Annotated in this window: 50 protein-coding genes, 2 tRNA genes and 1 pseudogene; 24 read left to right on the plus strand and 29 right to left on the minus strand. The window is 69.6% G+C overall.

Annotation, left to right across the window (positions count from 1 at the left end; all coding sequences use genetic code 11):
• Window positions 1-101: 101 nt before the first annotated feature.
• Complete coding sequence (locus EDC22_RS05635; RefSeq protein WP_165926806.1) at window positions 102-1208, plus strand: DUF2865 domain-containing protein; 1107 nt, start codon at window positions 102-104, stop codon at window positions 1206-1208.
• On the opposite strand, the gene gltX is transcribed toward EDC22_RS05635, so the two are convergent.
• From gltX to EDC22_RS05665, 6 genes are all read right to left on the minus strand, one after another.
• Window positions 1180-2520, minus strand: coding sequence for a glutamate--tRNA ligase (gltX, locus tag EDC22_RS05640; protein WP_132805661.1), 1341 nt, complete (start codon window positions 2518-2520; stop codon window positions 1180-1182). The two genes, EDC22_RS05635 and gltX, sit on opposite strands and share 29 nt — an antisense overlap.
• Window positions 2521-2550: 30 nt before the next feature.
• Window positions 2551-4215 (minus strand): NAD+ synthase, encoded by a 1665-nt coding sequence (locus tag EDC22_RS05645; RefSeq protein ID WP_132805662.1) that lies wholly within the window; start codon window positions 4213-4215, stop codon window positions 2551-2553.
• Window positions 4216-4275: 60 nt separating this feature from the next.
• Window positions 4276-4866 (minus strand): NUDIX domain-containing protein, encoded by a 591-nt coding sequence (locus EDC22_RS05650; protein ID WP_132805663.1) that lies wholly within the window; start codon window positions 4864-4866, stop codon window positions 4276-4278.
• 55 nt (window positions 4867-4921) lie between these two features.
• Window positions 4922-5716: a DODA-type extradiol aromatic ring-opening family dioxygenase gene (locus EDC22_RS05655; RefSeq protein WP_132805664.1), complete on the minus strand. Its 795-nt coding sequence runs from the start codon at window positions 5714-5716 to the stop codon at window positions 4922-4924.
• Between the two features lie 171 nt (window positions 5717-5887).
• Complete coding sequence (locus EDC22_RS05660; protein WP_132805665.1) at window positions 5888-6292, minus strand: GFA family protein; 405 nt, start codon at window positions 6290-6292, stop codon at window positions 5888-5890.
• A 5-nt stretch (window positions 6293-6297) separates the two neighbouring features.
• The gene (locus EDC22_RS05665; RefSeq protein WP_132805666.1) at window positions 6298-7695 is read right to left on the minus strand and encodes a class II 3-deoxy-7-phosphoheptulonate synthase; all 1398 of its coding nucleotides are present in this window, start codon (window positions 7693-7695) and stop codon (window positions 6298-6300) included.
• A gap of 136 nt (window positions 7696-7831) precedes the next feature.
• Between EDC22_RS05665 and EDC22_RS05670 the strand changes: the two genes are divergently transcribed.
• From EDC22_RS05670 to EDC22_RS05690, 5 genes are all read left to right on the plus strand, one after another.
• Window positions 7832-8551, plus strand: coding sequence for a VIT1/CCC1 transporter family protein (locus EDC22_RS05670; RefSeq protein WP_132805667.1), 720 nt, complete (start codon window positions 7832-7834; stop codon window positions 8549-8551).
• A 45-nt stretch (window positions 8552-8596) separates the two neighbouring features.
• Window positions 8597-9880: an MFS transporter gene (locus EDC22_RS05675; RefSeq protein ID WP_165926807.1), complete on the plus strand. Its 1284-nt coding sequence runs from the start codon at window positions 8597-8599 to the stop codon at window positions 9878-9880.
• A 142-nt stretch (window positions 9881-10022) separates the two neighbouring features.
• Window positions 10023-11264, plus strand: coding sequence for an MFS transporter (locus tag EDC22_RS05680; RefSeq protein WP_165926808.1), 1242 nt, complete (start codon window positions 10023-10025; stop codon window positions 11262-11264).
• A 189-nt stretch (window positions 11265-11453) separates the two neighbouring features.
• A complete protein-coding gene (locus EDC22_RS05685; protein ID WP_132805670.1) occupies window positions 11454-12440 on the plus strand; it encodes a hypothetical protein in 987 nt (328 codons plus the stop codon).
• 81 nt (window positions 12441-12521) lie between these two features.
• On the plus strand, window positions 12522-14009 hold the full coding sequence (locus EDC22_RS05690; RefSeq protein WP_132805671.1) for a rhamnosyltransferase WsaF family glycosyltransferase: 1488 nt from the start codon (window positions 12522-12524) through the stop codon (window positions 14007-14009).
• A 144-nt stretch (window positions 14010-14153) separates the two neighbouring features.
• Here EDC22_RS05690 and leuC read toward each other — a convergent pair whose 3' ends face one another.
• From leuC to EDC22_RS05745, 11 genes are all read right to left on the minus strand, one after another.
• Entirely contained in the window at window positions 14154-15569 is a 1416-nt protein-coding gene (leuC, locus tag EDC22_RS05695; protein ID WP_132805672.1) for a 3-isopropylmalate dehydratase large subunit, read from the minus strand.
• Window positions 15570-15663: 94 nt separating this feature from the next.
• Window positions 15664-15831, minus strand: a complete 168-nt coding sequence (locus EDC22_RS18010) for a hypothetical protein (protein WP_207903713.1) — start codon at window positions 15829-15831, stop codon at window positions 15664-15666.
• Between the two features lie 48 nt (window positions 15832-15879).
• A complete protein-coding gene (locus EDC22_RS05705) occupies window positions 15880-17097 on the minus strand; it encodes a CynX/NimT family MFS transporter (RefSeq protein ID WP_132805674.1) in 1218 nt (405 codons plus the stop codon).
• Window positions 17098-17200: 103 nt separating this feature from the next.
• Complete coding sequence (rplS, locus tag EDC22_RS18205; RefSeq protein WP_132805675.1) at window positions 17201-17872, minus strand: 50S ribosomal protein L19; 672 nt, start codon at window positions 17870-17872, stop codon at window positions 17201-17203.
• Window positions 17873-17947: 75 nt separating this feature from the next.
• A complete protein-coding gene (gene trmD / locus EDC22_RS05715) occupies window positions 17948-18673 on the minus strand; it encodes a tRNA (guanosine(37)-N1)-methyltransferase TrmD (RefSeq protein ID WP_132805676.1) in 726 nt (241 codons plus the stop codon).
• Window positions 18670-19239, minus strand: coding sequence for a ribosome maturation factor RimM (gene rimM / locus EDC22_RS05720; protein ID WP_132805677.1), 570 nt, complete (start codon window positions 19237-19239; stop codon window positions 18670-18672). Before rimM ends, trmD begins: the two co-directional genes overlap by 4 nt.
• A gap of 40 nt (window positions 19240-19279) precedes the next feature.
• Window positions 19280-19651, minus strand: a complete 372-nt coding sequence (gene rpsP / locus EDC22_RS05725) for a 30S ribosomal protein S16 (protein ID WP_132805678.1) — start codon at window positions 19649-19651, stop codon at window positions 19280-19282.
• 247 nt (window positions 19652-19898) lie between these two features.
• Window positions 19899-21422: a signal recognition particle protein gene (ffh, locus tag EDC22_RS05730; RefSeq protein WP_132805679.1), complete on the minus strand. Its 1524-nt coding sequence runs from the start codon at window positions 21420-21422 to the stop codon at window positions 19899-19901.
• Between the two features lie 368 nt (window positions 21423-21790).
• A complete protein-coding gene (locus tag EDC22_RS05735) occupies window positions 21791-22666 on the minus strand; it encodes an alpha/beta hydrolase (protein WP_132805680.1) in 876 nt (291 codons plus the stop codon).
• Between the two features lie 151 nt (window positions 22667-22817).
• Complete coding sequence (infA, locus tag EDC22_RS05740) at window positions 22818-23099, minus strand: translation initiation factor IF-1 (RefSeq protein WP_132805681.1); 282 nt, start codon at window positions 23097-23099, stop codon at window positions 22818-22820.
• 24 nt (window positions 23100-23123) lie between these two features.
• Window positions 23124-24524 carry a DEAD/DEAH box helicase gene (locus EDC22_RS05745; RefSeq protein ID WP_132805682.1) on the minus strand — a complete coding sequence of 467 codons (1401 nt, stop codon included), beginning with the start codon at window positions 24522-24524 and terminating at the stop codon, window positions 23124-23126.
• 236 nt (window positions 24525-24760) lie between these two features.
• On the opposite strand from EDC22_RS05745, the gene EDC22_RS17905 reads away from it, so the two are divergent.
• The 5 genes and pseudogenes from EDC22_RS17905 (at window position 24761) to EDC22_RS05765 (ending at window position 29025) form a co-directional block, all read left to right on the plus strand.
• Window positions 24761-24907 carry a hypothetical protein gene (locus tag EDC22_RS17905; protein WP_165926809.1) on the plus strand — a complete coding sequence of 49 codons (147 nt, stop codon included), beginning with the start codon at window positions 24761-24763 and terminating at the stop codon, window positions 24905-24907.
• A 329-nt stretch (window positions 24908-25236) separates the two neighbouring features.
• Window positions 25237-26124 (plus strand): diaminopimelate epimerase, encoded by an 888-nt coding sequence (dapF, locus tag EDC22_RS05750; RefSeq protein ID WP_132805683.1) that lies wholly within the window; start codon window positions 25237-25239, stop codon window positions 26122-26124.
• A 12-nt stretch (window positions 26125-26136) separates the two neighbouring features.
• On the plus strand, window positions 26137-27390 hold the full coding sequence (mtaB, locus tag EDC22_RS05755) for a tRNA (N(6)-L-threonylcarbamoyladenosine(37)-C(2))-methylthiotransferase MtaB (protein WP_132805684.1): 1254 nt from the start codon (window positions 26137-26139) through the stop codon (window positions 27388-27390).
• A gap of 101 nt (window positions 27391-27491) precedes the next feature.
• Window positions 27492-28415 (plus strand): annotated as a pseudogene (gene ftsY, locus EDC22_RS05760) (signal recognition particle-docking protein FtsY); the annotation flags it as partial.
• Between the two features lies 1 nt (window position 28416).
• Window positions 28417-29025 carry a septation protein A gene (locus EDC22_RS05765; protein ID WP_132805686.1) on the plus strand — a complete coding sequence of 203 codons (609 nt, stop codon included), beginning with the start codon at window positions 28417-28419 and terminating at the stop codon, window positions 29023-29025.
• Between the two features lie 4 nt (window positions 29026-29029).
• Here the strand turns inward: EDC22_RS05765 and folD are convergent, their stop codons facing one another.
• Genes folD through EDC22_RS05780 form a run of 3 tightly spaced genes read right to left on the minus strand, consistent with a single transcriptional unit; the run spans window position 29030 to window position 30538 of the window.
• A complete protein-coding gene (gene folD / locus EDC22_RS05770; RefSeq protein ID WP_132805687.1) occupies window positions 29030-29911 on the minus strand; it encodes a bifunctional methylenetetrahydrofolate dehydrogenase/methenyltetrahydrofolate cyclohydrolase FolD in 882 nt (293 codons plus the stop codon).
• Entirely contained in the window at window positions 29908-30198 is a 291-nt protein-coding gene (locus EDC22_RS05775; protein ID WP_245499652.1) for a DUF167 family protein, read from the minus strand. Before EDC22_RS05775 ends, folD begins: the two co-directional genes overlap by 4 nt.
• Window positions 30199-30247: 49 nt before the next feature.
• Window positions 30248-30538 carry a YggT family protein gene (locus tag EDC22_RS05780; RefSeq protein ID WP_132805689.1) on the minus strand — a complete coding sequence of 97 codons (291 nt, stop codon included), beginning with the start codon at window positions 30536-30538 and terminating at the stop codon, window positions 30248-30250.
• A gap of 141 nt (window positions 30539-30679) precedes the next feature.
• Here EDC22_RS05780 and EDC22_RS05785 point away from each other — a divergent pair.
• Window positions 30680-30755 (plus strand) — tRNA-Ala (locus EDC22_RS05785).
• Window positions 30756-31035: 280 nt separating this feature from the next.
• On the opposite strand, the gene EDC22_RS05790 is transcribed toward EDC22_RS05785, so the two are convergent.
• The 5 genes from EDC22_RS05790 to hemC form a co-directional block, all read right to left on the minus strand.
• A tRNA-Thr gene (locus EDC22_RS05790) sits at window positions 31036-31111 on the minus strand.
• 34 nt (window positions 31112-31145) lie between these two features.
• Entirely contained in the window at window positions 31146-33107 is a 1962-nt protein-coding gene (locus tag EDC22_RS05795) for a heme biosynthesis protein HemY (protein ID WP_132805690.1), read from the minus strand.
• A 25-nt stretch (window positions 33108-33132) separates the two neighbouring features.
• On the minus strand, window positions 33133-34512 hold the full coding sequence (locus EDC22_RS05800; protein WP_132805691.1) for a COG4223 family protein: 1380 nt from the start codon (window positions 34510-34512) through the stop codon (window positions 33133-33135).
• A 616-nt stretch (window positions 34513-35128) separates the two neighbouring features.
• Window positions 35129-35842, minus strand: a complete 714-nt coding sequence (locus EDC22_RS05805) for a uroporphyrinogen-III synthase (RefSeq protein WP_165926810.1) — start codon at window positions 35840-35842, stop codon at window positions 35129-35131.
• The gene (gene hemC / locus EDC22_RS05810; protein WP_132805693.1) at window positions 35839-36774 is read right to left on the minus strand and encodes a hydroxymethylbilane synthase; all 936 of its coding nucleotides are present in this window, start codon (window positions 36772-36774) and stop codon (window positions 35839-35841) included. Before hemC ends, EDC22_RS05805 begins: the two co-directional genes overlap by 4 nt.
• A gap of 85 nt (window positions 36775-36859) precedes the next feature.
• Here hemC and tsaD point away from each other — a divergent pair, with 85 nt between their 5' ends.
• From tsaD to EDC22_RS17910, 7 genes are all read left to right on the plus strand, one after another.
• Complete coding sequence (tsaD, locus tag EDC22_RS05815; protein ID WP_132805984.1) at window positions 36860-37900, plus strand: tRNA (adenosine(37)-N6)-threonylcarbamoyltransferase complex transferase subunit TsaD; 1041 nt, start codon at window positions 36860-36862, stop codon at window positions 37898-37900.
• On the plus strand, window positions 37897-38895 hold the full coding sequence (locus EDC22_RS05820) for an NAD(P)H-dependent glycerol-3-phosphate dehydrogenase (RefSeq protein ID WP_132805694.1): 999 nt from the start codon (window positions 37897-37899) through the stop codon (window positions 38893-38895). Before tsaD ends, EDC22_RS05820 begins: the two co-directional genes overlap by 4 nt.
• 214 nt (window positions 38896-39109) lie before the next feature.
• A complete protein-coding gene (locus EDC22_RS05825; RefSeq protein ID WP_132805695.1) occupies window positions 39110-39526 on the plus strand; it encodes an EVE domain-containing protein in 417 nt (138 codons plus the stop codon).
• On the plus strand, window positions 39490-40206 hold the full coding sequence (locus EDC22_RS05830) for a class I SAM-dependent methyltransferase (protein WP_132805696.1): 717 nt from the start codon (window positions 39490-39492) through the stop codon (window positions 40204-40206). The genes EDC22_RS05825 and EDC22_RS05830 overlap by 37 nt, the downstream gene beginning before the upstream one ends.
• A 69-nt stretch (window positions 40207-40275) precedes the next feature.
• Window positions 40276-40677 (plus strand): DUF1761 domain-containing protein, encoded by a 402-nt coding sequence (locus tag EDC22_RS05835; RefSeq protein ID WP_132805697.1) that lies wholly within the window; start codon window positions 40276-40278, stop codon window positions 40675-40677.
• Between the two features lie 122 nt (window positions 40678-40799).
• On the plus strand, window positions 40800-42746 hold the full coding sequence (gene acs / locus EDC22_RS05840) for an acetate--CoA ligase (protein ID WP_132805698.1): 1947 nt from the start codon (window positions 40800-40802) through the stop codon (window positions 42744-42746).
• A gap of 421 nt (window positions 42747-43167) precedes the next feature.
• Window positions 43168-43329, plus strand: coding sequence for a hypothetical protein (locus tag EDC22_RS17910; protein ID WP_165926811.1), 162 nt, complete (start codon window positions 43168-43170; stop codon window positions 43327-43329).
• A 46-nt stretch (window positions 43330-43375) separates the two neighbouring features.
• On the opposite strand, the gene EDC22_RS05845 is transcribed toward EDC22_RS17910, so the two are convergent.
• Both EDC22_RS05845 and EDC22_RS05850 read right to left on the minus strand, forming a co-directional pair.
• Window positions 43376-43813: a thermonuclease family protein gene (locus tag EDC22_RS05845; protein ID WP_132805699.1), complete on the minus strand. Its 438-nt coding sequence runs from the start codon at window positions 43811-43813 to the stop codon at window positions 43376-43378.
• Window positions 43814-44204: 391 nt separating this feature from the next.
• Window positions 44205-44408, minus strand: a complete 204-nt coding sequence (locus EDC22_RS05850) for a DUF1674 domain-containing protein (RefSeq protein ID WP_132805700.1) — start codon at window positions 44406-44408, stop codon at window positions 44205-44207.
• Window positions 44409-44554: 146 nt separating this feature from the next.
• Here EDC22_RS05850 and htpX point away from each other — a divergent pair, with 146 nt between their 5' ends.
• The 5 genes from htpX to EDC22_RS05875 all read left to right on the plus strand — a co-directional run bounded on the left by htpX (window position 44555) and on the right by EDC22_RS05875 (window position 51369).
• A complete protein-coding gene (htpX, locus tag EDC22_RS05855; protein ID WP_132805701.1) occupies window positions 44555-45502 on the plus strand; it encodes a zinc metalloprotease HtpX in 948 nt (315 codons plus the stop codon).
• 9 nt (window positions 45503-45511) lie between these two features.
• The gene (locus EDC22_RS05860; protein ID WP_132805702.1) at window positions 45512-46885 is read left to right on the plus strand and encodes an RsmB/NOP family class I SAM-dependent RNA methyltransferase; all 1374 of its coding nucleotides are present in this window, start codon (window positions 45512-45514) and stop codon (window positions 46883-46885) included.
• Between the two features lie 118 nt (window positions 46886-47003).
• Complete coding sequence (locus EDC22_RS05865) at window positions 47004-48815, plus strand: heparinase II/III family protein (RefSeq protein ID WP_132805703.1); 1812 nt, start codon at window positions 47004-47006, stop codon at window positions 48813-48815.
• A gap of 50 nt (window positions 48816-48865) precedes the next feature.
• Complete coding sequence (purH, locus tag EDC22_RS05870) at window positions 48866-50458, plus strand: bifunctional phosphoribosylaminoimidazolecarboxamide formyltransferase/IMP cyclohydrolase (protein WP_132805704.1); 1593 nt, start codon at window positions 48866-48868, stop codon at window positions 50456-50458.
• A gap of 20 nt (window positions 50459-50478) precedes the next feature.
• Window positions 50479-51369 (plus strand): dienelactone hydrolase family protein, encoded by an 891-nt coding sequence (locus tag EDC22_RS05875; protein WP_132805705.1) that lies wholly within the window; start codon window positions 50479-50481, stop codon window positions 51367-51369.
• A gap of 112 nt (window positions 51370-51481) precedes the next feature.
• Here the strand turns inward: EDC22_RS05875 and EDC22_RS05880 are convergent, their stop codons facing one another.
• Both EDC22_RS05880 and EDC22_RS05885 read right to left on the minus strand, forming a co-directional pair.
• Complete coding sequence (locus EDC22_RS05880; RefSeq protein WP_132805706.1) at window positions 51482-56329, minus strand: NAD-glutamate dehydrogenase; 4848 nt, start codon at window positions 56327-56329, stop codon at window positions 51482-51484.
• 86 nt (window positions 56330-56415) lie between these two features.
• Entirely contained in the window at window positions 56416-57021 is a 606-nt protein-coding gene (locus tag EDC22_RS05885) for a hypothetical protein (RefSeq protein ID WP_132805707.1), read from the minus strand.
• Between the last annotated feature and the right edge of the window lie 30 nt (window positions 57022-57051).

The following is a 57051-nucleotide window of genomic DNA, read 5'->3' on the forward strand; positions in this document are numbered from 1 at the left end:
CGACGGTTTGACCCCTGATCGCGGCGTTTCCATACTCGGATCGACCGTCGACTCGACGGTCGGCGTGTCGCATGCATCGCACCAGGACAATGCAACAGGTGATGAGGGGCTGGATCGCAGGGCTCGCCGGTGTGGTCCTGGCAGCGCTCCCAGCCGGTTCCGCGGCGGTTGCCCAGGATCCGGGCTATTGCGTTCAGCTCGAAGCCCGACTCGTCCATCTGGAGCGGTCGCGGTCGGGATCCTCCGCCGACATCACGCGGCGCGACAGCGCCATCCTGACGCTGCGCAAGCAGCTCGATGCCGCACGACGTCAGGCCGCACAGGCCGGTTGCGGCGCGCAGCAGGGCTTCCTGTTCTTCCGGCCGCCGCGTCCGCCGCACTGCGGCGATCACGACGCGATCATCGCGCGACTCGAGGCCAATGTCCGGGCGCTCGAGGCGCAGCGCAGCGCCGCGCCCCTGCAGGTCGTCTCCGGCGACCGCGAGCGGGCCCAGCTGCTGGCAGCCCTCGGCGAGCACAATTGCGGTCCGCAATACGCCCGCTATGCGCCCCGGCCCGGATCCGGCGGGCTGTTCGGCTTCTTCAACCGTGACTACGGCCGCGATCCCTATGCCGAGGAACCCGGCATCGACGACCGCTACGGCACCTTCCGCACGATCTGTGTGCGCAGCTGCGACGGATATTTCTGGCCGATCAGCTTCTCGACAGTCTCCACCCATTTCGGCAATGACGAGCAGATCTGCCGGGCGAGCTGCCCGGGCGCCGATGTGGCGCTCTACATCCATCGCAATCCCGGCGAGGAGGCCGATGACGCCGTCTCGCTGAGCGGCGAGCCGCTGCGCGCGCACCCCAACGCCTTCCGCCATCGCCGCGAGTACGTACAGGACTGCACCTGCCGGACCGCGACACGAACGACGGCGCTGAGCGAGCGGGTGATCGTCGACATCACGGCCCGCAACGGCGCGGTCATGCGCAGCGATGCGGCCGGCAGCACTGCCGCGCGCGCCGAGACCGGCGCGATTGCCCTGCCGGGCACGCCGCTGCCGCGGCGGCCGCCGGGCGCGGTGCCGCCGCCGGTCGGGTCGATCGCGACGATCACCGGCTTCGAGGACTATGACTCGACGTCGGCCCCGGACGTGGCACAAGGGGAGCGTCAGGTGCGCAATGTCGGTCCCGGCTTCACGATGTACCGCCGAGTCGTCGAATAGCCTCCTCGCGGCCGATCAGCGGCAGCAGCAGCTTCAGTTCGGGTCCGTGGTCGAGACCGGTCAGCGCCTGTCGCAGCGGCGCGAACAGCGCCCTGCCCGACTTCCCGGTGGCCGCCTTCACCGCCGCCACCCAGGTGCCGAACGTGGTCTCGTCCCACGGCTCGTCCGGCAATAGCCGCGCGGCCTCTGCCAGCAGCGGGCGGTCGTCCGGAGCGATGACGGGCGCAACCGGCCCGACGATCCGGTTCCACCAGCCGACCGCATCGGCGACGACGTCGAGATTGCCGCGCACCGCCTGCCAGAACGCCGCGCCACCCCCGACCCCCAGCGAGGAGAGCCGCTCGGCGACATCCTCGTATGCCATCGCGGCGACGAGCTTGCGATTGAGCGCCGCCAGATCGCCGATGTCGAAGCGTGAGGGGGCCCGCGACAGCCGGGCAAGATCGAGCCGGCCGGCCAGCTCCTCCAGAGAGGCGACCGCCTCGAGCGCTTCCGCGGAACCGATCAGCACGGCGAGGCTTGCCACCGCCATCGGCTCGTAGCCCGCCTCCCTGAGCGCCCGTAGCGACAGCGTTCCCTTGCGCTTCGACAGCTCCTCGCCGCCGGCGGCGACCAGCAGGTTGTGATGCGCGAATGCCGGTGGCGCATGACCGAGCGCCTCGAAGATCTGGATCTGCACCGCGGTGTTGGTGACGTGGTCCTCGCCGCGGATGACGTGGGTGATGCCGAGATCGGCGTCGTCGACGACGCTGGTGAAGGTGTAGAGGCAGGTTCCGTCCTCGCGAATCAGAACCGGGTCGGAGAGGGCGGCGGCGGGATGGTGCTGCGGTCCCCGGCACAGATCGTCCCAGACGACGGCGCGGTCCTCGAGCAGGAAGCGCCAGTGCGGCCGACGCCCTTCGGCCTCGAGCGCCGCGCGCGCGGCGTCGGTGAGCTTCAGGGCGGCGCGGTCATAGACCGGCGGCAGTCCCCGCGCCCGCTGCCGCCGGCGCTTGCGATCCAGCTCCTCCGCCGTCTCCCAGCAGGGGTAGAGCCGGCCGTCGCGCTTCAGCCGAGCGGCCGCCGCCTCGTACAGCGCCGCGCGGTCCGACTGGCGCACGGTGAGGTCCGGTGCGATGCCGAGCCAGCCGAGATCCTCGACGATCGCCTCGGCGAATGCCGCGCGGCTGCGGGCGGTGTCGGTATCGTCCAGACGCAGGATGAAGCGGCCGCCATGCTGCAGGGCGAACAGACGGTTGATGAGCGCGGTCCGGGCGTTGCCGATGTGCAGATAGCCCGTCGGGGAGGGCGCGAAGCGGACGGTCGGGTGCATGGATCGCTGATAGCGCGCCTGGCGCCCCGGCTAAAGGGCACGGTCGCGGAATCGGTTGACGATTGGGTAGCGCCGGTCGCGTCCGAAGTTCTTGCGGGTGATCTTGACGCCCGGCGGGGCCTGCCGCCGCTTGTACTCGGCGACGTTGAGCATCTGCTCGACGCGCTCGACGAGGCCGCGATCATGACCGCGGGCCGCTATCTCGGCAACGGACATCTCGTTCTCGACGAGGGATTCGAGGATGTCGTCGAGGATCTCGTAGGGTGGCAGCGAATCCTGGTCGGTCTGGCCGGGCCGGAGTTCGGCGGTGGGCGCCTTGGTCAGGATGTTCTGGGGAATGACCGTCCCGGCCGGACCGAGGCAGCCCTTCGGGCGGTGCGCGTTGCGCCAGCGGGCAAGCCGGTAGACTTCCGTCTTGTAGAGATCCTTGATCGGGTTGAAGCCGCCATTCATGTCGCCGTAGAGAGTCGAGTAGCCGACCGACATTTCGGACTTGTTGCCAGTCGTCACCAGCATCGGTCCGAGCTTGTTGGAGATCGCCATCAGGATGGTGCCGCGGGCGCGCGACTGCAGGTTCTCCTCGGTGACGTCGGGCAGCCGGCCCTCGAAGATCGGGGCCAGCGCGTGCAGGAAGCCGTCCACCGGCTCGGCGATCGGCACGACGTCGTAGCGCACGCCGAGTGCCTCGGCGCAGGCCGCGGCATCGGCCAGCGAGGCGTTCGACGTGTAGCGGTAGGGCAGCATCACGCAATGGACCCGCCCCGCGCCGAGCGCGTCGACCGACAGTGCCGCGCAGATCGCCGAATCGACGCCGCCCGACAGTCCCAGGAGGACGGAGGGAAAGCCGGTCTTCTCCACATAGTCGCGCAGCCCCTGCACGCAGGCGAGCCAGATCAGCTCCTCGGGCTCCTCCAGCCGCGCCATCGGGCCTGCCACACAGCGCCAGACGCCGCCCGTTCGCTGCCAGGTCGTGACACTGACTGCCTCCTCGAAGGCCGGCATCTGGAAGGCCAGAGACCGGTCCGCATTGAGGCCGAACGAGGCCCCGTCGAAGACAAGTTCGTCCTGTCCGCCGAGCTGGTTGACGTAGACCATCGGCAGCCCCGACTCGGTGACGCGCTGGACGGCGACGTTGAGCCTGAGGTCATGCTTGTATTTCCACCACGGCGAACCGTTGGGGACGATCAGCAGCTCGGCGCCGGTTTCCTCGAGGCATTCGACCACCTCCTCGTCCCAGATATCCTCGCAGATCGGGATGCCGAGCCGGATGCCGCGGAACGATACCGGCCCGGGCAGTGGCCCCGGCGCGAAGACGCGCTTCTCGTCGAACGGCCCGTAGTTGGGCAGATCGACCTTGAAGCGCGTCGCGGTGATGCGGCCCTCGTCGAGCAGGCACACTGCGTTGTAGGTCTTGATGTCCTCGTGCCAGGGTGTGCCGACGATCACTGCCGGCCCGGCGTCGAACGTGTCCCTGGCGAGGCTTTCGACCGCCTCCCGGCAGGCGCGCTGGAAGGCCGGCCGCAGCACCAGATCCTCCGGCGGATAGCCCGAGATGAACAGCTCGGTGAACACCACGAGATCGGCACCGAGCCGCGCCGCCTCGGCGCGCGCCGCGCGGGCCTTGCTGAGATTGCCGGCAATGTCGCCGACGACAGGGTTGAGCTGGGCGCAGGCAATCGACAGGCGATCGATCATGCGGGAGCCATGACTGCTGGGGTATCGGGGTGGAGGAAATCGACCGTAACGCCATCCGCTTCAACAGAAAAGCTCGGGATGGCGGGCCCTGAGCCGGAAAATTGCGACCGCCGACTTCGAATCGGCGATATCGCCGCGATCGGCCATCGCGGCGATCTCGCGCAGCGGCAGCTCGTGCACCTCGATCATCTCGCTTTCGCTGGCCAGACCGCCGGTGCGGGTGGCGTGCGGACCTTGATAGCGGCCCCAGTAGAGGTGGATGACCTCGCGCATGATCCCCGGCGAGGACAGCGACACGCCGAGCGGCTGCAGCATCACCACCCGGGCGCCGGTCTCCTCAACCGCCTCGCGGCCCGCGCAGTCCTGCGGGGCGTCGCCGTCGAGAAGCCCGGCCGGAATCTCCCACAGCCAGCCATCGCCGCCGTCGAGGAAGGCCGGCAGGCGGAACTGCCGGATCATCAGCCCCGTGCGTCGGTCGATGTCGACCGGCAGCACGGCAGCGCCGTGGCCGTGGAAATGCACCTCGCGGATGAAGCGCAGCCGACGGCCGCCCCAGCCGACTTCGGCGGTCACCCGCGAGAGGGTGATGAAGCCCTGATAGATCGGGTGCTCGTCAAGGATCCGCGGCGCGGCTGCAGGGTCCACAGGCATGGCATGCTCCGGTTACCGCAGCCCTATCCGCCTGACGCCGGCGGCGCAAGCCGGGCTACCCGAAGGCATAGGCGTCGAGGTGCAGAACGCCGTATTGGCAGCTGGCGTGGATACGCCGCCCGACGGCGCCGTCGCCGGCTGCGCCGAGCGCGACATGCAGAGGCAGCAGATGCTCGTCGGTGGGATGGTTCTGGGCCGCGAATGGTGCACGGGCGCGGTAGTCGATCACGGCCTCGGTGTCGCCCGCCTCGATGCGGCCGACCATCCAGTCGACGAAGCCCGTCACCCAGTCCGGCGTCTCGCTGTCGATCGCGCGCATGCCTCCGGGGAGAAAGACCTCGTGCAGGTTGTGCGTGAGCGATCCCGAGCCGAGCACCAGCACCCCCTCGGTCCGCAGCGGCGCCAGCGCTCGTCCAAGGCGATGGTGGTGGGCAGCGTCACGGCCGGGCTGGATCGAGAGCTGGACGACGGGAATGTCCGCATCCGGGTAGAGCAGCATCAGCGGTACCCAGGTGCCGTGGTCGTAGCCGCGGCGCGGCAAGGTGGCGACCGGCAGGCCGGCGCCCCGGATCATCCCTGCAATCCGGACCGCGAGCGCAGGATCGCCGGGAGCCGGATAGACCATCCGCCGCAGTTCCGGCTCGAAGCCGCCGAAATCATAGATCATGCCGGGCGCCGGATCGGCGACGACGGCCGGCGTGTCGGTCTCGAAATGTGCCGAGACGCAGACGATCGCGGACGGCCGCGGCAGATCCTGCGCATGGCTGGCGAGGAAGGCGCGGGCCGGCGAGTCGTGGAGAACCAGGTTCGGCGCCCCGTGTGAAACGAACAGGCTCGGCTGGACGGGCATGACGGCGGCTCCTCACGGCGGTGACGCAGGCATAATCCTTCGCGAACGGAGCAGAAAGGCGTCATGTACGCACGAATCGTTCTCCGGACAGCAACGATTGTCGCCGCAGTGCGGCCGGACCGGTCGCACTGCGGTGTGGCCGGCAACGGCTGCGACCGCAGCGGGGGGCGCCTATCGGGGCGGCCAGTGCGGGTGCTGTGGCAGTCCGTCGGCGATCTCGTAGTAGTCGCCTTTCTCGGCGACGAAGATGTGGTGGGACACCGAGAGTCCGGTGGGACGGTCAAGGGAGCCGGCCATGATCGCGACGGTCGATCCGCCGACCCGCTGCCAGAACAGCGGCGAGCCGCAATTGCGGCAGAAGCGGCGCACGGCGTCGGGCGTCGCCTGCCATTCGGCGAGATTGTCCTCGCCCTGGATGGTCAGCGCCGCAAGCGCTGCATTGGTCGCGGCGAGCTGGTGGCCGGCCTGCCGCCGGCAGGTGTCGCAGTGACAGATCGACACCGGCCGCAGCGGCCCGGCCACCTCGTAGGTGACCGCGCCGCACGCGCAACGGCCGCGATGAACCTGTTCTGCCATGGGGCCTAGAACCCGACTGCAGCCCCCGTCTCGGGCAGCGGCGGCCGCTCGCGGGAGGCACGCTCCCGCTTCAGACCCTCCGCCAGGAGGAAGGCCAGCTCCAGCGACTGGTCGGCATTGAGCCGCGGATCGCAATGGGTGTGGTAGCGGTCGGAGAGGTCCGTCTCGGTGATCGCGCGAGCGCCTCCGGTGCATTCGGTGACGTTCTGGCCGGTCATCTCGATATGGATGCCGCCCGCATGCGTGCCTTCCGCCTGATGGACGGCGAAGAAGTTCTTCACCTCCTTCAGCACCCGGTCGAACGGCCGGGTCTTGTAGCCGCCCGCCGAAATGGTGTTGCCGTGCATCGGATCGCACGACCAGACCACCGTGCGACCCTCCCGCTGGACCGCACGGATCAGGCCCGGCAGATGATCGAACACCTTGTCGGCCCCGAACCGGCAGATCAGCGTCAGCCGCCCCGGCTCGTTGTCGGGATTGAGGAGGTCGATCAGCTCGAGCAGGCCGTCGGGGGTGAGCGAGGGGCCGCATTTGAGCCCGAGCGGATTGCGCACCCCCCGGCAGAATTCCACATGGGCATGGTCGGGCTGGCGGGTACGGTCGCCGATCCACAGCATGTGGCCCGAGGTGTCGTACCATTCGCCGCTGGTTGAATCGATGCGGGTCATCGCCTGCTCGAAGCCGAGCAGCAGCGCCTCGTGGCTGGTGAAGAAGTCGGTCGTTCGGAACTGCGGTGTCGCATCGGCGGTGACACCGCAGGCACGCATGAAGTCCATCGCCTCGGAGATACGGTCGGCAATCTCCTTGTAACGATGCCCCTGCGGACTGTCGGCGACGAAGCCGAGCATCCAGCGGTTGACGTGCTCGAGATTGGCATAGCCGCCTTGCGCGAAGGCGCGCAGCAGATTGAGCGTCGCCGCCGACTGCCGATACGCCATCAGCTGGCGCGCCGGATCGGGAATGCGCGCTTCCGGCGTGAACTCCGGCCCGTTGATGATGTCGCCGCGATAGCTCGGCAGCTCGACGTCGCCCTGCCGCTCGGTCGGCGAGGAGCGCGGCTTGGCGAACTGGCCGCCGATGCGGCCGACCTTCACGACCGGCAGCGCCGCGGCGAAGGTGAGCACCACCGCCATCTGCAGGAACACCCGGAAGAAGTCGCGGATGTTGTCGGCGTGATGCTCGGCGAAGCTCTCGGCGCAGTCGCCGCCCTGCAGCAGGAATCCCTCGCCGGCCGCAACGCGTCCGAGCTGTTCCTTCAGCTTGCGCGCCTCGCCGGCAAACACCAGCGGCGGAAACCGCGACAGCGTGGCCTCGACCTCGGCCAGCGCTGCGGGGTCCGGATAGTCGGGGACCTGCACGATCGGCTTCGACCGCCAGCTATCGGGAGACCATGCCTTCGCCATGACACACCAACCACATTCACGAAGCCGTCTTGGCCGATCCGCGGAACGGCTCGACGCGGCCGGGTTATACACCCGCCTTCCCTCTGGTACCAGTATCGGAAGCCATCGGTCGACACTGCGATTCGGCGCCATCCCCATGCAGACCGAACATGAGCATTCGCCCGACGCCATCGCCGCGCGCCTGGCGGACGGACCCCGCATCAACTACCTGCGCGATTTCGTCTATGGCGGCATCGACGGTGCGGTGACAACCTTCGCCATCGTCGCCGGCGCGGTCGGGGCAAACCTGCCGAGCAGGGTTGTGCTGATTCTCGGCGCCGCCAACCTTCTCGCCGATGGCTTCTCCATGGCCGCAGCCAACTTCTCCGGAACGCGGGCCGAGGTCGAGGACCATGATCGTCTGCGCGCAATGGAAGAGCGGCATGTCCGCCTGTTCCCGGAGGGCGAGCGCGAGGAGATCCGCCAGATCTTTCGCGCCAAGGGCTATTCGGGCAGCAGGCTCGAGGCTCTGGTGCGGCTCATCACCTCGCGCCGGGATGCCTGGATCGACACCATGATGACGCAGGAACACGGGCTGGCGCTGGTCAAGCGCTCGCCGATCAGGGCGGCGAGTGCGACCTTCGGTGCCTTCGTCCTGTGTGGTAGCGTCCCGCTGCTGCCCTATGTATTGGCCATGCCGGAGAAGGCCGGCACGGCAACGCTGATGACGGCCCTCGTGTTCTTCGCGATCGGGTCGTTCAAGAGCAAGTGGTCGACGTATTCCTGGTGGCGATCGGGTAGCGAAACCCTCATCATCGGCATGTGTGCGGCAAGCTTGGCATATGCCGTCGGCCGTCTGCTCGAGGCGATCGTCTGACATTCCCCCGCACAACTGACGGAGTTGCCCCGAATGAGATCCGCCATGGCGTCCATCGCCGCCCTGCTGATCTCGGTCTTCATCCTGCTGGCGGGATCGGGACTGCAGACGACGCTGGTACCGCTGGCGGCAACGGACAGCGGCTTCGACGCGCTGGAGGTCGGTTTCCTCGGCTCCTCCTACTTCATCGGCATGATGCTCGGCTGCTTCGCCGCGCCCTGGCTGATCCGCCGAACCGGCCATATCCGCGCCTTCGGAGCGTGCACGGCGCTGGCGACGGCGGCCTCCGTCCTGTTCTCGCTGACGATCGATCCCTGGATCTGGAACCTGCTGCGCTGCCTCTCCGGGCTATGCTATGCGGTGCTCTACGCGATCATCGAGAGCTGGCTCAACGACAAGTCCGACAACAGCAACCGCGGCGGCATCCTGGCCGTCTACAATGTCGTCAACTTCGCCGGCATGGCGGCCGGCCAGCAGTTCCTGCGGCTCTATCCGCCGTCCGGCTTCCAGCTGTTTTCGCTGTCGGCGGTGCTGATCTCGATCGCTTCGATCCCGGTGGCGCTGACGCGGTCGACCTCGCCTCTGGTGCCCGAATCGCCACGGCTCAGGCTGCCCTGGCTGATCCGGCTGTCGCCGGTCGCCGTCGCCGGCGCCTTCACGGTCGGGTTCGCCAACGGGGCCTTCTGGACGCTGGGTCCGGTCTACGCGACGCTGAAGGGTCTTGGCGCCAGCGGCGCCGGCGACTTCATCACCGCCTCGATCATCGGGGCCGTACTGGTGCTGTGGCCGGCAGGGCGGCTGTCCGATCGCGTCGACCGGCGATTCGTGATCCTCGGCTGCTGTCTGCTGTCGGCAGGGGCGGGCATAGGGCTCGTCCTCGTCCCCGACGGCGCAGCCTGGACGATCTTCGGCCTCGCCTTCCTGTTCGGGGCGGGCGCCATGCCGATCTATTCGCTGAGCTCGGCACATGCCGCCGACTTCGCCGCGCCGGCGGAAATGGTGGCGGTCGCGACGGGCCTGCTGCTGGTCTACACGGTCGGGGCCGTGGTCGGACCAACGATCGCGGCCTCGCTGATCGAGGTGACCACGGCCGGGGCGCTGTTCGTCCTCACCGGGTTGATCCATCTGGCGATGATGCTGCTGGCGCTCTACCGGCTGACCCGCCGCGAGGCGATACCGCCGGAGCAGCGCGAGCCGTTCGTCGCGGTGCCACGCACCTCGACCAATGTCGTCGAGCTCGATCCGCGCATCCCTGCAAGCCACGACGAGGCGCAGGAAGCCATTCCGGACGAACCCTTGCCCGATCAGACCGTGCAGCGCCCGCTGTGATCGTCTGCGGCCGTCCGCCCGTACCGGCCGTACCTCCTCGGCCAGTCATGCCGCCACGGAATGGCGGTCGTTCCGGCTGGGGACGTATCCCGGCCATCCGATCGCCGGTAGAGTAGCCTCGCCTTTACCGAACCCGAGCCTGATGACGACCGCCGCCGCTTCCCGCCCCGCATTGACCTTGGGCCGCATCGTCGGTCTGTGCGTCGCGCGGGTATTCCTGTTCGCGAGCTTCATGACGGTCGCCGCGTCGATCCCGCTGCTCAAGGCTGACTGGGGGATCACCGCGACGGCCGCAGGCGCCATCGTGACCAGCTTCACCGTCGGCTACGCGATCTCGCTGTTCGTCTTCGCCTGGGCAAGCGACTACTATGGCGCCAAGCGCATGGCGATCGTCTCGGCCGTGGCGGCGGCCGTCACCAGCCTGGTCTTCGGGTTCCTCGCCGACGACTGGTGGAGCGCGATGATCCTCTACGCCCTGGTCGGCCTCGCCCAGGGCGGCGTCTACACGCCGCTGATCGTGCTGTTCGCCGACGAGGCGGCGCCCGAGGCGCGCGGCAACGCCATGGGCTGGCTGATCGGCTCGACCTCGGCCGGCTATGCGCTGTCGCTTGCCGCGGTCGGGCTGGGCATTGCGGTTGGCGGCTGGCAGGGTGGCTTCGTCCTTTCGGGCCTACTGCCCACGGTTGGCGCGGCTCTGCTGCTGATTCATCTGCGACCGATCGAGAACCGCATCCATCCGCGCAGTCACGACATGCGGGCGCGCGACCAGCTTCTGAAGAACCGCGAGGCGCGACTGCTGGTCAGCGGCTACACGGCGCATTGCTGGGAATTGCTCGGCATGTGGGCCTGGATCCCCGCCTTCCTCGCGGCGAGCTTCGCGCTGGCAGGGGCGGCGACGGCGAGTGCGACGGTCTCCGGCGCCTACCTGTCCGGCCTGCTGCACCTGTTCGGCGCGACCGCGGCCTTCTCGATGGGCTGGCTGTCGGACCGGGCAGGCCGCAAGCCGGTGCTTGTCGCGCTGGCGATCGCCGGCACCGCGCTGTCGATGCTGATCGGCTGGCTGGTCGCGGCGCCGGCTCTGGTGCTGCTTCCGGTGGCGCTGATCTACGCCTTCGTCTGTCTCGGGGATTCACCGGTGCTGTCGATCGCGCTGGCCGAGGCGGTAAGGCCCGGCTATCTCGGCGCGGTGCTCGCCTGGCGCTCCCTGCTCGGCTTCGGCGCTGGCGCGGCCGCGCCGATCGCCTTCGGCGCAGTCATCGACCTAACCAACGCCCCCGGCGCGACGCCGGTGCTGTGGGGGCCGGCCTTCATGCTGCTGGGCGCCGGCGGCGCGCTCGCCAGCCTTTGCGCGCTGGCCCTGCGCGGCGCGGCCGCCGGACGATGATCCCGGTCGCAATGGCCATCTGCGCCACACTGGCCTCAGGCCAACCAATCCGGTATGAGTTCCCTCATGTGAATGCTGACGGCTGGGTCCGGCGCGCATTGCCTGCCGGAACGCGGCAGGTCGACAGCACGCCCGGTCGGCCCCGTGCTGCGCGGGGCGGTGCGGCTCATGCCTGATCGGGAAGTCTTGATGCTCTACATCCATATCGGCCTGCACAAGACCGGTTCGACATTCCTGCAGTTTTGCCTGGACGCCAACCGTCGTCGTCTCGCACGGCACGGATATGTCTATCCCTATATCGCCGACGACCGCTATTACCGGTTCCAGCATGTCGTCCTCGCGAGGGCGATCGCAGCCGGCGACATCGAATTCCCGGCGCAGATCGTCCGCGACGGATTCGCCGCCGCCGGGAATGTCATCCTGAGTGCCGAGCGGCTGGCGCCGATATCGGCCCGGCACGAGAACACGCTGGCGCGCTGGCTCGATCTGTGCCGTCAGGGGGGCCGCGGCGTGAAGGCCATTGTCTATCTCCGCCGGCAGGATCTCTATGCCCAGTCCTTGTATCGCCACGCCGTCAGAGCCCCGGAGACGCGGCTGACGCTGACCTTTCAAGACTTTCTCGCGCAACGCCGACCGCGGCTCGACTACTGGACAATGCTGCAACCCTGGTACCGGCTGGTCGGTCCCGGCAATCTGGTGGTCAGACCCTACGAGCCCGGCCAGTGGCAGGGCAATGATCTGCTGGCGGATTTCCTGCACGCGATCGGCCTCGCGGATGCGAAGCGCCTGAAGGTGCCGCGGTCGCCCGCCAACCGCAGCTACAATGCCCGCATGGTCGAGCTCCTGCGCCTGACCAATCCGAGCCGCGACAAGGCGGCGCAACAGCGGTTCCTGAAGCTCGTCGAAACCGCGCTGCCGGAGGATTGGGTGTTCGAGACACGCGGCGAGCGCTCGTCCTATCTCAGCCCCGAGGAGCAGCGCTCGTTCATGGCCGCCTATGAGAAGACCAACGCGCTCATCGCGTCGCACTGGCTGGGCCGCGCGGATGGCATCCTGTTCCGCGAGCCGCTCGACGAGGTCGACCGGCGCCCCGACCTGTCGGCCGGCGCCATCCGGGCGCTTCAGGACCGCCTGGCGCGGTCCTCGATCGACGTGCAGCTCGCCCATGCCGGCTGAGTGGGCAGACGCAGGGTATCCGGAGCCCGGCCGCGGCGATGCCGCCGGACCTGGCGCCCTGCAACAGGCCCGGAGGACGATGTGCTGAGACACCTTTCCCGCAAAGCCCGGGTCGGCTGGACGATCATCCGCTCCTCCCGAGGCATTCGCGGCAGGATCGCCGCGGTGTTCCTCGTCATGAAGCTCGCCCTCGCCTATTTCGCGCGCCGGATCCTCGGCCTGGCGCCGCCCGTGGCGCTGCCGAGCGCAGAAGCGCGCCAGCCCTTGCCGAAACAATCCGGCGCCAGCGACGGCTTCTTCCGCCAGCTCGTCCATCCGGTCGGGATCTATCGCTACGAGATGCTCAAGGAGAAGTTCGCGCCAACCCCGACCGACATCGACCCTGACCGCCCCGTCACGGTCAATTTCCTGCTGCCGACGATCGATCGGCGGATCCTCTTCGGTGGCTACCATGCGGCCTTCAGGTTCGTCGACGCGCTGATGGCACGCGGCCACCACGTCCGCCTGATCGTGGTCGAGCCCTCCGTCGCTCCGCGCGAGAAGCTGTTCGACTCCTTCGCCGGCGATGCCTTCATGACCTCCGTGCTGGAACGTTGCGAGATCCTGCTGCGTACCGACCCGGCACGTCCGATCGCCTTCCATCCCGATGACAGGCTGATCGCCTATTCCTGGGATACGGCCCGCATCGCCCACGGCTTCGGCCAGCGGCTGGGCCGGCCCTTCATCTTCTTCATCCAGGAGTACGAGGCGATCTTCCATCCGCACGACAGCATCTTCTTCCTGATCAAGGACACCTACTCGCTGCCGCACTTCGCCATCTTCAATTCGCGCCTCCTCCAGGACTACTTCCGCCGTCACCGTCTCGGCGTGTTCGGGCCGGGGGAGCAGGCGGGCGACCGCAATTCCGTGGCGTTCGCGCACGCACTGTGCGCGGTTCGGACCCCGAGCGTGGAGGAGATGGCGGCGCGGCAGACCCGGCGCCTGCTCGCCTATACGCGGCCGGAGGCGCATGCCGGGCGGAACCTGTTCGAGATTGTCGTGATGGCGCTCAATCAGGCAATCGAGGAAGGCGTCTTCGACGCCGGCGAGTGGTCGTTCCACGGTATCGGCACGCTGGCGCTCGACGGCAGCTATCGGCTTTCGGGCGGCCACGCGCTCGAGATGCTGCCGCGGATGGACATCGAGTCCTATGCCCGGAAGCTCGCCGAATACGATGTCGGCGTTTGCCTGATGCTGGCGCCGCATCCCAGCGTACCGCCCTTCGAGATGGCAGCCGCCGGCCTGTGCACCGTCACTACCGGCTTCGACAACCGTCCGGCCGAGACGATGCGGGCGATCAGCCGCAACCTGATCGCCGCCGACCATTCGGTCGCCTCGGTCGTGGCCGCGCTGCGCGAGGCGGTGGCCCGGGCGGAGGATTTCGAGGGGCGGGTCGAGGGTGCACGCTTCGGTCAGGTGACCGACTGGGCCGACAGCTTCAACGACGCCTTCTTCGCCAGGCTGCCGATCGGCGCGCCCGCCGGGGCGGCTGCAGGGCGACCGGGCGCCCACCTGCCGCAGGAAGCCTGACGCATCTCCTCTGCCGGTGCCATCCCGGACGCGGTGCAGCCGCGATCCGCGCGCGGGAGGGCGGGACGGCAACCTGGAAAGGATCGGCTGCCGGCCGGAGGCGCCGTGCGCCGCTGAGGCAGCAACGGCGCCGCTGCGGACGACCTACACGGCCGAGCGCCATTCGCGCACGTCGACGAAACGGCCGGCGATCGCTGCGGCCGCGGCCATCTGCGGCGAGACCAGATGGGTGCGGCCGCGGAATCCCTGCCTGCCCTCGAAATTGCGGTTCGACGTCGAGGCGCAGCGCTCCTCGGGAGCGAGCTTGTCGGCATTCATCGCCAGGCACATCGAGCATCCCGGCTCGCGCCAGTCGAAGCCGGCCGCCTTGAAAATCGCATCGAGCCCTTCGGATTCGGCCTGCTGCTTGACGAGCCCCGAACCGGGAACGACCCAGGCAACGACATCCGGATGCACCCTGTGGCCCTCGACGATCTTCGCCGCGGCACGCAGATCCTCGATCCGCGAATTGGTGCAGGAGCCGATGAAGACACGCTGCGGACGGATGTCGGTGATCCGCGTGCCAGGCGTCAGTCCCATGTATTTCAGCGCGCGGTGCTTGGCCGCCCGTCGGTTCTCATCGGCGATCTGATCGGGATCGGGCACGACCCCGGTGACGGAAACCACGTCCTCCGGGCTGGTGCCCCAGGTCACCAGCGGCGGCAGGTTGCCGCCATCGAGACGGATCTCTCTGTCGAAATGCGCCCCATCATCGCTCGGCAGGCTCTCCCAGTAGGCCCGGGCCATGTCCCATGCCTTGCCCTTCGGCGCGCGCGGCCGACCCTCGATATAGGCGTAGGTCTTTTCGTCGGGGGCGACCAGACCGGCTCGGGCACCGGCCTCGATCGACATGTTGCAGACCGTCATGCGGCCCTCCATCGACATGTCGCGGAACACCTCGCCCGCATACTCGATGACATGGCCGGTGCCGCCGGCGGTGCCGATCTCGCCGATGATCGCCAGGATGACGTCCTTCGCGGTGACGCCCTCGGGCAGCCTGCCATCGACGATTACCCGCATGTTCTTTGCCTTGCGCTGGATCAGCGTCTGCGTGGCAAGCACGTGCTCGACCTCGGACGTGCCGATGCCATGTGCAAGCGCCCCGAACGCGCCGTGCGTCGAGGTGTGCGAGTCGCCGCAGACGATGGTCGTGCCCGGCAGCGTGAAGCCCTGCTCGGGCCCGATGACATGGACGATGCCCTGACGGACGTCGCGTTCGTTGAAGTAGTCGATGCCGAACTCGCGCGCGTTGACCGCCAGCGTCTCGACCTGCAGCGCGGATTCGGGATCGTCGATGCCGTGGCTGCGGTCGGTGGTCGGCACGTTGTGATCGACGACGGCGAGCGTCTTGTGCGGGGCGCGCACCTTGCGGCCGTTGACGCGCAGCCCCTCGAAGGCCTGCGGGCTCGTCACCTCGTGCACCAGATGCCGGTCGATGTAGAGGATGCAGGTACCGTCCTCGGCCTCCTCGACCACATGGTCGTCCCAGATCTTGTCGTAGATGGTTCTCGGCTTGCTCATGGCGTCTGTCCGTCGGGGGATGTCGTTCATGGAAACACTGCCGCGCGGCCTCCAGGTCCGCGCGATCGGCCGGACGAGCGGATCGTGGGTCCGCTCAAGCCTGCCCGAGCATGCTGTCGGAGGCGCGCATCGCCGCGTGGAAGCGCCATGGCAGCAGCGCATGGTCGTGCAGCGGCGCGGCGCCGGGACAGCCCGGAACCAGTCCGGCGCTGGCGCGCGTGCTGCCGGCAGGCTGCCGGAAGGGGCGACGATCAGTCTGCATGGCCGGCAAGATATGTCCGGCGCGCAGAAAGGGCAATGCGTCGCGGGTTCATGAGGGCGTGAGGACGAGGCGCCTTCGTCCCGCGCCCCAGCCGGCCGCCATCGCCAGCGCGCAGATCGCGAGGAAGAACAGCGTCGGGGCCGTCCAGCCGCCGCTCGCCTCGCGCAACAGGCCGGCCCCGAACGGGCCGAATGCGGCAATCACGTAGCCGACGCTCTGGGCCATGCCGGACAGCTCCGTCGCGACGTGGCTGTCGGGGGCACGCAGCACGATCAGGATCAGCGCCGACCCGAGCGCCGCCCCGAGCCCGAGACCGTTGACGACCGCAAAGGCAGGGGCGAGCCCGTGCGGCGCATAGAGCAGACCGAGATAGCCCGCCACCGAAAGGCCGACCGAGGCGGCGACCACGCCGCGCTGATCGGCGAGGCGCGCGGCGATCGAGGGCACGACCAGCGCCGAGACGATCTGGGTGGCGATCGAGGCGGCGGAGATGTAACCGGCCCGGACAGGCGCCATGCCGCCCTCCTCGAGGATCAGCGGCAGCAGGGCTATGGTGATGTAGGCGAAGCAGGACTGCAGCCCCATGAAGGCCGTCACCTGCCAGGCCAGCGGATCGCGCCACAGCCGCCCGGGCCTTACCGGCGGCGGGGGCGGCGACTGGTGCGACAGGGCCTGCGGCAACCACGCCAGCGCCGCCACGAATGCCGGCAGCGCCCAGGCACCGAGCGACGATTGCCAGCTCCCCAGCACCGCCTGCAGGGGAACGGCGAACGCCGCGCCGGCGGCAGCGCCAAGACACAGCATCATCGTGTAGATGCCGGTCATCACGCCGGTCCGGCCCGGGAAGTCGCGCTTGACGATGGCCGGCAGCAGCACCTGGACGATGCCGATGCCGAGCCCGGCGAGCGTGGTCCCGACGATCAGCGAGACAAAGGGCCCGGCGCCCCGCACCGCGATCCCGGCGGCGAGCACGATGAGCATCGCGAGGATGACCCGCTCCGGCCCCAAGCGGCGCGCCAGCCATGCGGCGGCGGCGCCGAACAGGCCGAGGCAGAACAGCGGCACCATGGTCAGCGCCCCAGCGAGCGTCGTCTCGATGCCGTAGGCCGCCATGATCTGCGACAGCAGCGGACCCGGGCTGGTCAGCGCCGGGCGCAGGTTGAAGGCGATCATCGCGATGGCAAGCGCGAGCAGAACCGATGCCGTGCCAGCCGGGACTGGCTGAGGGTGTTCGGTCGTCGGCTCGGGCAGATCGGCGGGTGGCATGGTGCCTGCCGGTCGAAGAGGGGATGTCTTGCTGCGGCGGGACCAACAAAACGGGCGGCTCGATGGCCGCCCGTGATGTCTCCCGGAAATCGGAGTAGGATGGTCAGTCCTTCTGCTCGGCCGGAATCTCGTCCTGCGTCGACTCCGCGACCAGCGTGCGCGCCTGGCCGATCCAGTCCTCGCGCTCGATGCGGCCCTTGAAGTCGAGAACCTCGTCGACCCTCGCGATGTCCTCGTCGGAGAAGTTGGCGATCTGCTCGAACTTGTAGATGCCGAGCTTGTTGAGCTTCTCGGCCAGCACCTCGCCGACACCGTTGATACGGGTCAGGTCGTCGGGCTGGCCCTTCGGCCTGGAAAAGATCGGCTTCAATTCGGTCTGGGTATCCGTCTTTCCGGCGCCCTTGGCGCTGGCACGATTGTCGACGCGCTCGGCGATGCGGGCCGACTTGCCGCGACGCTCGCGCAGATAATAGAGCTTCGCCCGGCGAACCTTGCCCTGCCGCTTCACCTCGATCGACTCGATGTTCGGCGAGTAGATCGGGAACACGCGCTCGACGCCCTCGCCATAGGAGATCTTGCGGACGGTGAAGCTCTCGTTGATGCCATGGCCGCCGCGGGCGATGCAGATGCCCTCATAGGCCTGCACGCGGGTGCGCTCGCCCTCGACGATGCGCACATTGACCCTGAGCGTGTCGCCCGGACGGAATTCCGGGACGGCGCGGCTGGCGGCGAGGCGGTCGGCCTGCTCTTTCTCGATCTGCTGGAGAATGTTCATGTCGGTCTGTCCTTCAAAGTCTGCGCGTCGTCGGGCCAGCCTGTCTGAGCCAGCTGCGCTTGAGTTGCCCTGCGTCTACTTGAAACCTTGCGAATTGTCGATACGGCCGCCGGCCCGGGCGGCCCACAGATCGGGACGCCGCTCGCGGGTGATGCGCTCGGCCTCGGCGCGCCGCCAGCGGGCAATGCGGCCATGGTCGCCGGAGACGAGCACCTCGGGAATCGGCCGACCTTCCCAGACCTGCGGCCGGGTGTAGTGCGGATATTCCAGAAGCCCGTTCTCGAAGCTCTCCTCGCTGCCGGACGCCTGCGCGCCCATCACGCCGGGAAGGAGACGGACGCAGGCATCCAGCAGCACCATCGCGGCGATCTCGCCACCCGACAGCACGAAGTCGCCGATCGAGACCTCCTCGAGCGCGCGCGCCTCGACGACGCGCTCGTCGACTCCCTCGAAGCGGCCGCAGACCAGCACCGCGCCCGGTCCCTCGACAAGCTCCCGCACGCGCGCCTGGGTCAGCGGTCGGCCGCGCGGGGTGAGCAGCAACCTCGGCCGATCGATGCCGCCGGCAGCGGCCGCGTCGATCGCCGCGGCGACGACATCGGGCTTCATCACCATCCCGGGACCGCCGCCGGCCGGCGTGTCGTCGACACTGCGATGGCGGTCGGTGGCGAAGGCGCGGATGTCGATCACGTCGAGCCGCCAGCGGCCGGCTTCGAGCGCGCGGCCGGCGAGCGCATGGCCAAGCGGCCCGGGAAACATCCCCGGGTAGATCGTCAGCACGGTGGCCTGCCAGCCGTTCATTTGGTTCCGTCCTGCTGCCTCCCGCCGTTGCCCGGCGGTCCGTCGTCGAGTAGTCCTGCCGGTGGATCGACCACCAGCCGCCCGCCCTTCACGTCCACCACCGGAACCACCGCCCGCGTGAACGGCAGGTAGGCGGTGCGCCGCGATCCGGCGAGCCTCAGTTCGAGAAGATCGCCACCGCCGAAATCCTGCACGGCGAGAACCGTGCCGAGGAGGAGGCCATCTGCCGTCTCGGCCCTGAGCCCGATCAGGTCGGCGTGGTAGAACTCGTCCTCGGCCGGCTCGGGCAGCCTGTCGCGGGCGACGTAGAGCCGCCGGTTCCTCAGGGCCTCGGCGGCGTTCCGGTCGGTGATGCCCTCGAACGTCGCGATGACGACGTTCTTGCCCGGCCGCACCGCCTTCACCTCCAACCGGCGACCGTCCTCGGTCTCCAGCGGCCCGTAGGCGCCGAGATCGAGCGGATCCTGCGTGTGACTCGCGACCCGGACCTCGCCGCGCACTCCATGCGGGGCGCCGACAACGCCGACGCAGACACGCGCGCCAGCCTCTGCCCCAGCCTCTGCCATAGCCGTTCAGTCCGCAAATGGCCGATCGTCGCTGCGGGCGTCAGCCGGCTGCGGCCTCCCCGGCGGAGCGGGCCTCTTCCTCGGCCATGCGCTTGGCCTCGATACGTTCCTGCGCCTTCTTGCCCGGAAGACCCTTGATCGGGTTGTTGCGGGCCGGCCGCTTGGCAATGCCGGCCGCATCCAGGAAGCGCAGCACCCGATCGGTCGGCTGGGCGCCCTTGGCAAGCCATTCCTTGGCCTTCTCGACGTCGAGCACCACACGCTCGGCATGGTCGCGCGCGAGCAGCGGATTGAAGGTGCCGATCTTCTCGATGAAACGACCGTCGCGCGGAGCCCGGGCGTCCGCCACGACGATGCGGTAGAAGGGCCGCTTCTTGGCGCCGCCGCGAGCCAGTCTGATCTTCAGTGCCATATGGTCCGTTCCTCTTCTCGTCCAGTTCCAGTTGCGCTTGTGTCCGGCATCGGCCGGCAGATCATGGCGATCGTCACAGATCCCTGGCCGTGCGTTCCGTTTCCCTTCCCGGCCATACCGGCCGGGCGAGCCGGGCGCGCAGGAGCCGTAGTCGGGATGCCACTGCCCGGTCGGCTGTGCCCCTCCCATCCCGGATCGCCACTGACGCGATGTCCGCAATGGCCGGCAGAAACGACGATCCTCGCCATCACTTCTTTGCCGGTCCCTTGGGAAAGCCGGGCAGACCGGGCAACCCGCCGGGGCGCCCGAGGCCGGGGGGCAGGCCGCCGCCGAGGCCCGGCAGACCCTGCGGCAGCTTCGGCAGCGGCGGCAGCCCCTTCGGCAACTCGCCGCCCGGAGCCAGCGCCGCCAGCTCCTCGGGCGACGGCATCGAGCCGCCGCCGATCCCGAACAGCCTGCCGAGGCCGCCCTTGCCCTTGCCCATCGCCTTCATCACGTCGGCCATCTGGCGGTGCATCTTGAGCAGCCGGTTGACATCCTCGACACGGGTGCCGGAGCCCGCGGCGATGCGCTTCTTGCGGCTTGCCTTGATGATCTCCGGCCTGCGCCGCTCCTCGCGGGTCATGGAGGAGATGATCGCCGCCTGGCGCTTGAGAACACGGTCGTCGAGATTGGCGGCGTCGAGCTGCCGCTTCATCTTCCCGATGCCGGGGATCATGCCGAGCACGCCCTGCATGCCGCCGATCCGCTGCATCTGCCTGAGCTGCTCGGCCAGGTCGTCGAGATCGAAGGCGCCCTTGCGCATCCTCTCGGCGATCGCTCTGGCCTTCTCGGCGTCGATCGATTCCGCGGCCTTCTCGACCAGGCTGACGATATCGCCCATGCCGAGAATGCGACCGGCGATGCGGCCGGGATGGAACTCCTCGAGCTGGTCGAGCTTCTCGCCGGTGCCCACGAGCTTGATCGGCTTGCCGGTCACGGCGCGCATCGACAGCGCCGCGCCGCCGCGCCCGTCGCCGTCGAGACGGGTCAGCACGATGCCGGTCAGCGACAGCCGCTCGTCGAAGGCGCGCGCGAGGTTCACCGCATCCTGGCCGGTCAGCGCATCGGCGACCAGAAGCACCTCGTGCGGCCGGGCGGCGGCCTCGATCTCGGCCATCTCCGCCATCAGCGCCTCGTCGACGAACTGGCGGCCGGCGGTATCCAGCATCACCACGTCGTAGCCGCCGAGCCGGGCCGCCTGCATGGCGCGATGGGCGATCTGCACCGGCGTCTGGCCGGCCACGATCGGCAGCGTGTCGACCGAGATCTGCTCGCCGAGCACCCTGAGCTGCTCCTGCGCGGCCGGGCGGCGGGTATCGAGCGAGGCCATCAGCACCTTGCGCTTCGAGCGCTCGGCCAGTCGCTTGGCGATCTTGGCGGTCGTCGTCGTCTTGCCCGATCCCTGCAGGCCGACCATCATGATCGCAACCGGTGGCGGTGCATTGAGGTCGATGGCCTCGGCATCCGAGCCGAGCGTCTCGACCAGCACGTCGTGGACGATCTTGACGACCATCTGGCCGGGGGTGACCGATTTCACCACCTCGGCGCCGACCGCGCGCTCGCGCACCTTGTCGGTGAAGCCGCGCACCACCTCCAGCGCGACATCGGCCTCCAGCAGCGCACGGCGCACCTCGCGCAGGGCCGCCTGCACGTCGGCGTCCGACAGTGCGCCGCGCCGCGTCAGGGCGTCGAGAATGCCGGAGAGGCGCTCCTGCAGGCTCTCGAACATCGCGTGGTGTTCCTTCGCTGTATCCACCGGCACCCGGAGGCGGGCGCCGCTCGAATTCAAGACCTGCGCGAACCGACCGCCCGGGCGATCCGGCCGCGCATGTTCTCCCGACCGTCGGATCGAACCCGTCCGTGCAAACGACGACGACACCCGCGGGCGAAAACTCGCTGGCGGGTGTCGACCCCTCGCGCCCCGTGTGCGCAGCGGCCGTGCCGGACGTCTGTCTCAGTCAAGAGATGGCGCGGAGATACGCCGCGCGGGGATAAGAGTCAAGGAATGGGCCGTTCCCTGTCGACCCGAGGCTGTCACGGAAGTCGGCGGGTCGCAAGGTAAGTCATCTGCGCCGCCCCCGGATCCGGACCCGTTCCCTACGGCCCCAACAACCCATCCAGCGTCTCCACCGACTCCTCCACCAGCCCGAACAGGAACTCCGTCAGCGCTTCCCAGGCGCCGTGTTCCATCAGCGTGTCGTGAGTCGCCTCGGGGAAGACGTAGAGGCTGGCGAAGCCGGCATTGACGGTGGCGAGCTGTTCGGCAAAGCGAGCAGGCGTCACGGTGTCCTTCGCCCCGGCGAGCAGCAGGATCGGCGCATGGACATCGGCGAGCCGCGAGCCGGTGTCGAACTTCGTGCGCACCATCCACAGCGGCACCGGCGAGCGGGTCCGGTTGCGAACGACCGCGCCGAACGAGGTGAACGGCGCCTCGAGGACGAGCGCGCGCGGCTGGGTGCGCGCGGCGAGGTAGCTGGCAATACCGGTGCCCATCGAGTAGCCGTAGAGCACGATGCCGTCGGGGGCGAGGCCGTCGGCGCCGAGCCGCAGCAGCAGGTCGGTGGCGTCCTCGTAGAGCCGGCGCTCGCTCGGTCGGCCGGGATTGCCGCCATAGCCGCGGTAGCCTGCCAGAACGAGCCCGTACCCCTGTTCGGCAAGCTGGAACAGATGGGCGGGCTTGCGCACCAGGTCGCCCGCACGGCCGGGAAAGTAGACGATGACCGGCTTGCGCGGGGCCGGCGCGTGGTACCAGGAGCGCAGCACCAGCCCGTCGCGGGTTGTCACGTCGATCGGCTTCAGCGTGACCGCGGATTCGAGCTCCAGGATGTTGAGCACGACCCGTTCGCGGAACAGGATCAGCTCCGGAACGGTCTGGAAGGCGACGCCGAGGGCGGCGGCAACCGCCGCCAGGCCGCCGACCAGCCAGTTCAGCGCCCGCCTTGCGCGCCGACGCGCCCGTTGCGGCTGCGACATTCCGCGTCCGTCCCGTTGCCCTGCATGACTGCGCGATCCGTCCGGTCCCATCCGGTTGAAGGTAGACGGGACCGGCTTGACGGAAACTGTCGCACGGCGACCAGACCGCGGCCAGTGCTTCCTTCGCAGGGGGGCGGCGATCGTCGGGACTTCAGCGGCGGCGGAAATTGCCGGCGCCGGCGCGGCGCTGGCCCGGCGCCGGGGTCGGCCCGCCGGTGCGGTGACGGAAGTTGATGCGTCCGCGTTCCAGATCGTAGGGGCTCATCTCGACGGTAACCCGGTCGCCGGCGATGGTGCGGATGCGGTGCTTGCGCATCTTGCCTGCCGCGTAGGCGAGGATCTCGTGGTCGTTGTCGAGCTTCACCCGGAAATTGCCGTCTGGGAGCACCTCGGTGACGGTCCCCTCGAATTCCAGCATTTCTTCCTTGGCCATGCCTGTTGCCTTTCCGTCGTTTCGTCAGTCCGTGTCGCGATGGGCGGCCGCACTCCCGGAGTCGCGGCGGCGCCAGTTGAGGAACGGCAGACCGGCGATGTCCTGCCCGCTGCCGGTGTACGCTGCCGCCCGCTCGACGCCGGCGTGCTCGGCAGGGCGATCGGCGCGCTGCTGCGCACCACCTCCCCGGCCACTCGATGCGGCTTTGCCCGCGCCGCGTGCGCCATCGCGGTTGCGGGGCGGCGACGCTGCACCGGACGCCACCGGCCCGGCCGCAGGCGCAGCCGGCCGTCCAGCCACCGGGCTCGCGCCCTCGACGCGGATCTGCATGCGGATCAGCTTCTCGATGGCGCGAAGGTAGGGGCGTTCCTCGGCATCGCAGAACGAGATGGCGATGCCGTCCGCCCCGGCGCGGGCGGTCCGCCCGATCCGGTGGACGTAGGATTCGGGCACGTTGGGCAGGTCGTAGTTGATGACATGGCTGACGCCGGGAATGTCGAGACCGCGCGCGGCGATGTCGGTGGCGATCAGCGCGCGCACCTTGCCGGCACGGAACGCGGCGAGCGCCCGCTCGCGCTGCCCCTGCGACTTGTTGCCGTGGATCGCCTCGGCGGCGATGCCGGATTTGGCGAGCCCCTTCACCAGCTTGTCGGCACCGTGCTTGGTGCGGGCGAATACCAGCACCCGGTCGATCGCCGGATCGCCGAGCATCTTCGCCAGCATTGCGGGTTTGGCCTGTTTCTCGATGTGGACCACCGACTGCTCGACGCGGTCGGCGGTCCTGGCGACCGGGGTCACCGAGACCTCGACGGGATCGCGCAGGAAGTCGCGCGACAGGGCGGCGATCGCGTCGGGCATGGTGGCGGAGAACAGAAGCGTCTGGCGCCGCATCGGCAGCCGCGCAACGAGCGCCCGGATGTCGTGGATGAAGCCCATGTCGAGCATCTGGTCGGCCTCGTCGAGGACGAGCATCTCGACGCCGTCGAGACGGACCGCCTTCTGGGCGACCAGGTCGAGAAGGCGGCCGGGGGTGGCGACGAGGACATCGACGCCGGCCGTCAGGGCCCTTATCTGCCTGGTCATCGACACGCCGCCGATCACCAGTTCGACCCTCAGGCCGAGATGCCGGCCGTAGGTGCGGAACGACTGGACGATCTGACCGGACAGTTCGCGTGTCGGAGACAGGACGAGGATGCGGCAGCCGCGCCTTGGCGCCTCGCCGCCGGCGCGCGCCAGGCGATCGATCAGCGGCAGCGCGAAGGCGGCCGTCTTGCCCGTGCCGGTCTGGGCGATGCCGATCAGGTCGCGGCCGGTGATGACATGCGGGATCGCCTGGGCCTGGATCGGCGTCGGCATGACGTGGCCCGCTTCGTCGAGGGCCTTGAGGATCGAGGGATTGAGTCCGAAACTTTCGAAATTCGTCAAGGAATGAGCTTTCTCTGCCGCGCTGGCGGCGTGGCCCCTGCAACATCGAGGGACCCGCGCCTGCGCGGCGCTTGGGTGAAGACACCCCGCGCGGCCTGGGTTGTCGTTGGATCAGAAGGTCGTTCGCGGCGGACCGAAAGCCCGTAAACGGGCGATCGTGCTACGCGGTCCGCATGACTCGCTGTGACACGAGATGGCAGACCTATACACCATTTTCAAGAAGGAGCACTGTCTTTTTGCAGTTGCGAAGATCCGCTGGGCTTCATCACCGCGCCAGCCCGGCCTATCCGCCGGGTCGCTCTCGCTTCGCCAACCGGGAATTCTTCATCGTCACCGATCTGACGCTCGGCCTCGGCGAGGTGGCGCACGACGACCTGGCGTGACATCGGCGAGCGAGCTGCATGGCCGTATCGCGCCACCCGAATCCGCTGTTCGCGGCTCAGAACGTGACGTCATCCCGCCAACGGCATCGCCGTCCTCCCGGATCGGGAGGTCATGGCCTCGGGCTTCGGCGCGTCCCGATCCCGGCTCAGCGCTGCGCTCTGGCCGGGAGGACGGGGTTCGGCGCCGCACGTCCCGCGGTTCGCCCCCCAATCGATCATCGCCAGCCCGGCGCGCACTGGCATCGGGGGGCCGTCTCGCCATATAACGGCGGGGCGGAACCGGCCGCAGCCGGTGCCGCATGGATGGCTTGCCGCGTGGCTGCACCCGGATGACAGGATCGACGATACGCTACGCGAAGATGAACGGGCTCGGTAACGAGATCCTGGTCGTCGACGCGCGTGCCGACGTCGTCGTTGCGGCGGCGCTGACGCCGGACGCGGTCCGCGCGATCGCTGCCAGTCCGCGCACCGCATTCGACCAGCTGATGCTGATGCTGCCGCCGCGCACGCCGGGCACCGACGCCTTTGTCCGCATCTTCAATGCCGACGGGTCGATGTCGGGGGCCTGCGGCAACGGTACGCGCTGCATCGCAGCCCTGGTGATGGCCGAGACCGGCACCGGCCATGCCACCTTCGAGACCGCTGGCGGTCTGCTGCCGGCCTGGGACGCCGGCGGCGGCCTGATCGGCGTGGACATGGGCGCTCCGCGGCTCGCCTGGAACGAGATCCCGCTCGCCGAGCCGTTTCACGACACCAGCGCCATCGAATTGCAGGTCGGTCCGATCGACGCGCCGATCCTGCATTCGCCAGCCGTCGTCAACATGGGCAATCCGCACGCGGTGTTCTTCGTCGATGACGCCGAGGCCATCGACCTCGCCCGCATCGGACCGATGCTCGAGAACCATCCGATCTTTCCCGAGCGCGCCAACATCTCGCTCGCACAGGTGACAGCCCCGGATGCCATCACGCTCAGGGTCTGGGAGCGCGGCGCCGGGCTCACCCGGGCCTGCGGGTCGGCGGCCTGCGCCACGGTGGTGGCGGCCGTCCGCCGCCGGCTGACCGGCCGCAGCGTCACCGTGACGCTGCCGGGCGGGCCGCTCCTGATCGAGTGGCGCGAGCGCGACGGCCATGTGCTGATGACCGGCAGCTTCGAACACGAGCATGACGGCGAGATCGCGCTGGATGCGACCCTGACCGCCGCGCAGCCGGCCGCCTGAGGACACCCGGCGATGTCGCGTCCCGAAATCGTCACCTTCGGCTGCCGCCTCAACACCGTGGAATCCGAATCGATGCGCCGCCTGGCCGAGGAGGCGGGCGTCACCGATGCGGTGATCATCAACACCTGCGCGGTCACCGCCGAGGCGGTCCGCCAGGCGCGCCAGGCGATCCGCCGCGCCCGTCGTGACAATCCGTCGGCACGCATCATCGTCACCGGCTGCGCCGCCCAGACGGAGCCGGGCACCTTCGCGGCCATGCCCGAGGTCGATCTGGTGATCGGCAACGGCGAGAAGCTGAGGCGCGAGACCTATGCCGGGCTCGGCCTTGAGACGCAGGAGAAGGTCCGCGTCAACGACATCATGGAGCTGTCCGAGACCGGGGCGCATCTCATCGAGGGCTTCGAGGGTCGGGCGCGCGCCTTCGTGCAGGTCCAGAACGGCTGCGACCACCGCTGCACCTTCTGCATCATCCCCTTCGGTCGCGGCCCGTCGCGCTCGGTGCCGATGGGCGCCGTTGTCGACCAGGTGCGCCGGCTGGTTGCGAATGGTTACCGGGAGGTGGTGCTGACCGGGGTGGACCTCACCTCATACGGTTCCGATCTGCCCGGTGCGCCGCGTCTGGGCACATTGGTGCGGGCGATCCTGCGCCATGTTCCGGAACTCGGACGCCTGAGGCTCTCCTCGATCGATTCGATCGAGGCGGACGACGATCTGATGCGTGCGCTTGCCGAGGAGGAGCGGCTGATGCCGCATCTGCACCTGTCGCTGCAGGCCGGCGACGACATGATCCTGAAGCGGATGAAGCGCCGGCACAGTCGCGCCCAGTCGGTGGCGTTCTGCGAGACCGTGCGCCGGCTGAGGCCCGACACCGTGTTCGGCGCCGACCTGATTGCCGGATTTCCGACCGAGACGGATGCGATGTTCGAGAACACCCGGGCGATCATCACCGATTGCGGGCTCACCCACCTGCATGTCTTCCCGTTCTCGCCACGCGCCGGCACGCCCGCCGCGCGGATGCCTCAGCTCGACCGGGCCCTGGTCAGGGAGCGGGCGGCGCGACTGCGCGCCGAGGGCGAGGCGGCGCTCATCCGCCATCTCGACGGCGAAGTCGGGTGCGAGCGCCATGTGCTGGTGGAAACCGGTGAGACCGGCCGCACCGAACACTTCACGCCGGTCCGGTTCGATGGCCCGGCCGAGCCGGGCGCCATCGTCCGGGCCCGGGTCACCGGCCACGACGGCCGCCGGTTGACGGCGGTGGCAGCATGAGTGGCGAGACGCCCCGGCCGGGGCTGATGGGCCGGCTGTTCGGACGCGGGGAGACTGCCGCGTCGCGCCAATCATCCGGCGAACAGGCCGCGGACACCCCGAAGTCCTGGTTCCAGCGCCTCAGGGCCGGGCTCGCCCGCTCCTCCTCGGCGCTCGGCCAGAGTCTCACCGGCCTGCTGCGCAAGCGCAGGCTCGACGAGGAGACGCTTGAGGAGCTCGAGGAGCTCCTGATCCAGGCCGATCTCGGCGTCGAGACCGCGACCCGGATCACCGGGCGGCTGGCACGGGAGCGCTACGACAAGGAGATCTCGGCCGAGGAGGTGCGCGCCGTGCTGGCCGCGGAGGTTGCCGCAGTGCTCGGCCCGGTGGCGCGACCGCTGGTGATCGACCCGGCGCATCGTCCGCACGTCATCCTTGTGGTCGGGGTCAACGGTTCCGGCAAGACCACCACGATCGGCAAGCTCGCGGCCCGCTTCCGCCGTGAAGGCCGGCGCGTCGTGCTGGGGGCGGGGGACACCTTTCGTGCCGCCGCGATCGAACAGCTGAAGATCTGGGGCGAGCGGACCGGGGCGAGCGTCATCGCGCGCGCGCAGGGCTCGGACGCCGCCGGGCTTGCCTTCGACGCGATGAAGGCCGCGCGCGAGGAGAGCGCCGACGTGCTTCTGCTCGATACCGCCGGCCGGCTGCACAACAAGGCCGACCTGATGGCGGAGCTCGAGAAGATCGTGCGCGTCATCCGCAAGCAGGACGAGACCGCACCCCACGACGTGGTGCTGGTGCTCGACGCGACCACCGGCCAGAACGCGCTGAACCAGGTGGAGATCTTCCGGAAGGTCTGCGGCGTAACAGGACTTGTGATGACCAAGCTCGACGGCACCGCGCGCGGCGGCATCCTGGTGGCGATCGCTGCCCGGCACGGCCTGCCGGTGCACGCGATCGGCGTCGGCGAGGGCATCGACGACCTGCAGTCCTTCGACGCCGGCGAGTTCGCACGCGCGATCGCCGGAGACACCGAGGCAGCCTGACATGACCAGACCGGACCTTGTCGAACGGCATCCGGGACCGCCCGACTGGGTGCGCCCGGCACTCGAACTCGGACCGCTTGCGGTATTCTTCCTCGGCAACTGGAAGGCCGGCATCTTTTGGGCGACCGGCCTGTTCGTGGCCGCCACCCTGATCTCGCTGGCGATCTCGTGGGCGCTGCTGCGCAAGGTGCCGGTGATGCCGCTGTTCACCGCCGTGTTCGTCACCGTGTTCGGCGGGCTCACGCTGTGGCTGCAGGACGAGACCTTCATCAAGATGAAGCCGACGATCACCAACATCGCCTTCGCGGCGATGCTGCTGATCGCCCTCTATTTCCGCAAGGCGCTGCTCAAATACGCGTTCGGGACCGTGTTCCGGATGACCGACGAGGGCTGGCGCATCTGCACGCTGCGCTGGGCCGGCTTCTTCGTGTTCCTCGCCGCGCTCAACGAAGTCGTCTGGCGCAACTTCTCGACCGACTTCTGGGTCAGCTTCAAGGTCTTCGGTATCTTCCCGCTGACGCTGGCCTTCGCGACCTTCCAGCTCACGCTCGTGAAGCGTTACGGTCTCGACGCGGAGAACGAGGCGGGCGCGGGCGCCGGCAAGGCCTGACCGTTCAGCCGGGCGCCTCGAGTCCGTGCTGCCGGCGGGTGGCCTCGAGCGTGTTGCGCAGCAGGCAGGCGATCGTCATCGGACCGACACCGCCGGGGACGGGCGTGATCGCGCCGGCGACCTGGCGCGCCTCGTCGAACGCAACGTCGCCGACCAGCCGCGCCGTGCCGTCGCCCGCCGCGACCCGGTTGATGCCGACGTCGATGACGGTCGCGCCGGGCTTCACCCAGCCGCCACGGATCATCTCGGGCCGCCCCACCGCGGCGACGAGCAGGTCGGCGCGCCGGCAGACATCCGCGACGGCGCGGGTGCGCGAATGCGCGATCGTCACCGTGCAGTTCTCGGCAAGCAGCAGCTGCGCCACCGGCTTGCCGACGATGTTCGAGCGGCCCACCACCACCGCCTCGAGGCCTGTCAGGTCGGGATGGACCTGCTTCGCCAGGATCACGCAGCCGACGGGCGTGCACGGCACAAGCGCAGGCAGACCCGTCGCCAGACGACCGGCGTTGACGACATGGAAGCCATCGACGTCCTTGGCTGGATCGATGGTGTCGATCACCGCCGCCGGGTCGATATGCCCGGGCAGGGGAAGCTGGACGAGGATGCCGTTCACCGCCGGGTCATCATTGAGCCTGCGTACCAGATCAAGCAGCGCCGCCTGGCTGGTTGACGCATCGAGCCGGTGCTCGAACGAGGCCATGCCGGCCTCGACGGTCTGCCGACCCTTGTTGCGGACATAGACGGCGCTGGCCGGATCCTCGCCGACCAGCACGACGGCGAGCCCGGGCGTGATGCCGTGGCTCTCCTTCAGCCGGGCGACGCCGGCGGCGACCTCCGCCCTGAGACCGGCCGCGATCGCCTTGCCGTCGATGATCCGCGCGCTCATCTGCCGTTCTCCCGCCCGCTGTTTCCGCCGATCCGCGCTGCCCGCTCGGCGAGCAGCGCCGGATCGCCCGCAACATGCACCCTCTTGAGCCGCGCCTTGTGGCCGCAAGCGACGGCCACGGTCGCCCGCGCGACACCGAGCGCCCGCGCCAGCAGGACCTCGAGCGCCGCGTTGGCCTGCCCGCCTTCTGGAACGGCGCGCACCCGCGCGGCCAGCACCCAGCTCCCGTCCGAGACCGGCCGTGGTCCTTCGATCGCGTCGCGACCACCTTTCGGCGTCAGCCGCACGCGGATGTCGAGACCGCACGCGCTCGCGCGAAACCAACCCGTCTGTCGATCAGAAGACACTCGGATAGATGTAGAGGATGATGATGCGCTGGATCAGGAAGATCAGCAGCAGCAGGATGATCGGCGAGATGTCGAGGCCGCCGAGATTGGGCACGAAGCGGCGGATCGGCCGAAGCGCCGGCTCGGTCAGCCGCCACAGCGCCTCGCCGATCATGCCGACGAACTGGTTGCGGGTGTTGACCACGTTGAACGCCACCAGCCAGCTGAATATCGCCGAGGCGATGACGATCCAGACATAGAGCTGCAGGACGAGGAGTATGACGTCGAGGATGGCGCGCATGATTCCCGGGCTCGCGAGGACGTGGCGTCGTATCGATCTACCGATACGTCCGCCGCGCCGCAACCCTCGGCCGGGAGCGAACCGGCGTTTCGCTTGACAGGTGGCATCCCGCGCCCCTAAATCCGCGCACCCGATGGGTCCGGGGCCGTAGCTCAGCTGGGAGAGCGCCGCGTTCGCAATGCGGAGGTCAGGGGTTCGATCCCCCTCGGCTCCACCAAGACCCGGCTCCACCAAGACCGGGGAGTCGTCAGTCCGCCTCGCAACCTGTCCAGCCCGTCCCGTCGAGACGGTCGGCTGCGGTTCCGGGCGGCCCTGCGACCGTGCCCGACCGCGGCGCGGGTAATCGAGACAGATCACCGATCAGATGACGACAGCGCCACGCTCCGGCTCGGAGCGCTGCGCGATATCCCGCGCGAGCCGAGGGAACGAGCCCCGACCGGCACCTGCACAACCCCGGCACGATGAAGGACGCTCGACCGTGCTGTACCGCAGGGAAATGGTGCCGGTGGACGGACTCGAACCGCCGACCCACGCATTACGAATGCGTTGCTCTACCAGCTGAGCTACACCGGCCGCGCTGCTTGCTTAGTCCCGGCGCCGGGGATTTTCAAGCACGATGCGATCCGAACAGGCCGAAGCGGCGCTTCGGTGCCGGCTCGGGCGCGCCGTCCTCCACGTCCGCGAGCGGCCCGGGATCGTCGGGCAGACGGGCCGGAAAGCCGCCTGCGTCGAGGACGCCGCCCGGCGCGGGCGTGTCCGGATCGGCGACGGCCTCCGCGGCCGGCGGCGCCGGGGGCTGTACGGGCAAGACGGCAGCGGGCGCTGCGGCCGCAGCGACGGTCGTGGCCGACGGCCGGTCCGGCGCGGCGGCCACCTGCGGGTTGGCGGCGATGTCCGTCGCAGTCACGTGCGAAGCAGCCGCGGCGGCCGCAACCGGCGGCGTCTCGTTCACGCCGGTCGCGTCCACCGGCTCGGCAGGCACCGGTCCGGCGCCGGTCTCGGCCGGGCCGCGGCGCGGTGAGTCCGGCACAACGTCGGCAGCCGACGCGGCGGACGCGACGGGCGACCTGTCGGCCGGTTCGACCGCCTCCGCGCCTTCGGAGACGATCTCGCCGGCTGCCGTGGCCGATGCCGGCGCGATCGTGGTGTCCACAGCGGCCGCCGCGCCCGGCTCGACGTCATCCGGCGTTGCGGTCCTTGCCGCGAGCAGCGGACCGGCCACGCCGGCGGGCAATTGCCGCGAGTCGGCGTCGCGGTCTCCGTCGCGGTCGGCGTCGACGCCGAGCACCTCCATCGGCACCTTCCATTCGAAGGCATCGAGCCGCCCGGTCACCGGCGAGACCGGCGCCCAGCGCTCGGAGACATAGCCGTCGGCCACCCAGGCGGGGTCGCGCGGTGCCCTGACCGCGCGCGCCAGCCATTCGCGCACGAGCCCTGCGTCGCCGGTCTCGCCCTCGGCGATCTCGGCCATCAGCAGACAGACGCGCTGGCTCGGGCGCGACCGCGCGATCGGTTCCAGGGCCTCGCGCGCCTGCGACCAGTCGCGCGCCTCGATCGCCGCCACCGCGACACCGATCCGCCCCTCGACGTTGTTCGGCATCTTCGACAACAGCGTCTTCGCGCGCTTCAGCCGGTCGCGAGCGGAATCTCCGGCGCGGGCATGCGCATAGACCTCGGCGAGATCGGGGTGCGGCGACAGCCGCCAGGTCTTCTCGATGATCTTGGTTGCCTGCCTGGGATTGCCCATGGCCGCCGACTGCCGCGCCGCGACCACCGCCGCCGGCACCAGCTCCGGCGCGAGCTTGTGCGCCTCGAGCGCCAGCGTCAGCGCGGTCTCCGGCGCGTCGCGCGCCTCGTGTTCGAGCGCCTGCGCGGTCAGCAGCACCGCACGTGCCCGTTTCGCCTGCTTCTTGTCGATCAGACCATGGCCGACGTTGCGCTCCAGTGTCGCCAGCGCGCCGGCCCAGTCGCCGTCGCGGGTCTGCATGTCGAACAGCGCCGACGCCGCCCAGGCGATGCCCGGACCGCGCTCCGCCGCACGCACGACGCACAGCCGCGCCGTCTCGAGATCGCCGTCCCGCTGCGCCTCGATGTAGAGTCCCCGCAGGCCGAGCATTTCCGTCTCCGGCCGCCCGATCATCGTCTCGAAGACCCTGCGCGCGGCGGCGCGGTCGCCGTTGAGCTGGGCTGCCTGTGCCTCGAGCAGGAGTGCCAGCGGTTCGTTGCGCATCAGCCTGCGCGATTCGTTGGCGTAATGGCGCGCGAGGCGCGCGTCGCCGGCGCCGACCGCGATCATGCCCTTCGAGATGGCCTGGTAGCCTCTCGTCCTGCGTCGCGACCGGAAGTAGCCGGAGACCGCACCCGGCCCGCCGATGATCAGCCGCACCAGCCACCACAAGAGCATCAGCGCGACGACGAGGACGATCAGCGCGATCAGCGCGACCATCACCGTCGTCTCGACCTGCCAGCCCTGCCAGGTGAGCACGACCTCGCCGGGGCGGTCGGCGAGCCAGGCTGTGCCAGCGGCAATGGCGCCGACGACGAGGATGTAGAGCGCGACCCGGATCATGCGTGCTGGTGTCCCGATAACCCGTTCAGTTGCCTGCGACGGCAGCTCCGAGCCGCGCCGACAGGTGCTCCAGTTCCTGCTCCGCCCCGACCCGGGCGACCAGATCCGCCGCCCAGGCAGCGGATGCCGACTTGGCGGCTTCGTCGAGCATGTTCCACTGCCGCTCCGCCTCCGCCAGATCGTCGTCCGCGAGCGCCATCTCGATGCGTGCGAGGATCGCCCCGCGGCTGTCGCCCTCGGCCCTGCCGGTCGGCCGGATGCGGACCAGGGACTGTGCGCCCGACAGCAGCCGGCTAACCAGCCGGCCATCGTCGGCGCCGGAGCCTGCCTGCAGAATATTCCCGGCGAGCGTTGAGAAAGCGTTCCGCAGCGCGGCGGGAGTCGGCACGCCAGTCGCCGCCCGCGCCTCCAGCACCGGAATGTCGATGTCCTTGGGGGCGACGCGCCTGAGCACCTGAAGCTCGTCCTGGTAGGCCCTGCCGCTGTCGACGGCCCGCTGCAACGCGGCGAGCGCGAGCGCCGCGGCAGCGGCCCGCGATTCGGCTGCCGTGCGCTGGTCGATCGTTCGCTCGACGGCGGCGATCTTCGTCTCGATCTGGCGGTCGGCCGATGCCAGCGCGCCGCGCAGGGTCTCGACGTCGCCCTTCAGTGCGGTGATCTCGGACTCGAGCTCCGCCACCCGCGCGGCGGCGGTCTCACCTGCCTCGGAACGCACCGTGTCGAGCGCTCCGGCCACTTCCGCCAGACGTTGCTCGAGGGCGGCCATGCGCGCGGCGAGCCTGTCGACCACATCGGCATGGACGTTCGCTGCCGCAGGCGTCGGGTCGGCGGTGGCGGCAGGCGTCTCGGCGGCAGACGTCTCGGCGCTGTCCATGTCCGGGTTGGTACGATCGACCGCCGACGTCACGGCCGCGCTGCCCGGCGCACCGCTCGCCTGAAGGGCAGCCACCCGTTGCTCGACAGCGGCGAGCCGCTCGGCCAGCGCATTCGGCCCCGGCGAGGTCTCCTGCGGGTGCTCGGTGTCGAGCAGCGCGACCCAGTCCTCGACCGTCTGCAGGCGCGTGCCGACATCGGCCGGTACGGCCTCCACCTTCGCCGCCAGGGCCGCCAGCGACTCCTCGAGCGTCCGTACGCGCCGCACCAGCGTGTTCCTGGGATCGGCGCCCATCTCCTTGAACGCGGTCTCGAGCGCCTGCAGCTGCGTTGCGAGTTCGCGCGTCACGTCGCGGCGCGGTGTCCGGGCCGCGGCGGCCTCCAGCGAGGCGACCCGACGGTCGAGATCGTGAGTCCGCACGGCCAGCCCGTCGATCGCCGTCGACAGGTCGCGCGGCAGGATACCGCCGTAATAGAGTCCCAGATAGATCGCCAGCGATACCAGCGCGCCGATCAGACCCGCGGCGATCACGCTCGCCCGTCGGGCGGTCGGCAAGGGCGCCGGCAGACGGTCGCCGCCGCCGGACCCGCCGCCAGATCCATCCGTCGGGGGTTCGCCCCCCGCCGGCAGACCATCGCCCGGCGGACCATCGCCCGGCGGACCATCCCCCGGCGGACCATCCCCCAACGGACCATCCCCGGGGCGATCGTCGGGCTGATCCTGCCGCACCGGTCCGCTGTCGGGGCCCGCCGCGATCGCTTGCTCAGGCGCTTCGTCGGCAGGTCGCTGCGCGGCCGGATCGCGATCGGGATCGGGAGTCGAAGTCGCTTCCGCCAATGCCGGCTGCGAATCCGCAGCCGGACTCGCCTCGTCGGCGGCTGCGGTCTCGGCCGCTGCCGGGGGTTGCGGCGCGGCAGCGATCTCGCGCGCCTCGAGATCGAGCACCGGGGGTTTCGTCACGCCGCGGCGCCGTCCGCGGGTAGTGGTCGGGACGGATGTGGATCTGGGCTTGGCATCGTCACCGGTCGACATGTGCTCGGGTTCCGCTCTTCCTGTCGCTGTGCTTGTCCGGATCCTGCCGGCTCGACCGCCTCGGCTCCTTATACACCCTTTCCTTTCGCTGTCGCGATACGGCGGCAGCGACCGTTCAGCGGCCGGCGAGACAGGCCTCCAGCGCTGCGATGAGAGCATCCTCGTCGGGCGAGTCTGCGGCGCGGACATGGCCGAAACCCGCCGCCTTCGCCATGTCCGCGACGCCCGGCGACAGGCAGACGCCCGGGACATGGGCGAGCCGGTCGCGCAGGCCGGCGCGCGCGGCCAGCTCGCCGAACAGCCTCGCGGCGCGGGCCGAATAGAGCAGCACGGCGGTGACGCGGCCGCTGCCGACGGCCTCGACCGCTGCTGCCGGAAGGGCGTCCGCCGCGGCGGCCTCGTAGACCACCACCCTGCGCACGTCGAAGCCGGCACGGCGCAGCCTGCCCTCGAGATCGCCGGCCGTGTCGCGGCCGCTCGCATAAAGGATCGTCCCGTCGGACGGGCGTTGCCGGGCGAGGATCATTGCGGCGAGATCGCCGACCCCGCCGCCGGCGGAGACGGCGCCGGCGAACCCGGCCGCGCGCGCGGCAGCGGCGGTGCGGTCGCCGACGGCATAGAGCGGCAGGGTCCTGAGGCGTGGCTCAGCCGCGATCGCCGGAACCGCATTGGCGCTGGTGATCGCCGTCGCGGCACAGCTTTCCGGCACGGTGGCGGCCACCGGCACGATGCGGCTCGCCGGCGCGGCGATCGCCGTGATGCCGCGCGCCGCCAGCCGCGCGATCGTGCGGTCCGCATCCGCCTGCGGCCGCACCACCAGCACCGTCACGTCGCAGCCCTCAGCGCCTCGAGAAACTCCTCCCCGGCCCGACCGATGATGTCCTCCCCCGCCCGGCGGCCGATCGCCTCGGCCTCCGACGGGGCACCGCACGCCTCGGCCTCGAACGCGGTCTGCCCGTCGGGACTGAGGACCAATCCGCGGAATGCCAGGACTCCATCGCGGATGCGGGCGTGACCGGCGATCGGCGTACGGCAGGAGCCGTCCAGGACCGCGAGGAAGGCCCGCTCGCAGGCGAGCGCGGCCGCCGTCGGCGGGTGGTCGATGGCGGCGACGAGACGATTGGTTGCCGCGTCGTCGGCGCGGGTCTCGATCGCGATCGCGCCCTGGCCGAGTGCGGGCGGGAACGCTTCGGGGTCGAACAGCGCCGTGGCCGCGTGGGCCGCGCCAAGCCGCTTCAGGCCGGCAAGCGCGAGCAGCGTCGCCTGGACCTCACCCGCCTCGAGCTTGCTGAGCCGGGTCTGCACATTGCCGCGCAGGCTCACTACCTTCAGATCCGGGCGCAGCCGCCTGACCAGCGCCTGCCGGCGCAGCGAGGCCGTACCGACCATCGCTCCTGCCGGAAGCTCCTCGAGGCAGCCGGCGATGCGGCTGACAAAGGCGTCGCGTACGTCCTCGCGCTCCAGAACCGCCGACAGCACAAGGCCGTCCGGCAGCCAGGTCGGCACGTCCTTGGCCGAGTGGACGGCGATGTCGGCGCGTCCGTCGATCAGCGCCTCCTCGATCTCCTTGGTGAAGAGGCCCTTGCCGCCGGCCTCCGACAGCGGTCGGTCGAGGATGCGGTCGCCGGTCGTCTTCAGCACGAGGATCTCGCTCGCGCCGTCGCGAGGACCATGCGCGGCGGCGAGCCGGGCAGCGACCTCGCGGGCTTGGGCGAGGGCGAGAGGGCTGCCTCGGGTGGCTATACGGAGGGTCACGTCGATGCTCGTCGGGATGGCGGTCCGGTTCTGGGGCGACTATACGGTCGGGCGCGGCGGATGGGAAACGCAGGGTGGAGTACGGCACGGAATGCGGGTGCTCGGCATCGAGACGAGTTGCGACGAGACGGCCGCCGCCGTCGTGGAGCGGCAGCCGGACGGAAGCGGTCGCATTCTCGCCAATGTGGTGCTCAGTCAGCTCGAGGAGCATGCCGCCTTCGGCGGCGTGGTGCCGGAGATCGCCGCGCGTGCCCATGTCGAGGCGCTCGACCGCCTGATCGCGCAGGCGATGGCCGAGGCCGGCTGCGGCTTCGCCGGTCTCGACGGCATCGCGGCCACGGCCGGACCCGGCCTGATCGGCGGGCTGCTGGTCGGCCTGATGACCGGCAAGGCCATTGCGGCTGCCGCCGGAAAGCCGCTCGTCGCCGTCAATCACCTCGAGGCGCATGCGCTGACCGCACGGCTCACCGACGCCGTCGCCTTCCCTTATCTCGTGCTGCTGGTCACCGGGGGGCACACCCAGATCGTCGCCGTGGAGGCGCTCGGCCGCTACCGGTGCTGGGGCACGACCATCGACGACGCGGTCGGCGAGGCCTTCGACAAGGTCGCCAAGATGCTCGGTCTCGGCTGGCCGGGCGGGCCGGCGGTCGAGCGCCAGGCGGCCGAGGGCGACCCCGACCGGTTCGCCTTCCCCCGCCCGTTGGCCGGACGCCCGGGGTGCGACTTCTCCTTCTCCGGGCTCAAGACCGCGGTCCGGATCGAGGCGCAACGGCTGCAGCCGCTCGACGACCGTGACGTTGCCGACATCTGCGCGGGCTTCCAGGCAGCCGTGGTCGAAACGCTCGCCGACCGGACCGCTGCCGCGCTCCACCGCTTCCGGGCCGGGTACGGGCCGCACCCGACGCTGGTGGTCGCCGGCGGCGTCGCCGCCAACCAGGCGGTGCGCGCGCGGCTGGTCGAACTTGCCGGCCGTCACGACGCCCGTCTCTTCGCGCCGCCGCTCGCACTGTGCGGCGACAATGCCGCCATGGTCGCTTGGGCCGGCGCCGAACGGCTTGCCGCCGGTCTTGCCGACGGGATGGATACGCCGGCACGCGCCCGTTGGCCGCTCGAGGAGATCGGCTCGCCATGATCGCGATCGGGACTGTCGGCATCATCGGTGCCGGAGCCTGGGGCACGGCGCTGGCCCAGACGGCGGCGCTTGCCGGGCGCAGCGTGGTGCTGTGGGCACGTGATGAGCGCACCGCCTGGGCGATCAACGCCCGCCATGAGAACCCGCGCCGGCTGCCCGGCGTCGTGCTGCAGCCGGGGATTCGGGCAACCGCCGACATCGCCGAGGCCTGCCACGCCGATGCCCTCGTGCTGGCGGTGCCCGCGCAGGCGCTGCGCAATGTCGCGGCCGGATTGACCGCACATCTTGGTGCGGCCATGCCGGTGGTAATCGCCGCCAAGGGGATCGAGCGGACGAGCGGCGCCTTCCTAGTCGATGTGCTGGCCGAGGTTCTGCCGGCAGCGGTTCCGGCGGTGCTTTCCGGGCCGAGCTTCGCGGCCGACGTGGCGCGCGGCCTGCCGACCGCCGTCACGCTCGCCGCGGCCGACGCGGGGCTTGCGGCGGCTCTCGTCAGCGCGCTCGGTCATGCCGCCTTCCGGCCCTATTCCTCCACCGATCTCACCGGCGTGCAGATCGGCGGAGCGGTCAAGAACGTGCTGGCGATCGCGTGCGGCATCGTGGTCGGGCGGGCGCTGGGGGCGAGCGCCCAGGCGGCGCTGATCGCGCGCGGTTTCGCCGAGATGAGCCGCTTCGGCCATGCCCTCGGCGCCCGCCCCGAGACGCTGGCCGGCCTCTCCGGACTCGGCGATCTGGTGCTGACGGCGACGAATGCCCAGTCGCGCAACTTCTCCTTCGGCCTCGCGCTCGGGCGCGGCGACGATACCGAGGCCCTGCTGACCGACGGCGCGGCGGTGACCGAGGGGGTCTGGACCGCGCCGGCCGTGGTGGCCCGCGCTGCCGGCCTTGGCGTCGAGATGCCGATCTGTGCGGCGGTGGCTGCCGTCGTCACCGGACGGATCGGCCTCGATGATGCGATCGAGGGACTGATGTCCCGCCCGTTGCGCCCGGAGGGCTGATGGATGCGCATGCCGCCGCCATCCCGGCCGAAGCGCCGGGATCGGGACGCCTCGCCGGCAGCGTCAGGCCCGTCCGATCCCGGACCGGCCGCGGGACCGTCCGGGATGCGAGGCTCCCGGAAGCCGACTCGGGCGGGCCCGACAGGTCGACAGGCGCGACGGGGCGCGGAAGAATCCTGGTCTGCGACCGCACAGCGAGGGGAGACAGCACAACATGGCCTACTGGCTGTTCAAGTCGGAGCCCGGCACCTGGTCCTGGGACGATCAAGTCAGGGCCGGAGCGAAGGGCACGCCCTGGGACGGGGTGCGCAACTATCAGGCGCGCAACAACATGCGGGCGATGGCGGTCGGTGATCTCGGCTTCTTCTACCACTCGGTGGACGAGAAGAGGATCGTCGGGATCGTCAAGGTGATCGCGCCGATCCATCCCGACCCCACCGACACCACCGGCACGTGGGAGTGCGTCGACATCGCCGCCGTCGAGCCGCTGCCGCGGCCAGTCTCTCTCGACGACATCAAGGCGGCGCCGGATCTGGCCGGGATGGTGCTCGTGAAGAACTCGCGGCTGTCGGTCCAGCCGGTCAGCGCGGCGGAATGGACGGCGATCTGCCGGATGGGCGGGCTGGCATGACAGCCCGGCCGGTTGCGCCGGATGGCATGGCGCGGCGCAGCTTCGTCCTCGACAATACCGCGTTGCTGCCGGTGCCGCTCTGTCCCGAGATCCTGCTTCATGTCGCCGACGAGGCGCTGGCGCTTTGGCAAAGGACGGAACAGGAGCTCGACGAGATCGGGCTTCCGGCGCCGTTCTGGGCATTCGCCTGGGCCGGCGGACAGGCACTCGCCCGGCATGTCCTGGATCATCGCGACACGGTCGCCGGCCGACATGTGCTCGATCTCGGCGCGGGATCCGGGCTGGTCGGGATCGCGGCAATGCGGGCCGGTGCCGCCAGCGTCACCGCGATCGATCCGGATCCCTGGGCGATTGCCGCCATCGGCCTCAACGCGGCGGCCAACGGCGTGAACGTGACGGCCGTCGAGGGTGACGGCCTTGACGGCGAAGCGTCCGGATTCGATGTCGTGCTGATCGGCGACCTGTTCTACGAGCAGCCGCTGGCGGAACGTCTGCTGGCCTTCGTCGAGCGCGCGCATCGCGGTGGCGCGGCGATCCTGATCGGCGATCCGGGCCGCAGCTATCTGCCCCGGCATCGTCTCGTCCGCCTCGCCGAGTACTCGGTGCCGACGACGCGGGCGCTCGAGGATTCCGAGATCAAGCGAACGGCGGTCTGGTCGCCGGGCTGGCCTGCTCGGTAACAACCCTGACTACGCGCCGCCCGGCGATTGCGGTACATCTGTGCGCAACGATCGGGTGGGAGGGACAGCATGACGTTCACCGGGATCAACTATCTCGCCGTCGTGGTGGCTGCCGCGGTCGGCTTCGGTGCCGGCGCGGTGTGGTATCGGGTGTTCGGCACGGCGTGGCTGGCGGCGCTCGGACGGAACGCTCAGGACGTCAGGCCGAAGCCTGGTCCGTTCGTGATCGCCGGCATCGCCCAGCTGCTGATGGCCTACATGCTGGCCGGCGTGCTGGGCCACATGGGCAGCGTCACGATGCAGAACGGCATCGTCGGTGCGGCCTTCATCTGGCTGGGCTTCGTCGCGACCACCATCGTCGTCAGCGATTCCTTCCAGGGCGCCAAACCGACGTTGAGCGTCATCGATGCCGGGCACTGGCTCGTCGTGCTGGTGCTGATGGGCGCCGTGATCGGCCTGTTCGGGGTATGATCCGTCGACCAAAGTTCGATATCGCGGACGTTGCCGGGGCATGACCGCACCCGCATAATGCACCGCAGCGAGAGCCTGCCGGAGGGGCTCCGGCAACAAGAACACGCCGAGGGAGGTTGCTCATGTCCGACGTGATCCCGGTTCCCGACGCCTGGGCCAGGCGCGCCTATGTGGACGAGGCTGGCTATCGGGAAATGTACCGGCGGTCGGTGGAGGATCCGAACGCCTTCTGGGCCGAACACGGCAAGCGCATCGACTGGATCAAGCCGTTCAGCAAGGTCAAGAACACCTCCTACGACCCGCACAACGTCTCGATCAGATGGTTCGAGGACGGCACGCTCAACGTTGCCGCCAACTGCATCGACCGGCATCTGGCAACGCGTGGCGACCAGGTGGCGATCATCTGGGAGGGCGACGATCCGAAGGACGACGCCAAGATCACCTACCGGGAGCTGCATGGGCATGTCTGCCGCTTCGCCAACGTGCTGAAGAAGCTCGGGGCGAAGAAGGGCGACCGGATCACCGTCTACCTGCCGATGATCCCGGAAGCGGCCTACGCGATGCTCGCCTGCGCGCGGATCGGTGCGATCCACTCGGTGGTGTTCGGCGGCTTCTCGCCGGATTCGCTCGCCGGGCGCATCAATGACTGCCAGTCCAGCATCGTCATCACCGCCGACGAGGGCCTGCGCGGCGGCCGCAAGGTGCCGCTCAAGGCCAACACCGACGAGGCGCTCAAGAAGTGCCCGTCGGTCGAGAAGGTGGTCGTGGTGCGCCGGACCGGCGGCGCGATCGGCTGGACCGCGGGCCGCGACGTCTGGCTGCACGAGGAAGCCGGGACGGTTTCCGCCGACTGCCCGCCCGAGGAAATGAACGCCGAAGACCCGCTGTTCATCCTCTACACGTCCGGGTCGACCGGCAAGCCGAAGGGCGTTCTGCATACCTCCGGCGGCTATCTCGTCTACGCCTCGATGACGCATCAGTACGTCTTCGACTACCACGACGGCGACATCTACTGGTGCACCGCGGATGTCGGCTGGGTGACCGGCCACAGCTACATCGTCTACGGGCCGCTCGCCAACGGCGCCACGACGCTGATGTTCGAGGGTGTCCCCAACCATCCGACCGCGTCGCGGTTCTGGGAGGTGTGCGACAAGCACAAGGTCAACATCTTCTACACCGCTCCGACCGCGATCCGCGCGCTGATGGGTGCCGGCGAGGCGTGGGTCAGGAAGACCGACCGCTCCTCGCTGCGGCTGCTCGGTTCGGTGGGCGAGCCGATCAACCCCGAGGCGTGGCTGTGGTACTACAACGTGGTCGGCGACGGGCGCTGCCCGATCGTCGACACCTGGTGGCAGACCGAGACCGGCGGCATCATGATCACGCCGCTGCCCGGCGCCACGCCGCTCAAGCCCGGCTCGGCAACGCGGCCGTTCTTCGGCGTGCAGCCGGCGATCGTCGATGCGGAGGGTCGGGAACTGTCCGGCCCCGCCGAGGGCAATCTGGTGATCCTCGATTCCTGGCCCGGCCAGATGCGCACCGTCTATGGCGATCACGATCGCTTCGTGCAGACCTACTTCTCCACGTACAAGGGCATGTACTTCACCGGAGACGGTTGCCGGCGCGATGCCGACGGCTACTACTGGATCACCGGCCGGGTCGACGACGTGATCAACGTCTCGGGGCACCGCATGGGAACCGCCGAGGTCGAATCCGCCCTCGTCGCGCATCCCAAGGTCTCGGAGGCTGCCGTGGTCGGCTACCCGCACGACATCAAGGGCCAGGGCATCTACGCCTACGTCACCCTGATGGCCGGCGAGGAACCGACCGAGGAGTTGCGCCAGGAACTCGTCGCCTGGGTGCGCAAGGAGATCGGCCCGATCGCCTCGCCGGACCTGATCCAGTGGGCGCCCGGCCTGCCGAAGACCCGCTCCGGCAAGATCATGCGCCGCATCCTCCGCAAGATCGCCGAGGACGACTTCGCCAATCTCGGCGATACCTCGACACTGGCCGATCCGGCCGTTGTCGACGATCTGATCCGCAACCGCCAGAACCGGAGGTCCGGTACCTGATCGCCATCGCGGTCGATCTCGCCAGGGGAACCCGCAGCTCCCGGCACACGTTCTAGGGTCGAACGATCGCTCGAACGTGGAGATCAATCATGCGCGGCCTCCTGCTTTGGCTGATCGGTGTTCCGATCCCGGTCATCCTGCTGATCTATCTGCTGTTCTAGACCCCAGACCGAGACCGTCGCAGGTCTGGGACCATTGCTGCGACAGCGGGCCCGGGCGAGCGCCCGGGCCTCGCCGTGTCTTGACGGGCGCGCCGTCGCGCGTCGGGCACCGGTGCCGCGGCAGGGCCGATCGGCGCTGCGTCGTCGATGAAGGCAGGTCGATGAACGCACGCTGAAGCGCCGGTTCAGCCACGGCTCAGGCCCGGATGGGCATCGTGCCGTCCGTCTCCCGCAGAGGCCGGGAGACGGAGGCAACAGACATGACACCGATCATCCGAATCCTGATGTCGTTCCTCGCCGGCGCGCTGATGCTCGTCACGCTTGCCGACCCGGGCGCTTCCAGCCGCCGGATCGAGATACGGGCCGAGATCGCCGCGGCATCCGATCGCGCGGCCGACATGCGGCGCCCGGCAAGTGCCTGAAGAAGCGCGTCGGAGACGGACCCCCGGCATCGAGCAATGCGGTCGGTCAGCCCGGCGCGCACCATGAGGTCCGCACGCCGCCGTGATAGGGCCGAACCGCGCGCATGGCGAGCAGCAGCGAGGCCAGATCGCCGCCGTCGCCCAGCCTGACATCCGCGATCACCCGCCCGCCATACTTGTCGGGCTCGACCCGCAGCAGCGTGACGCCGCCATCGGCCAACGCCGTGGCCATCGCGGCCGCGGCACGCGCGGCGAGCCCACGCTCCCCCTCGCAGCGCCCGCGCCGCTCCGGCGCGTCGATGCCCCTGACCCGCACCAGCACACGCACCTCCTGCCCCGGCCAGATCCGCGCCCTGACTGCGATCGTGTCGCCGTCGACGATGCGGTCGACGACGGCCGGGACAGGGCCTGGAAGCGGTTCGGCCAATGCTGCCGGACAGGGTTGCAACAGGACGGCGGCGAAGAGGAACAGGAGTCTATCCATGCGTCGAGAATAGGAATAAAAGCGGAACACCGCAAGCTTTCATTCCTAGCTTCTGCTCTCTTCGCGCGTCTAAAACATTATACTATCGTTAGGATTGTGTCCGCCCTGACTGATAGACTGCCATCCCGATGCGGCGTCGAGGCATGTCCACATGGCAGGTTCAGACAAGGAGGGGTTCAATCATGTCGAAAATGCAGGAGGAAGCGCGGGAAGGACACATGGCATTGGTGCACCAACTGCTCCAATTGGCCTGCCTCCGGCTAAGATGAGCGCGACGGAAAACCCGCCTCTGGTGAGCTATGCAACGAATGCAAGTCCAAGGACAACAGCGGCAACTGCAACAGGAAGACCTAGGTCCCGACCTTGCATCAGGGATTTCTGACGAAATCTCTCAGAAATCGCTCGCGATGCCCTTCCTCTCCCAGTCGCCGTAGCGGGTCGGTTCGGGGCCGGCCGGCCCGTTGACCTCGGGGGGGCGCGTGGCGGCGTCGGCGGCCGCAGCGGCCCGGCGCGCCTCCGCCTCGGCGAGCGCGCGGGCGGCCGCGGCCTTGCGGCGGGCCTCCGGCGTGTCGGATGGCGTGTCGTCTGATGTCATCGTCCGGCCTGTACGATGCGGCGGTTCGTCCGGCCGGCGCATCGATGGCAGTGCGCGAACGCTTGCCGTTGCGCCGGTCAGCGACAACATATAGGCCTGCCTGGCGCCCTGTCAGGCGCGTTTCGGCCGATGGAGGACTTCGCGAGATGGCGGGTTACACCAGGACAGCCATCCTGCTTGCCGGGATGACCGCCCTGTTCATGGGAGTCGGCTATCTGATCGGTGGCGGCGGCGGCATGATGATCGCCCTGCTCGTCGCTCTCGCCATGAACGCATTCAGCTACTGGAACTCCGACAAGCTGGTGCTGCACATGTACGGCGCCCGCGAGGTCGACGCGCGCTCGGCGCCGGAGCTGTACGGCCTGGTGCGGGAACTGGCCGAGAATGCCGGCCTGCCGATGCCGAAGGTCTACATAATCGACAATCCGCAGCCCAACGCCTTCGCCACCGGCCGCAATCCGCAGCACGCCGCGGTTGCCGCCACCACCGGCATCCTCAGGACGCTGAGCCGCGAGGAACTGGCCGGCGTGATGGCGCACGAACTCGCCCACATCAAGCATCATGACACGCTGATCATGACGGTGACCGCGACGATCGCGGGCGCGATCTCGATGCTGGCCAATTTCGCGCTGTTCTTCGGCGGCGGCAACAACCGCAACAACCCGCTCGGCCTGATCGGCATGATCCTGCTCATGTTCCTGGCCCCTCTGGCGGCGATGATCGTGCAGATGGCGATCTCGCGGTCGCGCGAATACGAGGCCGACCGGGTGGGTGCCGAGATCTGCGGCCAGCCGATGTGGCTCGCCTCCGCGCTTGCCAAGATCGCCGGTGCGGTGCAGCGGATCCCCAACGAGCAGGCCGAGCACAATCCCGCCACCGCCCACATGTTCATCGTGAACCCGCTGCACGGCGAGCGGATGGACAATCTGTTCTCGACCCATCCGGCCACCGAGAACCGCATCGCCAGGCTGCGCGCAATGGCCGCGGGCGGCATGGGCGGCGGACCGGTGCGGGAGGGACCGCGTACGGCAAGGGTCGCGCCGGGCCGCGGTGGATCGGTGCCGCCGATCGGGCCGCGCGGCCCCTGGAGCTGACCGATCCGCGTGGCGCAACGCGTCTCCAACAAGGTTTCCCGACGCGTCCGGGCGTCCCGCCCGGTCCGGGAACCGGCCGGCCTGGCCGCGCGGCGCATTGCGGTCGACATCGTTGCCGACACGCTCGCCGGGCGGCAGGCGCTCGACGCGGCGATAGACGCCGAGCACGGGCACGCCGGCCTCGCCGGGCTGGAGACGCGCGACCGCGGCTTCGTCAAGGCGCTGGTGACCGGCACGTTCCGCCGGCGCGGGCAGATTCTCGACGCGCTGGCGCGGTACCTCGATCGGCCGCTGCCGAGATCGGCCGGACGCACCGGCGCGATCCTCGAAGTCGCCGCCTTTCAGATCCTGTTCCTTGACACGGCCGCCCATGCCGCCGTCGACACCGCCGTGACGCTTGCCGCGGAGGATCGTTCGGCCCGGCATTTCAAGGGCCTTGTCAATGCCGTCCTGCGCCGGCTGGCCACTGCCCGCGCTGATGTCCTGGCGCTCCAGGATCCAGTCGCCCTGAACACCCCAGCCTGGCTCGCCAGCCGCTGGCAGACGGCCTACGGCGAGGCGACGGCCCGGGCCATCGCCGCCATCCATCTCGAGGAGCCGCCGCTCGACCTCACGGTCCGCGGCGACGCCGCGGACTGGGCCGCGCGGCTCGGCGGCTCGCTGCTGCCGACCGGCACGGTCCGGCTTTCCCGGGCCGGCGAGGTCGGCGCGCTGGCGGGCTACGCCGAGGGGGCCTGGTGGATCCAAGATGCTGCGGCCGCCCTGCCCGCCAGACTGCTCGGCGATGTCTCCGGGATGCGGGTCGCCGACCTGTGCGCGGCACCGGGCGGCAAGACCGCGCAGCTTGCCGCGGCCGGCGCGCGCGTCGTCGCGCTCGACCGCTCGGTCGGCCGTCTGGAACGGCTGAAGGCCAATCTGCGTCGGCTCGGACTCGCCGCGGAGACGGTGGTGGCAGACGCGACGGCCTGGCAGACCACCGAGCCGTTCGACGCGGTGCTGCTTGACGCACCCTGTTCGGCGACCGGGACGCTGCGCCGCCATCCCGATATCGCCTGGACGCGCCGCGATGGCGAGATCGCCCGCCTCGCCGGACTGCAGGCACGGCTGCTCGATCGGGCAGCCGCGCTGCTGAGGCCGGGCGGCGTGCTGGTCTACGCGACCTGCTCGCTCGAACCGGAAGAAGGCGAGGCCCAGGTCGCCGCGCTGCTGACGCGGGACGCGTCGCTGATCCGCCGGCCCGTGCAGCCGGGCGAAATTCCGGGGCTGGAGGGCCTGCTGACGCCGGCCGGCGACCTGCGCACGCTTCCGTGCGGGCCAGCAGACGGCCGCTTTCCCGGCGGACTCGACGGCTTCTACGCCGCGCGGCTCGTGCGCCCTGGCTGACCGCCGCCGCAGAACGGTTAGAAGTAGTAAGCATTTGAGGCTATTTTGCCCCACTGCCGCTCCTGCCCCCGGCGAGGCGACAGGGCGGCCGCAGCGAGGAGGAGGATGCGCCACGCCAATGGCCGGCATTGCACTGGGTGACCGCCTGCGGATCAGTGCCATTCTCACCGCGCATCAGTTGCGCGCGCTTGCCGCCGCTGCCTATTCCAGTCCGCTCTATCGCTGGCGTCTGTCGGGCGGCGCCTCGGACCGGCTGCTGATTGCCCCGCAGGATTTGCGGACCGCCGACCCGACGATGGCGATCGACATCTATCACGGCCGCTTCTCGCTGGCCGGATCGGTGGCCGAGACCGCGGGCGAATCACCCTTCGCGCTGAAGCCGCCGAACGTCGAATGGCATCGGGCCCTGCACGGTTTCGGCTGGCTGCGCGATCTGCGCGCCGCCGATACCGAACTGGCGCGGATCCAGGCCCGCGCACTGATCAGCGACTGGATGTCGCTGTATGGAAGCTGGGATGCCGGGGTGTGGGATCCCGTGGTCACAGCGCGGCGGCTCATCTCCTGGTTCAGCCATTCCCCGCTGGTGCTGAAGGGTGCCGATCACGCGTTCTACCGCCGGTTCATGCGCTCGATCTCGCGGCAGACACGCCATCTTGCGCGCGCCGGCAGCGAGGCGCCGGACGGGGCGCCGAAGCTGCTGGCCGCGATCGCGCTCTGCTATGCCGGACTGTGCATGCACAACCGTCAGCGGCTGCTCCGCCAGGCCTCGCGCTGGCTTGCGGACGAGCTCGCCCGCCAGATCCTTCCCGATGGCGGACATATCAGCCGCAACCCGGAGGTGCTGATCGACCTACTGCTCGACCTGTTGCCGCTGCGCCAGACCTTCGCTGCCCGCGACGTTGCGCCGCCGCCAGCGCTGACATCGGCGATCGACCGGATGATGCCGATGCTGCGTTTCTTCCGGCACGGCGACGGCACGCTTGCCCACTTCAACGGCATGGGGCCGACCTATCCGGATGTCATGGCGACCCTACTGGCCTACGACGATGCGCGCGGCAGGCCGGTCTCCGGCGCGCCGCATTCCGGCTACCAGCGGATCGAGGCCGGCGACGTGGTCGTGCTGATCGACACCGGCCCGCCGCCGCCGCCCAGGCTGAGCCGCGAGGCGCATGCCGGCTGCCTGTCCTTCGAGATGTCGGCGGGCCTCGAACGAATCATCGTCAACTGCGGCGTCCCGCCGTTCGGCAGCCGGCGATGGCGAACCGTGTCGCGGTCCACCGCCGCCCATTCGACGGCGACGCTCGACGACACCTCGTCCTGCCGGTTCGCCTCCGCCGCGATCGTCGTCGACCGGCTCGGACCGATCATCCTGTCGGGGCCGCGCCACGTGCCGGTCGAGCGGCGCGACGAGGAGATCGTCAGCGTTGTGGCGAGCCACGACGGCTATCGTGGCGATTTCGGCATCCAGCACGAACGGCGCCTGACGGTCAGTGCCGACGGCGACCGCATCGAGGGCGAGGACATCTTCTCGGCGATCGGAGGCCGCGCCACGGCCGATCCGACCTACGCGGTCCGCTTCCACCTGCACCCGCAGGTGCGGGCCAGCCGAACCCGGGACGGCACGCATGTCGTGCTCGCGCTGCCCAGTGGCTCGGCCTGGGAATTCTTCGCCGGTGGCGCCGAGATCAGCATCGAGGAGAGCGTCTATCTCGGCGGGGTCGAGGGTCCGCGCCGCAGCGAACAGATCGTCGTGCACGGCCGCTGCCGGCATGTGCCTCGGGTGAGCTGGCGACTGCGGCGCATCGAGCGCCAGACGCGACGGCGCCGCGACAGCGCGCCCGGCGAGGACGAACTGCCGTTCGGCGCGCCGGAGACCGACGCGCAGGACGTCGCACCGTCCGAGAGCGGCACGGGCGAGCTTGCCGGGTGACCGGACCGTGCCGCCGTGCTAAGCGGCGCGCACAGTCTCCATTGCTCCGGATGCCGCCGATGACCGATCCCGTCCCTGTCCGCCGTGCTCTCGTCTCGGTTTCCGACAAGACCGGCATCGTCGATTTCGCCCGCGCGCTGGCTGGCCAGGGAATCGAGATCCTGTCGACCGGCGGGACGGCCCTCGTGCTGAAGGAGGCCGGGCTCGCCGTGACTGACGTCGCCACCGTGACCGGCTTTCCCGAGATGCTCGACGGTCGTGTGAAGACGCTGCATCCGCGTGTGCATGGCGGCCTGCTGGCCGACCGTGCCAAGCCCGGCCACATGGCCGCGCTCGCGGCGCACGGCATTGCGCCGATCGACCTTCTCGCGATCAACCTCTATCCCTTCGAGGCAACGCTCGCCCGCGGCGCCGCGTTCGACGAGTGCATCGAGAACATCGACATCGGCGGACCGGCGATGATCCGTGCTGCCGCCAAGAACCACGCCTCGGTCGCCGTGCTGGTCGACCCGGCCGACTATGCCGGGGTGATCGCCGAGATCGCCGCGGGCGGCACGCGGGCCGAAACGCGCCGCCGCCTCGCCGCGAAGGCCTTTGCCCGCACCGCTGCCTATGACGCGGCGATCTCGCGGTGGTTCGCCGCCGAGGTCGGCGAGGCCACGCCGACCTGGATCAGCTTCGCCGGCACGCTCATCGAGGAGCTGCGCTACGGCGAGAACCCGCACCAGCGGGCAGCATTCTACCGCTGCGCCGACGCCCGGACCGGCGTCGCCACCGCCCGGCAACTGCAGGGCAAGGCGCTGTCCTACAACAACATCAACGATACCGATGCCGCGCTTGAGCTGGTCGCCGAGTTCGATCCGGCGGTCAGCGCCGCCGTGGCGATCATCAAGCACGCCAATCCGTGCGGCGTCGCGGTCGGCCCGTCGCTCAAGGACGCCTATACCAAGGCGCTGCGCTGCGACCCTGTCTCCGCCTTCGGCGGCGTCGTCGCGTTGAACCGCGCGCTGGATGCGGAGGCGGCACGGGCGATCGTCGAGATCTTCACCGAGGTGATCGTCGCCCCCGAGGCGACACCGGAGGCGATCGAGATCGTCGCCGCGCGGAAGAATCTGCGGCTGCTGGTCACCGGCGGGCTGCCGGACCCGGCCGCGCCCGGCCTTGCCGTCCGCTCGGTCGCCGGCGGGTTGCTGGTGCAGTCGCGCGATGCCGGGCGGCTGGAACTCGGCGCGTTGAAGGTCGTCACCAGGCGCGCGCCCAGCGAGCGCGAACTGTCCGATCTGCTGTTCGCCTGGCGGGTGGCCAAGCACGTCAAGTCGAACGCCATCGTCTATGCGAAGGACGGCGCCACCGCCGGCATCGGCGCCGGCCAGATGAGCCGCGTCGATTCGGCCCGGATCGCCGCTCTGAAATCGGCGGAGGCGGCCGAGGCGGCCGGGCTTGCCCGACCGCTCGCGGAAGGCTCCGTGGTCGCCTCCGACGCCTTCTTCCCGTTTGCGGATGGCCTGATCGCCGCCGCTGCCGCCGGCGCCACCGCGGTGATCCAGCCCGGCGGTTCGATGCGCGACGAGGAGGTGATCGCGGCAGCCGACGAGAAGGGCCTTGCCATGGTGTTCACCGGCATGCGCCACTTCCGCCACTGACAGCAGGGAGCGGATTGGCCATGCGCTGGCGGCGGGCAGCGGGATGGACTGCAGGTGTGCTGGCGGTGATCCTCGCGGCCGGCGGCATCTTCGTGTGGCTGAGCCTGAACGGCAGCCTTACCCGGAAATACACACCCGAGGCGCTGATCGCGCTGCTCGCCCCGCACATCGTCGTGGTCAAGCCCGAGGGCGACGGGCCGTTCCCCGCGGTGCTGATGTACAGTGGCTGCGAGGGGCTATGGGACGGCGCGCAGCGCCGCCCGCTGATGGGCATCTATGCCGACATTGCCGTCAGCGAGGGGGTCGTTGCGATCATCGTCGACAGCCTCAAGCCGCGCGGCATCGATTCGTCGCAAGCCTACCGTCTGGTCTGTCCGGGGCTGGCGGTACGCGGCGCGGCGCGGGCCGGCGACGTCGCGGTGACGATTGCGTGGGCGCGGGCGCTTCCCTTCGTCAACCCCGAGAAGATCGCGCTCGCCGGCTGGAGTCATGGCGGCTGGGCGATCATGGACATGCTGGCGATGCGACCCGACAGCGAGACGCCGCAGAGCCTCACCGCCTGGCCGGACGACACCTTCGCCGGCCTGCGCGGCATGTTCCTCGTCTATCCCTATTGCGGCTTTCCGGCGCTGGCGCCCTGGCGCGGCTTCGCCGAGCCGCTGCCCGCCTGGGCAATCCACGGCACCGACGACGCGACCGCCGATCCCGCGCCCTGCGACCGGGCCTACGGCCATCTCGTCGCAGCCGGCGTGCCCGTCGCGGTCGAGGTCGTCGAGGGGGCGACACATGCCTTCGATCGCCCCGATGTGCTGCCAGGCTCGTCCTCCAAATACGACCCGGCCTTCGCCGCGATCGCCCACGACCAGTTCCGCCGCTTCCTGCGCGAGGTGCTGCTCGCGCCGTGGCAATAGAGCGTGATCGGGTGACGTGGGTTCCGCTTCACCGGTTCGCTCCCGTGGCGAAACGGGGAGCCAGGCTCGGATCGCTTCAATCTGACGCGATCCGACCGCGGTCGCGCCGCGCTCACTCCCCGGCCAGATCGTTGAACAGGCTGGCGGCGACCGCCAGCCGCGACAGCGTCATCTCGCCGCGGCGGATGTCGTCGAGCATCGGCTCGATCCGCGACAGCATCTCGCGCCGGCTGTGCCGCCAGGCCTCGAGCGCTGCCCGGCCGCTCTTGCCCGTCGCGAGGATCTCCCCGACCAGCCGGCGCTGCGCCTGCGAGATCAGGCCGAGCGTACGGTTGAGCGCCATCCGGTCGTAGTAGTCGGCAAGGTCGAGGTGGCGGCTGGCCTCCATCAGCTGCTGCACGCCGAGCTCGGAGGCGAACGCGAAGAATGTCTCCGCAACGGCGGTGAGCTTGCTGCCCGTGCGGTCGGCGACCAGGATGATGTCCGGCGCCCGGGTCATCCAGGGTGCTCCGGCGATACGCCGCGCCAGATCCCCCGGCAGGCCGGCCGCCATCAATTCCGCTGCCCGCGCCTCGATCGCCTCGGCGTCCTCCCGCACCACGAGGCGCCCCAGTTCCCGCGCGAGCGCCTGCGTGCCGCTGCGGTAATGCTCGATGACGTCGGCAAGCCCGTGCGTCAGATCCACATTGCGCAGGAACCATGAGGTGGCGCGCAGCAGGATGTCCTGCAGCGCGGCGTAGAGGTCGAGCTGCAGTGCGCCCGGAATGCGGTTGTCGAGGGCATCTATCTCGCTGTTCAGTTCGGTCAGCGAGAAGGCGTTGCGTGCCGCGGCGAATGCTGCGGCGATCGCCGGCACGCCGGCGCCCGTCTCGTCGGCGAGGCGCACCAACATGGTCGGTCCGCAGCGGTTGATCATCGAATTGGCGAGCATCGTCGAGATGATCTCGCGCCTGAGCCGGTGGCCGGCGATCGCATCGGGAAAGCGCTCGCACAGCTGCTCGGGGAAGTAGCGCATCAGTTCGCGGCCGAGATAGGGATCGTCCGGAACGTCGCTGGCCAGGAGGCGCGAATAGAGGTCGATCTTGGCGTAGGCGAGCAGCACCGCCAGTTCCGGCCGGGTCAGCGGCTGCTTGCGCTCGGCGCGGGCGCGCAGCTCGGCATCGTCCGGCAGCGTCTCGACCACGCGGTCGAGGGCGCGGTCGCGTTCCAGTTCGCGCATCAGCCGCTGCTGGAAGTCGATCTCCGCAAGCCCGCGGCGTTCGGCCAGCGACAGGGCGAGCGTCTGCAGGTAGTTGTTGCGCAGCACCAGCGCCGCCACCGAATCGGTCATCTCGGCGAGCAGCCGGTTGCGGCCGGCGAGATCCAGTGCGCCGGATCTGACCACCGTACCCAGCGCGATCTTGATGTTGACCTCGACGTCGGAGGTATTGACGCCCGCGGAATTGTCGATCGCATCGGTATTGATCCTGCCGCCCGCCAGCGCGAACTCGATGCGGCCGCGCTGCGTGACGCCGAGATTGGCCCCTTCCCCGACGACCTTCGCCCGCAGCTCGCGGGCCGCGACCCGGACCGCATCGTTGGCGCGGTCGCCGACCTGATCGTCGCTCTCGTCGGAGGCGCGCACATAGGTTCCGATGCCGCCGAACCACAGCAGGTCGACCTCGGCCCTGAGGATCGCCGAGATGATGTCGTTCGGCGTCGCGGACCTGCGCGACAGCTTCAAGAGCTCCTGCATCTCCGGCGTGAGGGCGATGGCCTTGTCCTGGCGCGAGAACACCCCGCCGCCGGGCGAGATCAGCTCGCGCGAATAGTCCTGCCAGCTCGAGCGCGGCAGCTCGAACAGCCGCTTGCGCTCGGCGAAGGAGACCGCCGGATCGGGATTGGGATCAATGAAGATGTCGCGGTGGTCGAAGGCGGCCACCAGGCGGATCTGCTGCGACAGCAACATGCCGTTGCCGAACACGTCGCCCGACATGTCGCCGACGCCCGCGACGGTGAACGGCGTCGTCTGGATGTCGATGTCCATCTCACGGAAGTGGCGCTTCACCGCCTCCCAGGCGCCGCGCGCCGTGATGCCCATCTTCTTGTGGTCGTAGCCGGCCGATCCGCCCGAGGCAAAGGCATCGCCCAGCCAGAAGTCGCGCGATTCCGAGATCGCGTTGGCAATGTCGGAGAAGGTGGCCGTGCCCTTGTCCGCCGCGACCACCAGATAGGGATCGTCATCGTCGTGGCGCACGGTCGCCGGCGGCGGCAGCACCTGCGCCTCCGACAGGTTGTCGGTCACGTCGAGCAGGCTGCCGACGAAGATCCGGTAGCAGGCGATCCCTTCCTCCAGAACCGCCTCGCGGCCGCTCGCCGGGAGGCTGGCCGGGACGAAGCCGCCCTTGGCGCCAACCGGCACGATCACCGCGTTCTTGACCTGCTGCGCCTTGACCAGGCCCAGCACCTCGGTACGGAAATCCTGCGGCCGGTCCGACCACCTGAGGCCGCCGCGGGCGATCTTGCCGAAGCGCAGATGCACCCCCTGGACGCGCGGCGAATAGACGAAGATCTCCGCAAAAGGCCGCGGTTCCGGCAGATCGTCGATCTGCCGGCTGGCGAGTTTCAGGGCGAGCGCCGGCTTCGGCTCGCCATGCACATCGGTCTGGTAGAAGTTGGTCCGCAGCGTCGCGCGGATCAGGGTCATGAAGGCGCGGATGATGCGGTCCTCGTCGAGACTGGGAACGGCCTCCAGCGCCGCCTCGATCCGGGCTGCGATCGCCGCCTCGGCCTCGCTGCGGGCCGCCGGCTCGCGGCCATCCGGCTGGAACCGGCAGGCGAACAGCTCGAACAGCATGGCCGCGATGTCGGGATGGCGCTGCAGGGTGCGCCACATGTAGTCCTGGCTGTAGGGGACCCGGGCCTGCTGCAGATAGCGCGAATAGGCCCGCAGCACCGAGATCGGCCGCCACTCGAGCCCGCAGCGCAGGACCAGCGCGTTGTAGCCGTCGCTCTCGGCGCGCCCCTGGATGACCGCCAGGAACGCGTTCTCGAGCGGACCGTGCAGGCTCTCGCGGTCGAAGGCCGCTCCGTCGGACCGGGCAAGCGCCATGTCGTGCAGCCAGATCCGGGCCGGCTCCTCCGGACCGGGCCGATCGATGCGGAATGTCCGCTCGTTGATGACCCGGAAGCCCATGTTCTCGAGGATGGGCACCCGTTCCGACAGCGGCAGCGGGCGCCCGAGGCTGAACAGCTTCAGCCCCAGCCGCTCTGGCCGGTCGATGTCGGCCCGGTAGAAGTCGATGGCCAGGTTGTCCTGTCCGACCAGGCGTTCGACGATGTCGATGTCGTGAACCGCCACCTCGGCCGGATACTGGTTCTGGTAGCCGCCCGAGAAGGCGTCGCGATAGCGCTGGAACAGTTCGGTTGCGCGGAACTCGTCGTGCTGATGGACGAGCGCCGCCTTGAGGTTGTCGGTCCAGGTGCGGACGATGCGCGCCACCTCCGCCTCGAGGCGGCTCGTATCGGGCTGCGGGGTGGTGCCCTCGTAGCGACCGATGATGAAGTGGACGCGGGCGAGGGGGCCTTCCGGATAGTAGGGATAGAAGGCCGAGACACGACCCTCGAAGGCCTGTGCAAGCAGGTTGCCGATGGCGATCCGCGCGTCGGTATTGAAGCGGTCGCGCGGCACGTAGACCAGCACCGAGACGAAGCGGTCGAACTTGTCGGCCCGCCACAGCACCCGGATTCGCGGTCGCTCGCCGAGCTGCAGGATCGACACCACCCAGCTCTGCAGCGTCTCCTGGTCGATCTGGAACAGTTCGTCGCGCGGAAAGGTTTCCAGCACGTTGAGCAGTGCCTTGCCGCTGTGACTGTCCGGATCGAAGCCGAGCCGCTCCATCACCAGGTCGACCCGGCGCCGCAGATAGGGGATCGAACGCACCCCACGCGTGTAGGCCGAGGCGGTGAACAGGCCGACGACCCTGAGCTCGCCGGTCAGGATGCCATTTCCGTCGAAGGTCTTGACGCCGATATAGTCGAGGTGGACGCGCCGGTGCACCGGCGACTTGACATTCGCCTTGGTGACGATCAGCGGAACCGGCTGCATCAGGAACTCGCGCAGTTCCGGCGTGTAGGCGACAAATTCGCGGCCGCGCCTGAGCACCATCACGTCGGGATCGCGCAGCAGGCCGAGACCGGCGCCCTCGGAACTGGCGATGCGCTCCAGCTTGCCGTCGGCAAGCCCGCCGACGAAGGCATATTCGCGCATGCCGAGAAAGGTGAAGTTGTCGTCGCAGATCCACTCGAGGAAGCTGATCGCCTCGGCGATTTCCTCGGTTGGGATTGGCGGGGGATTGTTGCGATAGCCCTCGATCTCGGCCCGCAGGCGGGCGAGCATCGGCTGCCAGTCGCTGACGGCCATCCGCACCGCATCGTCGACACGGCCGAGCGCCGCCGCGGTCTGCCGGCGTTCGAGATCGCTGTCGATCCGCCCCACATGGATGTGGATCAGGCTTTCGCGGATGATCCCCTCGCCCTTGGCCGAGCGTCCGAGGAACGCGGTCCGCCGCCCCTTCGCATCCCGCCTCACCGAGACGATCGGATGCAGCACCAGCCGCACCTCGTAGCCGCGCTCCTGCAGCTCGGCCATCGCCGAATCGAGCAGGAAAGGCATGTTGTCGTTCACCAGCTCGACGATGGTGACGGTTGCCAGGGCGCTGTCGCCGCCCGCCTCCGTCAGCTCGGGGTTGATGACGCGGATCTTCTGCTGACCCGGCGTTCGCGTGGCGCTGAACCGCCAGGCGCTGTCGGCCAGGCGGGCCAGATCGGCCGGCGTGTAGACCACCAGATCCTCGAACGCCCCGTCCGCGAACAGGCAGCGCACGAAGTCGCCCAGCTCGCCCTTGCGGCTCCTGGCCGGCAGCGCCTTGATCGCCGCATCGATCAACGCGTCGCGGCGATCTTGATCTCGTTGCGGCATCAGCCCCCTCCCGTCAATCGTTCGGACCGTCCTTATGATTCCCGGGAGTTTCGGACACTTTGTGAACGGTGTCGACGTTGCGGCGGCTATTGGCGGTTGCTGCGTCGGCAGACATCGACGAAGGCCCGCGCCGTCGCCCTGATTGCCGGCAGCGGACAGCCGCCGTCGGACGGACAGGCACGCATGTAGGCCCAGTGCGTCACCTGCACGGTGTCGCCGGTGGTCATCTGCAGTTCCATCGCCCAGGCACCGCCGCGCCTGCGCATCGTGCCGACGCCGGTGACGCGCTCGCGGTCGGTGTCGTCCATGGCGGCGAAGGACAGGTTCAGCGTGCCTTCGGGTGTCACAGAGCCCACCAGCCGGTTGCAGGTCGGATCGTCGTCGTCGGGCGCAACCCGCCGCGGCGCGCCGGGCGCGGCGAACTGGACACGCGAGACGCCCCAAAAATAACCGTCGCGGTAGCCGTCGATGACGTAGACGGTCTGATCCCTGAGCGGAATCACGGCGGGATTGTCCGCAGACGTCATGATTGCGAGCAGGTTGGCGGTCGGCACGTACCAGACGGTCCCCTCGAGCCATGACCAGCGCCTTGGCGTCGGCGCCGACTCCGGTTCGTCGGCGACCGCCCCGCCGGTATGGGCCGCGACAAGCCCGGCCAGTATCGTCGCGGCCAGTCGACGGAATTTCGGCATTGCATTTCCCCCTTGATTCGGTTGCCCTCG

Origin of the sequence: Tepidamorphus gemmatus, from assembly GCF_004346195.1 — a bacterium.
Lineage (GTDB): Bacteria > Pseudomonadota > Alphaproteobacteria > Rhizobiales > Tepidamorphaceae > Tepidamorphus > Tepidamorphus gemmatus.

Coding starts and splice junctions, on each gene's coding strand:
- EDC22_RS05635 (WP_165926806.1), top strand. CDS start 102: ATGAGGGGCTGGATCGCAGGGCTCGCCGGTGTGGTCCTGGCAGCGCTC.
- gltX (WP_132805661.1), bottom strand. CDS start 2,520: ATGCACCCGACCGTCCGCTTCGCGCCCTCCCCGACGGGCTATCTGCAC.
- EDC22_RS05645 (WP_132805662.1), bottom strand. CDS start 4,215: ATGATCGATCGCCTGTCGATTGCCTGCGCCCAGCTCAACCCTGTCGTC.
- EDC22_RS05650 (WP_132805663.1), bottom strand. CDS start 4,866: ATGCCTGTGGACCCTGCAGCCGCGCCGCGGATCCTTGACGAGCACCCG.
- EDC22_RS05655 (WP_132805664.1), bottom strand. CDS start 5,716: ATGCCCGTCCAGCCGAGCCTGTTCGTTTCACACGGGGCGCCGAACCTG.
- EDC22_RS05660 (WP_132805665.1), bottom strand. CDS start 6,292: ATGGCAGAACAGGTTCATCGCGGCCGTTGCGCGTGCGGCGCGGTCACC.
- EDC22_RS05665 (WP_132805666.1), bottom strand. CDS start 7,695: ATGGCGAAGGCATGGTCTCCCGATAGCTGGCGGTCGAAGCCGATCGTG.
- EDC22_RS05670 (WP_132805667.1), top strand. CDS start 7,832: ATGCAGACCGAACATGAGCATTCGCCCGACGCCATCGCCGCGCGCCTG.
- EDC22_RS05675 (WP_165926807.1), top strand. CDS start 8,597: ATGGCGTCCATCGCCGCCCTGCTGATCTCGGTCTTCATCCTGCTGGCG.
- EDC22_RS05680 (WP_165926808.1), top strand. CDS start 10,023: ATGACGACCGCCGCCGCTTCCCGCCCCGCATTGACCTTGGGCCGCATC.
- EDC22_RS05685 (WP_132805670.1), top strand. CDS start 11,454: ATGCTCTACATCCATATCGGCCTGCACAAGACCGGTTCGACATTCCTG.
- leuC (WP_132805672.1), bottom strand. CDS start 15,569: ATGAGCAAGCCGAGAACCATCTACGACAAGATCTGGGACGACCATGTG.
- EDC22_RS18010 (WP_207903713.1), bottom strand. CDS start 15,831: ATGCAGACTGATCGTCGCCCCTTCCGGCAGCCTGCCGGCAGCACGCGC.
- EDC22_RS05705 (WP_132805674.1), bottom strand. CDS start 17,097: ATGCCACCCGCCGATCTGCCCGAGCCGACGACCGAACACCCTCAGCCA.
- rplS (WP_132805675.1), bottom strand. CDS start 17,872: ATGAACATTCTCCAGCAGATCGAGAAAGAGCAGGCCGACCGCCTCGCC.
- trmD (WP_132805676.1), bottom strand. CDS start 18,673: ATGAACGGCTGGCAGGCCACCGTGCTGACGATCTACCCGGGGATGTTT.
- rimM (WP_132805677.1), bottom strand. CDS start 19,239: ATGGCAGAGGCTGGGGCAGAGGCTGGCGCGCGTGTCTGCGTCGGCGTT.
- rpsP (WP_132805678.1), bottom strand. CDS start 19,651: ATGGCACTGAAGATCAGACTGGCTCGCGGCGGCGCCAAGAAGCGGCCC.
- ffh (WP_132805679.1), bottom strand. CDS start 21,422: ATGTTCGAGAGCCTGCAGGAGCGCCTCTCCGGCATTCTCGACGCCCTG.
- EDC22_RS05735 (WP_132805680.1), bottom strand. CDS start 22,666: ATGTCGCAGCCGCAACGGGCGCGTCGGCGCGCAAGGCGGGCGCTGAAC.
- infA (WP_132805681.1), bottom strand. CDS start 23,099: ATGGCCAAGGAAGAAATGCTGGAATTCGAGGGGACCGTCACCGAGGTG.
- dapF (WP_132805683.1), top strand. CDS start 25,237: ATGACAGGATCGACGATACGCTACGCGAAGATGAACGGGCTCGGTAAC.
- mtaB (WP_132805684.1), top strand. CDS start 26,137: ATGTCGCGTCCCGAAATCGTCACCTTCGGCTGCCGCCTCAACACCGTG.
- EDC22_RS05765 (WP_132805686.1), top strand. CDS start 28,417: ATGACCAGACCGGACCTTGTCGAACGGCATCCGGGACCGCCCGACTGG.
- folD (WP_132805687.1), bottom strand. CDS start 29,911: ATGAGCGCGCGGATCATCGACGGCAAGGCGATCGCGGCCGGTCTCAGG.
- EDC22_RS05780 (WP_132805689.1), bottom strand. CDS start 30,538: ATGCGCGCCATCCTCGACGTCATACTCCTCGTCCTGCAGCTCTATGTC.
- EDC22_RS05795 (WP_132805690.1), bottom strand. CDS start 33,107: ATGATCCGGGTCGCGCTCTACATCCTCGTCGTCGGCGCCATTGCCGCT.
- tsaD (WP_132805984.1), top strand. CDS start 36,860: ATGCGGGTGCTCGGCATCGAGACGAGTTGCGACGAGACGGCCGCCGCC.
- EDC22_RS05820 (WP_132805694.1), top strand. CDS start 37,897: ATGATCGCGATCGGGACTGTCGGCATCATCGGTGCCGGAGCCTGGGGC.
- EDC22_RS05825 (WP_132805695.1), top strand. CDS start 39,110: ATGGCCTACTGGCTGTTCAAGTCGGAGCCCGGCACCTGGTCCTGGGAC.
- EDC22_RS05830 (WP_132805696.1), top strand. CDS start 39,490: ATGGACGGCGATCTGCCGGATGGGCGGGCTGGCATGACAGCCCGGCCG.
- EDC22_RS05835 (WP_132805697.1), top strand. CDS start 40,276: ATGACGTTCACCGGGATCAACTATCTCGCCGTCGTGGTGGCTGCCGCG.
- acs (WP_132805698.1), top strand. CDS start 40,800: ATGTCCGACGTGATCCCGGTTCCCGACGCCTGGGCCAGGCGCGCCTAT.
- EDC22_RS17910 (WP_165926811.1), top strand. CDS start 43,168: ATGACACCGATCATCCGAATCCTGATGTCGTTCCTCGCCGGCGCGCTG.
- EDC22_RS05845 (WP_132805699.1), bottom strand. CDS start 43,813: ATGGATAGACTCCTGTTCCTCTTCGCCGCCGTCCTGTTGCAACCCTGT.
- EDC22_RS05850 (WP_132805700.1), bottom strand. CDS start 44,408: ATGACATCAGACGACACGCCATCCGACACGCCGGAGGCCCGCCGCAAG.
- htpX (WP_132805701.1), top strand. CDS start 44,555: ATGGCGGGTTACACCAGGACAGCCATCCTGCTTGCCGGGATGACCGCC.
- EDC22_RS05865 (WP_132805703.1), top strand. CDS start 47,004: ATGGCCGGCATTGCACTGGGTGACCGCCTGCGGATCAGTGCCATTCTC.
- purH (WP_132805704.1), top strand. CDS start 48,866: ATGCCGCCGATGACCGATCCCGTCCCTGTCCGCCGTGCTCTCGTCTCG.
- EDC22_RS05875 (WP_132805705.1), top strand. CDS start 50,479: ATGCGCTGGCGGCGGGCAGCGGGATGGACTGCAGGTGTGCTGGCGGTG.
- EDC22_RS05880 (WP_132805706.1), bottom strand. CDS start 56,329: ATGCCGCAACGAGATCAAGATCGCCGCGACGCGTTGATCGATGCGGCG.
- EDC22_RS05885 (WP_132805707.1), bottom strand. CDS start 57,021: ATGCCGAAATTCCGTCGACTGGCCGCGACGATACTGGCCGGGCTTGTC.